Source organism: Paraflavitalea speifideaquila, assembly GCF_032395985.1.
GTDB classification, from domain to species: domain Bacteria; phylum Bacteroidota; class Bacteroidia; order Chitinophagales; family Chitinophagaceae; genus Paraflavitalea; species Paraflavitalea speifideaquila.
In genome coordinates this window covers 3,997,398-4,051,780 of the sequence record NZ_CP135920.1, presented here as the reverse complement: position 1 = coordinate 4,051,780, position 54,383 = coordinate 3,997,398, and the positions used below count along the sequence as shown (strand labels likewise).

Sequence of the window (54,383 nt, the reverse complement as noted above, 5' to 3'; positions counted from 1 at the left end):
CAACGCCCGGAGCAGTTAACTTTGTTGAAAAGGTAGTATTCTCCCCAAAGTCCGAACCACTAAGCCTAGACTCAGATTCTGCAGACACCTCAACCCCAAAACCACCTAAGGAAATTCCCCTCCCGTTTTATATGCAGACTTTTTAGTAGCAACGTCGGTCCCGCCTGCCATTAATTTATTATCCCTAATACCCAATAAGTCATTTTCGTTACGTGTGACAGTAAAATCGAAGCCAACTTCCGCAAGTTTAGCTTGTACTCCAACACTACCTCTTGTCAACGAAAAGGTTGAAGAAAAAAGTGGGTCGCCATTCTTAATAATGTTTTTATTTGATTTTAAGGTCAGGTCAACAAACCTCTGATTAGCCGCGTCATTACTTTTAAAAGGTGTTCTTCCGAAAGGTGACCAACTCAATAATCTTGCTGCAGGTTTCGTAGTGTCACCCAGATGATCAGAATACAAAATGGGATTGTTACGCATAGCAGAATATGGGCTTTCGGATTCTGTCGGCTTAGGATCTACCTGCCAAAACCTTCCAATTTGCGGATCAAGGTTTCGATAGATAGCATCATACATGTTTAGATCAAATTCTGTATTCTGCTCAATCCCATTGTACTTTCTTTTATTTTCAGCATAGCCGGGTTTTAACGCTTTACTGCTAATCCCCGCCATCGTCAATCCAAACTGATAATAATGCGTTTCCTCGGTGATGGGGCCGGTATGGTGCTGAACCACCAGGTTATCAAAGAACATCCCGACAGTTCCTGTCGGGACAAGCTATCCCAATTCTGGGTTTCATTGCTGAGGTATACATAAAATTATCCGTTTTGGGCGATACTTACAATACAGGGCGATAAGGCATATTGAAAAACCATATCAGCTTATTTGCGGGATTACAAAGCCAGGCAGGCCCATGCTTCCTGAATATGACAAAGCCATCATACAGGCACAAGATACCATCTCACAAACCCACCCCACAATCTTGCGCCAGTATTGGGGAAAAAACTACAGGCCTATACCCTTAAATTATCGGAGTTGCACAAAGAGATCAATGAGGCTACGTTTTCGCGGTTCTGATGAGCAGCAGGCTACTTACTGAAATCCAAAGGTCTCAATTCGTGTTGCACAATACCCCCAACTTACTGGTATTGGAGATATCAACCTCGTTTGTGTTTTTCCTTTTTATCCATTTATCTCTACCCACTGGCTCCTTCATACCATATTTTGTTATATACTCCTGCCAAAATTGATTGTCTTTTCCTTGAATAATAACCATTCAGCCCTGCTCTTATAACTTATAGTAAAAGGAGTGGCATCTTTCATTAGCAAATGGTGTAAAACAAGGTTTGTAGCCCAGTCAGATGAGTCATTCCTTAAATGATCCATCCAAAATGATAGCGGTTTTTTTCTCAAAAACTCTCTCTCGCCAGGAGCCAGTAGAATACTAATATAATTCATTGCCGTTGGTGGGTTATAATCTAAGCCAACGCCTGGACTAATAAAAAGAATTTCAAAGTGAATTGAGTCATTATTAAAAAATCTTCGTTCTATTGAATCTGCCTGTCCAAAGGAAATGGTTGTAATACTAATTAGAAACAATAAATTGAATGAGATTTTTAGAGTATACATTTTATTATACAGGGTTTGTCCTAAAATGGAGATAAATAATGTTTCGAGTCTTATTACCATTCTGTCATACCGACCCATCCAATCAACAAGAAAAACTAAGATGTATTTGACGAGTTTGATCCTTTTTTATCAGGAGGTGGTTCTATATCTTGTTCTTTAATTTTCCGATAATCGTCTCTAAGTTCTTTACCCATTTTTTTATATTGATCGAATAGATTCTCACCAGTTTGTGGGTTATAAAAATCTCTCATTCCATCCTGAAAATCTGACAAAAGTTGTTGGTCGCTTATTTTTCCACGCTTATATTTCTTATAATCTCGGTTTTCTTCTTTTGAAGCGTCGGTTCTTAATTTTTTATACTTTAGTTCTTTAGCTACCTTATATTGACTATGAATTGAATTTGCTTCTAAAGTTAGAGCTTTGTCAGCAAATTCGGTCGGGGTTATTTGTTCGAAGGCTACGTCCACTACCAATAAAGAAAATTCTCTTTTCATTATCAAGTTCGAAAGTTCATGGGTAAGGCCTAAAACCGCATCTTCAAATGCTGAATTGGGGTTAATTGTAATATTACCGGATGACTTCATGGGAGATGTCGCAGTCCCAATTCTTGCATTTTTATCCGCAAAACTGATGAAATTGGAATAATTATTTTCATTTATTCCATTCTTAGTCATCAATTCCCTAAAGTACGGAGAGTGGCTACCAGCTTGAATCAATTGTAAAATTGTATATGGAGGATCAGGTTCCTGTGGCTCTTTTCCGGCTAGATCAATAAATCTAATTGGATTATCGAATGCATAGGTGAATGGAGAAAAAGAAATCATTTTTTCAACCAGTGGATCCACCACATGCCACCTCCCAATCTGATGATCATACATCCTTGCACCGTAATCAGTCCATTCTAGACCTGAACCATCACTAAACTCTTTACGTTGTTCTTCCTTACCGTTATACTTGTACTTATTCTCTGCCACCCCGTTCAAAGCCTTCGAGGATATTCCGCTCATTGTAAGTCCAAATGGATAATAATCACCGTCCCCGTATTAATGCTTCTCCGGATTTGGGGAAGCTGCTTTATGGTCTGTTCAAAGAACTGCTAACAGTCTTCAAAATAGGCTTTTTATTTTTCAATTGAAAGAAAAATCCGGGGTGGATGTCCCGGATTGTTACGCTGCAATGATTGCTGATAATCAGCTTTGATCATTGATCTGCTGCCCGAACCTGATGAGCACGTCCTGGATGCTGTTGCCAGCTACAATGACCCTGGCGCCGTACTGTTGCAGGAACGCTGCTTCATCTTCCGGCTGTACTTTCATAATGACGAGGTCGTCTGCACCTTCGGGATTGCCCGGTGTTTGTTTGATGATGTAAACGTTCATGACTAATGGTTTTAAAAGATCAAAAGGAGAGCTCTTTCTTTGGCGGGATAGGCTGTATGGTGGATTATTTCATGGGGTGATGTTGCTGCAACTCGTTTTGCAGGTCATCGAGGTTGTTTAACTGGTAACGCTGTGTGGAGCTTACATACTTATGCCCCGCCATGTATTGTACCTGCCGCAAGTTGTTTTGACGTAACCAGTGGGTGATCACACTGCTCCTGATCTGTTTGGCGTTAATGACTTTGGGATTGAGTTGCCTTAACTGATCGAACATATGTTTTAGCCTGTTGTTGATGTTCTTTTCACTCACTGCTTTTTTCCTCCCTTCTGTAAACAATGGCCCCTCTTTCCATTTATTTTTTCCAGGTATTGCTGCAGCCCGATCACCTGGACGGCATTCAGGTTCAACATCCGCTCATTGGTCCTTTGGGTTCCTCTTATCTTTATTTTGCCTTCTTTGAGCTGTATGTCTTTTTGCTGTATCCTTACCAGTTCTCCCACTGTTACACCCTGGTAGACCAGTAAACCGAACAGGATCTTTTTTACCCCGGTCTACATTGATTTGTATACTGTATTGCCTGTACAGTTCTTCCAGTTCCTCGATGCTTAACAGGTTAGCCGGCAGTTTTCTGACCAGTCCTTTGATGAACACACCGGCGGCCGGATTATCGGTTCTCCTGCCTTCATGGATGAGGTAATTACAGTAATGCCGGATAACGCACAGGATATTGTGCAGACTTCTTTGGGTAATACCCTGCTGCCGGCAGTGCCGCATAAAGTCTAACAGCTCATTGTAGGTAAAACTGTCTGCAATAGCTTCCTGCACTGCCCAGGTTAAAAACGCCCAATGTAATCGCTGTAGGTCTCAACAGTCGAAGCGCTGTATTTCTTCTGCTGTAAGTACTCCGTAAAATTCATATGGCTTCATTTGCAAGGTGAGTGTAGATCTGTGTACTATCCAGGTCGCCATGACCAAGGAACTCCTGTATTTTTCCAGCTTCATGCCGCTTTGCAGTAAGTGCGTGGCGATGCTGTGGCGTAAAGTATGGGTGCCCACTTTCTTTTTATCCTGGCTTTTTTACCAGTTGTTTTATCCTTACGTACAGGCTCTGCTTGTGCATCGGATGACCTTTGTTGGCATCTATAAATAAGGATTCCGTTTTGTGTTCCTGCAGCAACAGCGGTCTTGCATAGTCAACGTACAGTCGGAGTTCTTCATAATTCTTCGTAGCAATGGGCACATACCTTTCCTTGTAATGCTTGCCTTTTCTTACGTGCAATAATTTCCGGTCGCTGGTGATATCTTTAAGTTCAAGGTTGGCTCCTTCATTCAGCCGCAATCCACAACCGTAATACACGGCCAGCATGGCCCGGTCCCTTATCCCTAACACCGTATCGGTGGTAGCCTCATAGATGCGCTGTATTTCGGGTTTAGTGAGGAAGGCAGGCTTGCCCCTTACTGCCTCCCTTCGTTCCAAAATAAAGCCCGTATCGCTCCTGCCGGTCTCCCGGATATAACGGCTGAACAGGTTAAGGGCCTGTATGTATTTGTTGAGGTGAGCAGGGCTGAACGGTTTACCGGTACGCTCACCGGTCTGTTCCTGCAGATGACTGATAAACCCACTGGCGTCGGTGGCTTCCAGTTGGGTTAAGAAGGGTTTGTCGTTTTGCTCCTGGTAGTGCAGGAACTCCTGCAGGTGGCCGGGCAGCACCTGGATCGTGCCGGTGGAATAGTTTAACAGTTGTAACCATTCTTTGTACGCCTGGAGCAATAGGATGTACTCACTGCTTTGCAATGTCTTTTTCATGATAATAAATTTTTGCTAATAGTCTTTGGCGATGTCGTTACTGTCCATGGGCTAAAATCCGCTGCAGGACTGGCTATAAATGCGACACAAGTATCACTGTCGCATTCCTTCGCATTGTCGCCTTAACGGGGGAGGCTGTTAAGGACAGTAGCGATGTGGCTGTCTATGGCGGCTGTAAGCTGCTCGTATTCGTCTGTTTCGGTAACGGTGTACTCAAAGCCGTTGCGTCCTTTGGGGCTGCTGATGCGCTTTATATAGCCGTATTGCGCTAACTCTTTCATTTACCGCTGTATGGTACGCGGTTCCATCCGCAGCAGTTTGCGGATGTCCTGGGCTTTAAAGCTGCTTAACTGGTTGGCTTCAATATGTACTTTGAGCTGTTCAAAAAAGCTGCGGGTGGCTTTGGTGAGTTCGTCGCTCTTGGAGAACAACACATCTTTGAGTAAGGTAAATGCAGCTTCTATATCCTCTGCCGTTGTGGTAATGTAAAGCTGGCCGGCCTCCCCTGGCCCCTCCGGTGGAGGGGGAACGCTTCACCTCCCGCTGGTACTGGTGATAGAACGTCACTGCTTCTATAAAGCCTAACAGCAAGGTCATGGTGCGGCGGGGCTTGAACACCTGCTCCGGTAGCTGGATGTATTTGGCGTAGGGGTTAATAACCTGGATGGGACGTAAGACCCGCTGCATGTTTTTAAACAGTTCCTTGTATTGGTTTTCCTTTCCCTGTTTACTTCTCCGGCGGCCAGCTTTGCCTGGTATTCGTTGATGCGCCTGTCCTGGTCTTTGGTCATGTCTGTATACAGCAGCAGGCAGCGGTTGGCATTGTCTTCATAGATATTCTCCTTCGTGGTGCAGCCACTCACGCATACCGGTCCTTCTACGGTGAGGGTGATGGTTTTTAAATTACCCTTGCTGTCTTTGAGGGTTACTGTTTTACTGATACGTCTTTTGGTCTGCAATTCTCTTAACGGGTAAAACACCGTCATGGCGCCGTCCAGGTCTTCGATCAGTATCAGCTTGTTTTGCAGTTCATGCTGTTTAAAATAGTACAGGGCGTTTTCAGTGATCTGGGTGATCTCGATTTTATCTTCCTTCGGTATCAGCTCGCTGATCTTCTCCTGCAGCCAGGTCTTCCCGCTGCCGCTCGTGCCCAGGAACATAACGTGCAGCGGCACGGCTTGTTTGCGGGTGCAGTACACGAGGTAGGCAATGAGGCTGTTTGTTTCTTCACCTACAATGCCGCTCTGCCGGATCATCTGGCTGGTACGCTGTAACAGGTTCGGTTTTTCAGTTCGCTGATGGCCGCCTGTCTTTGCGCAGGCGTCATCTCCGGTAGTTGCTCCGGCCTGGGTTGCAGGGATTCTATGCGTTTGATACGATAGTTTTCCAGTTCATTCGTTAGCCCGCTGATGATCGCTGCTGTTTGTTGGATGTTGGCGTCAAAATGTTCGCAGGCAGCCTGTATTAGCTGCTCCGTCTGGCTTCGGTTGTATAGATCCAGGGTGTCTCTTATTGGCAAAAGCTGTTTTTGTTTGTGCAGGATCTTCAGGGTGACTTTCATCCGGTCCAGCCCGGTGATCCTGATGCCGCCAAGTATCTCTATGTATAACTCCCCGGCATCATAAATAAGCAACTCCGGCTTGGTGGTGTTGAGTTTGCTGTGTTGTGGTACTGGCGGGGTAGACGTTTCTGCAGATGGCTGATTTTTATTTTCAATTGAAAGAAAAGATTCTGTGCGTTCCTCAAGCAGGCTTTGCAGTACGCCAGCATCATCGTGCGTACAGAGTACGCTATTTATATCTTCGCCTGCAGGCAGGGCTACTTTACTAATGGTTACCGGTGGCAACAGTTGTTGTAGTGTATTGTAATGCTTTACCGTGGCTGCTTCACCTGCTTCGTCTGCATTCAGCATGAAGATAATCTCCTGCAGGTCCTTCAGGCCGATAATGGCTTGCAGGTGTTCGTCGGTTAACCCGTTGGTGCCATACAGGGCAAGGATGGCATATTCACTAACAATGCCTTCCTGCTGTAACAGGTTCACCGCGTCTATGATGCTTTCGGTCAGTACCAGCTTTGTGGTGGCTGCTTTGGGATAATGAGGATACAGTCCCACTCTGTTCTGTAAATAAAAGTGACGTTGTTCCTTATCGTTGGTGATGCTGCGGCCATACAGGCTGACGATGTTGCCTGCTGCATCCCTTAGCGGGAACAGGATACAATCTCTGGCCCATACGTTATAACCACCGGCAGGGCGTGGTTTGAGCAGGCCGTATTGTACCATGCTTTGCACCAGGTGCTGGTGCCTGCTTTCCACATGCAGACCGCCGCTGTTAAACGCTGCTTCGGTGAGCTTATAGTTGATCGAGCGGCTTTGCAGGTAGTCCACGGCTTTCTTTGACCGGTACAGGCCGCTTTTATAATACCCGAAGACTTCTGTCAGTAAAGCTGTTTTATCCATGTTGCTTTGCAAGAGTTGGCTTTGCCCTATGAAGAGTTTGGCTGGCGCCGGTGCAGCGGCAACCCCGTTGCCGCCTGCAAGGGCGGCGGCTTTCAGCAGCGCTTCGTGTTTGGTGCAGTTCTCTTTGAGCTGGATAAACTGGATTGCATCACCGGTGCCTGCAGTACAGTTGCTGCTGAAGCAGCAAAAGGTATTTGTGGCAGGATAGATCTGCAGGGAGGGTGTTTTGTCTGGATGGAAGGGGCAGTGCAGCCGCTGGTGTTTGTCCGGCTGAAGGCCGTAATGCTGCAAGACAGCAGTGATTGTAAGCTGTTGTTTAAGCTGGATGATTTCCATTGGTTAAGGGCTTTTTAGGGTATAACGGCACTGAGGGTGATACCAGATAAACAAGCTGGTTTATTTGTTAGCGATTCCGATACAAATATATTGATTCGGCTTTTTAATGAGGTCTTTTTTGACTTACCTATTTATCCCCACTTACTGTGATTTACTGTGTAAAACATAGCTGATTGGCTATTTTTGCAACAGGAATAAAGGCTTTTAACTATGAAGCAGCAATTAGCCGGCCGGCTATTACAGGCGAGGAAAAAATGGACCTGTCCCAACAAGAACTGGCCAGGTTGGCCAGGGTGCATTTTACCAATGTAGGCAAGTATGAGCGGGGGAAGCAACGCCTGCGGCGGATATCTTAAACCGCCTTGCCAAAGCGCTCGAAGTGTCTACGGATTATTTACTCAATGGAACGATGCAGGATAAATCGGCAGAGGACATCAGTGATGAGGAACTGCTGATCCAGTTCCGGCGGGTGGAGAAGTTACCCGCCGATAAAAAAAGACTCGTTAAAGAGTTCCTCGATGCGTTTATTTTTAAAGCCGATCTGCAAAAACAGTTAGCTCCCTAAAGACAAAAGCCGCTCAGAATAAGCGGCTTCATAATTTTATTCAGGCACAAACTATTATTGCGCCACCAATTCTCAATATTGTATCAGTATGGGATGCACAATAAAAAAAGCGTAGGTGCAACCTACGCGCAGTGGGAGGCTTCTGTCTAATTTATAGGCGTAGATATTATATCCCAAAAATACTCTTTTATATACGGCCCGTAATTGTAGTAATAGTAAAAATTATTTAGCAACTCTGTTTCTAGAGTTTCGATTTCTTTTTGGTAAGGTTTAATTCCTGGCGGACGGCCCATTTAAAGAGAACATTTATAGGTTGACTCCTATAAGCTGCAATCAACATTTCATTGCCTTCTTCTTCCCCAAATGCATTGCCAAAAACCCAGAACGATCTTGAAACACCCCACCCCACTATAAAAAGACAGTCCCCGTCTTTTTGATAACTTTCCTAAAATCTTCTATGGATTCTTGTAACATTCTGGTCAATTCCAATTCATCGAAGTTTTCACATTCTATACCCTCTAATAAAGCATACCATAACAAAAACATTTCCCTGATCAGTAAACCTTTTTCTTGTGGCAATCGGGATTGATTTGCCTTTACTTCAATCAGTAAATCGTTTACGTTTAACATTGAGTTATTTAATAAATGCTGTGCCTATACGAGGTATTCCATTTATCACTGCACCTCTTATAGTAACATCATATCCATAAATATTTACTTTTATCTCAAATTGACCAGTAGATGGGAGTTTTCCCGATTGTCCCAAAGACAAGTATAACCTCCTGATAATATTCAAGCCACCTCCGGTTTTAGGCAATAATAAATGTAATTTATGTTTTGCGTCGAGAATATGTTTAATATCATTGGGAACTGATAACGTTTTTTAATTCCCTGCCGCGTGGCTGAAAGCGTTGTATTAGCAATCGTTGATTCAAGCCTTAATGCAGGGACAATGGCTGCAAAAACATTAGTACCAATATCACCACTGTTTTGCGGAACACCATAAGTGTCATGTCCGGTCGCGATACCCCAAATGGCGTTTACCCCGCTGGCCAAGGGATTATATTTGTTTAGCTCATAAAGAAAATCACCGCCAGGATTATGGTCATTGAAAAATTCGTACCATTTATAATCCCTCTTTTCCGGCTCAGCAACAAAATCAGATTCTGACGGTATGAAAGGAACCATCGCACTCGGCATCGGAGCTGGCTCATTAGACGTAGGATCATTTACTTGTGTCGGATTAAGTTGCGGGTTATTTGGAGTCACCACTACTTCTGGCATCAACGGGAAGCCAGAAACGGCCGTGTCTGCTGCTAACCCGAGTGGGTCATTCATTAATATAGGATTGTTTAATGCGAATACATATGGACTGTAACTTTCAAACAGATCGCTCAAAGGATCCAATTGATGGAACCGTCCTATCTGCGGATCATACATTCTAAAGCCAGCATCATACATCTCTAATCCGCTACCATCACTAAACTCTTTTGATTGAAGCTCATTACCATCGTTGAACTTGTATTTGTTTTCAGCGTAATTCGCCTTGAGTGCTTTGCTCGATATGCCTGCCATCGTCAGCCCGAACGGATAATAATGCGTTTCCTCGGTGAGGGGACCGGTATGGTGCTGAACCACCAGGTTATCAAAGAACACGTCCCAGTTCTGGGTTTCATTGCTGAGGTATACATAAAAATATCCGTTTTTGGCGATATTTACAATACCCGGCGAGAGCGTATTGATGGCATCAGGGCCTTGTACCGCTTGAGCTCCACTACTGGCAGTTACATATTTTAATTGTTCATCAAGTAGTATCCAGTTAAGATAGGCCTTGGGCCTGGTAGATTGATCGGGATTGTTGCCGGGCCTAAAGGCATTTAATGCACCCAGTAAGGAACTGGAACTGCTGTTACTCAAGGCGGCAAGGGTGCCTTTGCTCTCGCCAGCTACGCCAACAATGCCACTGGCCAGGGCACCCAGTATATCGGCCACCGGGTCGCTGTAACTACCGGCAGTTCCACCACTCTTATAATACGACTTTACAAGAATATCTACTTTATCACCACTCATCACCTTCAGTACCAGGGCCGGCCCTACTTTGGGACCACTGCCACTGACCCTGGCCACGAGGGTATCGGGACTTATGGTAGAGGATGGATCAACAGGATAGCCGCCTGGTACGGAGTTTTTGGATACAGCGGTTTGAGGTATATTGTAGAAGAGCTGCTCCTCTTTAGCCCGGTAAGCCGCTTCCATGGTAGCCATGTATTTTGTGGTATCGGTTTGTTCGGTGAGTACCATGCGCACATTACCCAGGTGGTCTTTCAGGAAATAGTCGTACTGAAATTGGTAAGCACTGTCACCATTCAGGAACCTTCGTTTGACATACCGCAGCCGGCCTTCTTCGTGAGCGATGAACTGCAGGGTATCATTTTCATAAACATTACCATTCAGATAAAGGGTGGTAGTAACCTTAGCGGGAGACACGGTACTGTCGTACACTGTTTTCCTCAATTTATTTCCCAGGGCATCATAGAAGTATTGGATACGTCCTTTTACGGTGCCATTGGTTCTGCGAATGAATACATGGCTGGGCAGGTTGAGGTGATTGTAGAGGATACCGGTTTGGGTAGCCGTACCAATGTCTTTGTTCTTGTCAATAAACATATTGCCATTACCATCCCAGGCATAATCGATGGTGGTGCTTGTTTTACCTGTAGGCAGGGATTGCGTGTAGGCACCGGAAGCACGGAAATCGCCCAGTTTGGTAGCGGTATCATTTACCAGGTCGATGACATTGCGGAGTTTATTACTTGAATTAAAGTAATTGTATCGCAGGCTATCGATGGTAACGCTACCGCCGGGTTTCCAACCACGCTGTTGCATGGTGAGGATATTGCCATTGGCATCGTAGCTGAGACCAGTGCTGCTGAAGTCTAAACCCGCATTGAGGTTGAAGCTGGCACCGGTAAATTGCCTGAATTGGGCATCAATAAGTCGGTTAGCGGCATCATAAGCAAACCCATATCGACGTATATGGTTATCCCCCCGCTTTTCCACAGCATACCCAGGATATTGCCGTTGAAGAGGGAATCGCCATACGAGGCGTTTTGCCCATGAACAACCAGATCATCTTTATCGTAGGATAACTCAAAACCAAAATGATTGGTGGTGCTGTTGCTGTCTTTGGCATAAGTACGATTGGTACCCAGCATCCAACCGCGGATATTGTAATCATAAGTCAGGGTTTCCAATTGCCCTGAAGAGGAAGGCAACACCTTCTTTTCAATTGCCCCAGGGCATCGTATTCATTTTGCACAATAACCTGTTCTGCTTTATTAATGAGGCTGCTGTAAACAGCTTTTTTATGGTAAGAACCCGCCCCAGGTCATCATAGTTTATTTTGGAAACGGTGATATAAGTTTGTGCATTGCTCCCTGCCTTTTGTTGTTTATTGATCACTACCAGGGGTTGCCCAGCCCAGGCATACTGGGTGGTAAGGATATCTACACCCCCGTTACATTGGTCGTTTTGGTTTGTATGATCCGCCCCTTTTGATCATAGGTATTAACGGTATACAGATACGTATTACTGGAACCTAATACCTTCAGCCGGGTACCGGTTACCAAACCAGAAAGGTTGGCAGATGGGGTATTGGCCTCTGGATATGGCCAACTATTGGAGGGAGTTAATAACGAGGTATCATAGCTGGTGTTGTAAGTGCCATTGACAGCAGTGGTATAGGTTGCCAGTTCATCATAATTGTCATAAAAAGTATTTGTCAATTCTTCACGGGTGGCATAATTGGCCAGATTGGGATAGGCGGCGCTGGCAGCAGCCTCCCCCTGATGATAAGCAGGATTGTTCCAGTTGGTATTATCAGTGATGAGCCCGGTGGCCCTGGGTCTGTTCAGGTCGTCATAAAGGGTATAGAGCCATTGTTTGGATACCCGCATATTGCTGTCCTGCATCATCACGAGCCTGTCGCGGGTATCATATACCAGGTGTATATCCCAAATACCGGGTACTTTTTTCCTGATCAGGCGGTTTAGCTGATCGTATTCATATCGGAAGCATTGTTCTTTAAGGATATTGCCTGCATTGGCGGTAATATCCCAATTGTACTGCATGGTCAACTGTACGCCGAGTGGGGGCAATACACAACGCAGGCTGTTAAACTGATCATATAGGTAATAAGTACAAAGCCAGCCAGTATGGCCTTTGCCATTGCCGTCATCGGCTGCAGCGGTTAACTGTACTTTCTTAAGTACCACCTGCCCATCCTTGTTCTTAAACTCAATAACCTGTTTGGCATGTTCATCAACTGTTATGCTTTTGTACAATTCACCAGCCGTATAGGTAGCGGTGGTTGTATAGACGCCCCAGTTGCCCGTTACATTGGTAATTGCCCAGACCCTTACACTGTCGGCTACTGTATTGAAATAGTATTTGGCTTTTATGGAACGGCGGTTGTTTTCTGCCGGCCGGCTATAAGATCCTACCCAACTGCTGCCAGGGGCAAAGGATTCCTGTACGCGGTTAAGGGGGATACTTCAAAGTTGGTTTGGCTATAGGCCCAGTTGAGGTTATCGGGACCAATATTGACCTCCCCTGCCTGACCGGCCAGTTGTGTATTGAAAAATTGTACCTGTTGCTGAAAGGGATTGAGTTTGAATTCACCGTCATTAACGGAAGTATTGCTGCCGGCATTGTTTGCGGCAAAGGGCAGGTATTTGTATTGCTCCCGGCCCCATTCATCATAGGTTATAGCACTGACCATATCAATAGGGTTGCTGCCGGTAGTGAGCGATCCTTGTTTGATCACGGTTTGTAAAGGACGGCCCAGGCCATCGAAATAAGTGGTGGTTTGCTGTACATCGCGCAGGGGGCGGGTAGCAAAGGAATCCTGGTTGAGCCCTGGAGCTTTGGCCACCCAGGTACGAATGTAGTTGGTGTTGCTATTGCTATTATATGGGGCAGGAAGCGGCACAGGGTTTTGGGCATAGACCATGCTCGTAACAAAAAGCAATAGTAAGGGCAATATGGTATAGCGGAAGGGAGAAAATGTCATGGTGCTGATTTTGGCTATTGCATCAATAGGTTAGTTGTTATCAGGGTAAGGTCGTTTGGACGGGAACCTGGTATTGATAATCTACCATTTTTACGATATGGTTATCTGCATCCCTTATTCGCCGTAAACGATTGAACCCATCGTATTCATAATAAACAATATTGTTGCGATTGTCGTTCTGACTGGTCAAACCTATTAAAGGATCGTACGTATAGGTAGTTATTTGGGCAAGCGCCGGATAAAGGCGTAACTCGTCAATGACCGCAGTACCTGCAATGGAAACAGCGCTGGCATTATTGAGGCGGTGTTCATATAAAGTCCATCCATTTTTTGTTAACAAAGATGTACCGATACCGGCATTGACAAGCAAGGAACCATTCATGGACCAATAGGATACGATATAATTTCCGGAAGTGATGCTACTTTTAGTGATGGAGTTGCCCGAAGAAAGGGAATAGCCCTTGCTGCCCGTTATGGCATTTAGGGTATTAACAGCTCCTCCGCTGATGGTCCAATTACCGGTATTGGTAGTTTCAAAACTGGTATAGGCAATATTACCTGGTGCAGCATTGGCCACTTTTGCAACAGGATACATGGACTGGTAATCCCAGATCATGGATAAAGGCGGCTGCTGTAGACTTACCATACCTGTAACATTCAACTTACTGTCATAAGCGCTATTGTAGAGGTAATTGTTAAGGGTGCCACCCTGTCCATATTTTTGTACGGAATCGACCAGGAAATTATTACTACTGGCAGGGTATTCCCGGAAAGTGGTAATCAGTTTATCGGTCAGCTCCGAATTGACTGTCAGGGTATTTATGAGAGGTGGAGATACCATGTTCTTTTGGATCATTTTTGTAATAATGCCCGTGGCATTGTAGGCAGTGCCGTAAGATCATGAGGAAATTGCCTGATGCTTTCGATGGTTTTTCCCTCGCTGTTTTTGGTAACTGTTCTATTGGCATAGGCATAGGCCGGATTGTCGTAATACAACCGGGTGATGCTTTTCAGTGAATCGCCTGCTTTGGTATAGGTGACATCTTCCACGCTGTCGGGCCTGATAAAAGTATAGGCCAGTTTATAGGTATTGACATCAAAGGCGCTGATATAATTTGACAAGTATGGATCGCAGGGATAGTCAAATTTCTTACGTACCTGGTGATTGATTACGTCTTTGATCCTGGTGAGTGAGTAATGGGTTCTTTTATCTGCGAGCAACTGGTAACCTGCATCGGTTTTCTCATATTGGAGCGTCCGGTCCTCCCCTGCTACAAAGCTGCCTACATAATTCAGGAGAATGCCCGGCAGTCTGACACCGTATACAGGAAGCGGCTGGATACCGAAACCCAACTCGTCGGCAAATTTGAAACGATGCAGGGTATATCCATTTTTTTATTACTCCGGTCAATCGTATACTCTATTACATCTTTAAAATAATAAGGACTGGCGCCTGTTACGCTTACGGAGTTAACAATGGAGGAATTTAAGGTTATAAAGAGCCCCCTGCCAAGGCCGGTGCATTCGTAGCCCTGGAAATGATCCACCACGCAATACAGGAATTTTCGTTCCTCGTTCAGTGTATAATAGTCATTCTCAAAACAAACTCTTTTGGTATCGTACCGTGTAGAATCGGGGAAAGCTGAATATTTATAGACCTTTTCCAGGGAAGGTTGTGCCTGCTGGTTGTATGACTTAATGCGACCTATCACCAACCCACCCAACAGGGAATTATAAGGTACCTGTGCGGGCGGGGTTGCCTGGTGCCGCAGGTCGATAGTTGATTTGGTAGAGTCCCAGGTGCCGGTAGCCGACACGGTATAATAACCAGCTTTTAAAAATACGACCTGTCTGGAACTGGCATCGCCTACGGTAATATTGTTATAAAACCAGGTAGAAAGGGTTGTATCGTGGGGGTAATATTAAAAGTGCAGCTACCGTGAAAATCGGGTGGCGTTACATTGCGTACGCAGCCGCAATCCACTTTCACTTCCTGGTCGAAGGGAATATAAACCGTATCCTGGGCCAGCTCATTCCATTCATCACCATTTTGCACCTGCACCCTGGTGAGGGAATAGCTTTTGACGGTTTGGTATTTAACTACCGACGGGGTTTCATACAATAGGGTATCGAACCCGCCGGTGGGATAGGTTATTTTTTTCAAGGTACCTGCCAGCATGTGAGTGGCTGAAGGCTCCCTGTTCCCGTTCCTGACAGGATTGCCATCATCGCCATCAAAGAAATCGTTGTAAGAATGCTCTGGCAGGGCGGGTACAAAATAACCGTTATCGGCTCCGTTGTAATAACCCCAGTGGTCCTGAGCAAAGGAAAGACGTTTGGGCAGATCACCGGGCGTATTGTATTGAAACAGGTAAGGCAATACCTGATTCGTATCTGCTACGTTCACCTCTTCTACCCTATCCAGGAAGCTTCTGAATTTGGTAGCGTCGGTAAGTGTAATGGTAGTGGGCACACCTTGTGAGGAATTGGTGGTATACAAGGTAGAAGCCAGTTTGAAGTATTTGATGAGTTTATTGGAGGGGTTGTATATTTTGATGTTTTTGAGCCGCTTGCCATCCTGTACTTCGGGACGTTGGTTGTCGTACCCAAAGACTGCTTTTGATCCATCGTAGAAAACAATCTCGTTGATGTATTTGATCTCATTGGTAATGGTACTGATGCAGGTAGTGAGGTCTTCTGAATTCAGGTTAAAGGTAAGTATGGGCGCATCTGAACCACAACTGGTAAGATTAGAGGCTACGCATTTGGCCAGTGTTTGTGTTACCTCGCCCTGGTATATGCCTGTTTGGGTGGTATAATTAAATACGATAGAGTCGTAGCTGTTGATCTTAATACAGGATAGATACCAGGCGGTGGCCTGGGGAGTCAGGTCATCATACCCGAACAAACTTTTGCATTTATTACCGGGTGCACCCCGCTTCATGGTGGTTTCGATTTCAGTGAGCCGGTATTGAATGCCTTTGTCGTCGGTTATCTCAAAGCCATCAATAAAGTTGGCGCCTGCTAAACGGGTGATCCTGATATTGTTTTTGCTTAGGGATACGGGATTAAACAGGGAATCGAGGTAAAAGCTGCCTGACAATCCTGGTATACTGAAGCTGAATATGTCTGACTCTCTATCGGCCTGGGTGCTGTTTAAGTAATCATACAATGGCTGATTAATGGTAAGCAGGCTGGGACTGGTAAAATTATTGAGTGTAACGCCCTCCCGCATTTCATCGGGCAATCCCAATACGGTTCTGGTTACTACGCCGCCAAAGTCAAGATTCCAGCCCATACCCACAAAGGAGGAAATATCATTTACGCGCACTCCGGTAGTAGAATAGGACAATGAAAGGGGAAGGGAGAATTTGCTACCGGAAAACGTGTAGAGGGGGATACCAATATTTACCGTTCCGGTGGAAAGGGATGCTCCTACCAGGCCTGTTTTAACCAGGGAAGCCGCATCGGGGAAGGAGGAATAAAATCGGGTACTTTGAAATTGTAATCGGCAGGTGTTTGGGCGAGGCAGGATACTATGATACCTACCTGGACAAGCAACATCAATGCTTTTTTCTCATGTGACAGTCGGGTTTGAGGGTTCCTTGCACTGGCTAAAGCATGTAATGGTGCCGGGCAGTGCTGTTATGAAGTAACTACTAAATTTTCAACCTACCAAGGGCAAACCGATAAGTGTGCAGAATGGATGGTTAACTGTGCAGATTTGGGGAAAAAGCGTGCGGGGAAGATCAGCCAGCTGTGAGCTGCGGGCAAATAACAGTGGAACGGAGGTCATGAACCGGTCCCGCCTGGGTGCGAAGGTGGGTCGCTCTGTTGTGTGGGGGATGAAGCCCTGCAGAGCGGCTCACCTTATAAAGGGTCAATCGGCAATGCGTTTCCTTCGAGGGCACCGGCACTCGCTCGCCTTCCGCCGTTTGGCGGGATGAGACTATTTCGTAGCCTCCGGCTACGGACCTGAACAGTAGTAAATAGAAGCCTATGAAGTCAATGTTCACCTGGCAGCATAATCACTCAGGTAATTAAAGTGTGCCGTTAGCTTTCCCTGGTTCAGCATGGTGGCCCTTTGTATAACGGGCGATCCCTGGTTTTTGAAAAGGTCTTCAAGAATGTGTTTAATAAGTTGCTCGCCAAAATAGCGGCTGGCATCGCGGGGTAGTTCATTGGGCAGGTTGCCTACCGCCATGATATCAATGCTATCGGGAAGATAGGGGGCTGTTTTTTGACCCGATTGCCGGTCTACCCCATACACGGGATCTGCAATGGTCTGATCGCCCAGGTTAATAGGTACCGATCCATGTGCATCGTCAGTAATATCGGCTATCGTAGTGATGCGGAAAGCCGGTTTCTGAACAGCCGTTTCTTCAAACAGGCGGGGCGCCTGACGGTCCCAGTAAATGCCGTTCATTAAAATATCCGTTTCATAAGCATAAGGCAGGAACCGGCTGGTGTATTCCTGTGGATGTGCATGAAAATGCCCCCTGTGATAAGCGCCGCCATCGCGATGCTGGTACAGGTCGGCCCCTTTTAATTGCGTATATACCGGATAAGTATATTGCCTTTGCAGGTATTCATCCGGCTCCACCTCATGAATGCCCATGAGGTTCATGATCTCCAGGATGCCATGGGCTACCCTTCCGCTGCCTGTTACAGCTATTTTAATGGCGGGTATCCGCAGGCCGAAATAGGTATGGATCAACTCACGAAAGCTTTTTGCTGGTGTACCCTTACCAGGTCATAGGCACCGCTGCGTTTGCCCCAGGCCATCATGCCATTGTGGGCCCCTACTACACCGGCAAAAAAGCCAAAACCAATGATGCGCTGCCCATCTTCATGTTCCAGGCATTCATAATCAATCAACGTGATGTTTTGTTCCATCATAGCATGGAACAGGGCCTGGTTAAAGGGCTGTTTTTGCGGGTATGGGAAAAGAACAGGTAGGTTTTGCCGGGCAATAGTTGCTGGATGGGCACTTCCTTGATGCCAAAAAGCACATCACATGCACTCATATCCTCCCTTACTTCCACCCCGGCCGACTGGTATTCCTTATCCGTAAAACAACGTCCCGGCGAGGTTTGCACAATGATCTGCACTTCGGTGGTATTCTTTTGGATCCATTTACACTGCGAGGGCGTAAGCGCCACCCGGTTATCGGCAGGTACTTTTCCTTCCCGGATCAATCCTATTCTGATCATAGTTGTATCTTTGCCATGAGTTGCAAAAGTAAAGGAATCGTAATAAAGCTAAACGCACTACCCTATGTGGCAAAAAATATGGAATATCGTGAAGAAGGTCTTACTGCCTAAAAAAGTTGTTGCAAGTAAATCATCCAAGCCGTTTCAAAGTGATTGCTGGTTATAATTTACCCTTTATCAGTTGCCGGTGGTGCCAGGCAGCAATTGAACAAGCCATACAAGGCAGTGACGTGGTGATAGATACAGCATGGCGTTCCATCACTGCCCTTGCAGCAGCAATACCAGGAAATACCCTGTTCCTACTACCAGCAGCAAAACAATGATGGTCACCAGGTACAATTGAAGGGACAATGGCCGCCTTTTTCGTTTGTACTTGTTAAGGATCGTTTGAAAACTATGTCCTTCCCATGCCTGTTCCAGGTGTGCCTGTCTTTCGAGTAGCAGGTTAGGCCCTTCAGGTGAAGTTAATAGTTCTACCAGACTGGCATTCTCCGGCGACCGGTTCATGAATTCATCCAGTTGTTTTTTTCTGTCATTGTCAGCTGTCCTTTCGCATACTTATGAATAAGCAGGCGTAGTTCGCTGGCTTTTGCCGCATAGCTTTTCATTGTGATCAATTTTTAACATCATTCGTTAACCTCTTATATATAGATCAACGGGTAGATGTGCTAAACCTAACAATTTTGTGCAATTATTTTTTATCAATACTCCCCTACCCCATAGGTCAGACAAAGTATTATACTATGGAAAATGCGCCGAAGCCAGGCCAGTCCCCTGGATTTAACGGTCCATACATGTGCACGGGGCAGGCCCAATTTATTCCCCACTTCCTGTGTGTTTAATTCACTAAAGAAGGTGAGTTCTATAACCTTGCGTTGCTGATCGGGCAACTGTTTTACAGCCTTCTTTACCTGCTCAATTTCCTCCCGGGTTATTTCATCGCGCAATACCTGATCGTCTATATCAGGGTATTCCAGCAGTGTGTTGGGGTCTTCTGCATGCCGTTCTTTTTATGTTTAAACCTGCGGAGGTGGTCGAGGGCCAGGTTATGGCATATTGTATAGAGCAGGGCCCTTAATTCATCTTCGGTGTGAACCTGGTATTGCTTGCACAGGTATTTATAAAACGCTTCATCAACAATATCTTTAGCATCCTCTTCGTCTTTTACCATTTTCTTGACAAATAAGTACAAATAATCCCTACAGGTTAAGTAATACTGCTCTACTATTTTTTTTTGGTGGCAGGGTTGATCCTGACAGTATTCCTGCCAGCTGAAGCACGTGGTTTCCTGGACATAGCATTTTTTTATCACTAATAGTAAGTTGGCCCAGGTTAACGAATGACGATCAATGCAAGTGACTGCCCAATTTACAGCGTTTACCCATTACCTTTTCTTATAGGAGCGATATTTTTTAGGATCAGTCCTGCAATTACCCGAAAACGATCAGGATAGCCGCTCTTATTGACCTGATACGGGTATGTAGCAGGTTTATAACGCTAATGGAGGTATACAATAAAAATATTTTTGCGGAAATAATAATTTTTACCATCTTTGTTACACATCATCTCTCTCCTCTTATTTTTTGATCATTCGTCTCTCCTCTTATTGTAAAATTCTTTCTTCTTTTTATCCGGTCATTCATTTGCAACCATCAGTCTTATGTACTGATGTGGGCTCCATCTAAACTAATTACCATGTTTACAGAAAAATCCAATCTCAATAACCAATACAAGGCTTTGCTTGAACAATTGACGGTAATAGAAAATGGGGAAAGCGAACCAAGCGCAAAATTGATCCAATGCAGCCAGCATTGCCTGGAATTACTTCGACAGTTTAGAAAATCCATCACTGCCAATGGATTTCCAGATCCCGATACAGAAATTTATTTTTCAAACACATTAAACCGGCTATTGCCGGCCGGCATTTCTATTACAAACGGGTTTACCAATTGCACCTGGGCGAACTAAAAGGGTGCTGGGCCAAGGAAAAGGAACGATTAACGATGGAACGCGATATGCTGACGAAAGTTTTTCAACAGTACGATACGTTATGGAAATATTACCGGTCGGGTGCCACAACGCTGGACCAGGCCTACTTTCTTCGGGAATTCAATGATTGGCCGCTCATGCCCTTGTCGGCCGATTATGATGAAAAATTCTGCACCTGTGGCGATGGACAGCTGGCAGAGCTGATATCGGTTGAGCTCCAATTAGAATATATCCAACGGCTGCTGAAGGAAGGAGAAGAAGAGACTGTACTTCCTGTTGTAAAAGCCACGCAACAGCGGGTGGTTTTTACGGGTACGCAATCACAGTTTAACGATGTGGTGTACCTGCTGAAGGCCGGTGGTATTTTCAATCACGGAAGTGTGACCTTGAAGGATCTAAAGGAGTCGTGTGAACAGGCCTGGGCCTTTGCTGCAAAAGATTTCTACCACCACGGCAGGCAAAACTCAGAACGAAAGGACCCTATGCGGTTTGTGAAGCAGTTGGTAGAATTGTTTCGCGGGCTCCTGGACGACCGTATAACCTGAATAAATCTATTGCTGTTGCAAAAATAAATTCTACCCACTGGGTTGTTTCTGTCCGGCCAAATACTTACGGTATTGCTTATATGGTTATATGCTTAGCTAAAAAGCGTCCTGTTCAGGGCGCTTTTTTATGTCCTGTTGCAAAAATAAATTTCTACCCACTGGGTACGATATGGGTAAATAGGCCCCGGCCGATGCTGCAGCTTTGTGTCATCAAAATTGATGTATATGACAACAACTACCAACAGTGCTGTAACCGACTATACCGCGATGATGCCTATGTTGACAGGCAACGGCGGCCTGCTGGCCTGGTTACTGCCTGCACATTGCCTGCACTCCTTAGAGCAACTGCTTCCTTTACAGAGAGCGTTCAGGCAATGTGTAGGCCATGTGCAGGCCATGGACACCCTTTATCGGGAACGTCCGGACCATTACGGGTATTCCGGCAAGCTCGACTTCAGTTCTTTTTATAAAGATTTTCTCAGTTGGACCGGCCAACCATTTTTATCACCATTAAAACTAATCGAAATGGCAACATCAAAAGGAGTAAGCTCCGACAAGATCATGAACGATCCGGCTTATGAACGTACCCGGGAAAACATGGCCGAATTTGGACGGGCAGGTAAAGCCGCCAGCATCGTACGCGACCTTTTTCGCGACCTCACGGCTTATGCAAAGGACGCCGACATACAGGCAAGGCTGTTGACCGTCCTCAAGCGAGCACTCTCTGCCGATATGGTCAGTAAAAGGGGGAACGTACGGTTACCAGGGGCGACCAAATGCAGTTGAAGGGTTTCAACTTCAACACACGTGCGTCGCTCAAGTCTTCCTTATTTGTGAAGTGCCCCGTAACGATCGAACGGGTAACAGGCCAGGCTATCATCATGATACCTTCCTTCGTACCCAAGACGATGGTAAAAGGAGCGCCTGGCACTACTCACTTCCGCATTGTGGCGGGTGCCGGAACGGTCAATTTTGAAACGGAAGATACCAACTATGATCGTGGCAGCACCGTCGAAATGGTCTGGGACAATCTCCCCACCGCTCCCGGCACGCTTATATTGAACCTGCCGCCCAACTCGCCCGACACGATCCTGGTGGCCCTCGGCATCGAGTACAACCAGCAGTTGAATGGCGCCAGTTATCCGCTGAAAACTGTGCAGCGCAATGCAACCGCTATTGTAGCTGTCAACAAGCCCTGATGCCCGGGCGGAGCGCTTTTCTTCCCTTCCTGCGGTGCGGTGAATAGTCGCAGTAGGGCGCACAGGCACGCAGTTGCGGCTTACTTCCTCTCCACAGGAAATGGCTGCTGATAGTACAGCAGCCGCATTACCCAAGCCAATACACATCCGTGGACCACACGTTGCGCAACACCTAAAGGTTCGCCCGAGGGGTGTAAGGGCACTGCCATGCTCCGCTGCCATGCGGATCATCGATTGGACAGTCGTTCTTACATCCACTCACCAGCCAGGTCCCGTGTACAGGGATACTGGCAGCGGCGAACGCACCGGTGCAGGGAAGGGATTCCGGTTAGTAGCATTTTTATTCATTCTATAATTTAACAATTATGAGCAATGTCATCAACCGGATGTCGGACAAGACACCGAAGTTCTTCAAGCTACTGCGTACCATCGGTATTTCGCTGGCAGCCGCCAGTGGCACCGTACTGGCCGCCCCGGTCGCCTTGCCTGCGATCGTGAGCACCATCGCCGGCTACCTCGCTGTAGCAGGTAGTGTAATGGGCGCGGTGAGCCAGACCGCCGTACTCAACGAAGAAGAGTAGGTTTTACCAGGGCGCTTCTTGCGGGAGGCGCCCTTTTATAGTTGATGATCGCTCACAAAATCTATCATAATGAAACAGTCAAAAGTTATGCATTTCTGGGCCTGGTTCAGACGCAACCAGCACCATTACCTGAATTACGAAGCGCTGATACCAGCAGCGAAGGCCTACTGGATGGCCGAACTGCAAACACATGCGGCGGCTTACCACCGTTTCCTGGTGCCGTTCCTGTATGGTAGCCAGGATGGTCACAAAAGCGTTGCAAACTGGTGATCTCGGCTTTAGGGCGCAGCAAGTCATTCAAGGCGGCAGACAGGTTGATCAACAAAGCGCCCAAACTGGCCACCTGGGAGCTGGTGGCGCTGATGCCCGCCACGGGTCCGGAGGAGGGTATGGCAGAGGAGTTGGAAACTGCCGGGCTGGGGGCAGACTCCTTTTGGTTTGATGTGCGGGAGACGCCGCAATTCCGGCAGTCATTCTATGTATTTGTTGACACCCGCCTGGGGTATACCCGCAACATGGAAGACCTGGCCCGGCAGGCTTTGTTCAATGTGCTGGGAGAGCGGGTTTACGGGGAGTGCATCGATTATGTGCGGATCGTTTTATTTCCGGACGTACTACCCGAAAACATGGCTTTCCTGGCTCCCCTGGAAGAACTGCCAGGCATAATGAACATACGCGATCTATCGGGTATGGTAGTGGGAAAGGATGGCAGCCTGAGGAAGCGGTTGTGAGTCTACAGTTTGTGTGTTTAATTTGGGGTAATTACCCTTAAAGTTTTAAAAATTGGGAATAATTGGGGATATCTACAGGGTAATTACCCCAAAAATGAGCGACTTCAGTATAGATCAGTAACTATCTTCTGCGCTGGGAGGCGACTCCTCTATTGTGAATCTCCGTGACCTATTCACCCGGAAACTGGAGGAGTATGGTGTTACCAAATCCAGGGCTCTTTCTATGTTGGGTATCGACAAGGATGTTTTTGAGGATATAATTACAGGAACCGCCCGTCAGCCCAATCTTGTGCATGTGTTAAAGCTGGCTGAGTTTCTAGGTATCGGTATTGAAGACATGGTAAAGGCTGTTATGAAGGATCAATCCGGTGAGACGGTCGCCTCTCTGGAGCGATCCCGGAAGGCCACTTTTTTGTTCCGTCATTTCGATCTAAAAAAGCTCGCTACAGCCGGATTTTTGGAAAAGAACATTGAGCCTGCTGAAGCGGTGGACCGGTTGCTTCAGTTTTTCGGGTACGATTCGGTGACTGCTTTCGAGGAGCAATTGGAAGCACCCTTATTCAGCCGGACGAAGCGCCTTTTCTCAGATAAAATGATGAAATTCTGGATTGATTCGGCATACCGCATGTTTCAGCAGGTTGCCAATCCCAATCCGTTTAATCGGGATGCGGTGAAGGAAGTGATTGCCAATGCAAAACCCTACTGCCAGGATGTTGGTGAGGGGCTTTATAAAGTGTGCCGGGCTTTGTATGCTCATGGGGTAACGGTGATTGTGCAGGATCTACTCGCCGGAACGCAGGTACGCGGTGGCACATTTATCGTAAACGACAAACCTTGCGTCGTGCTTACTGATTACCGGAAAACTTATCCTACGATCTGGACCACGCTGATGCATGAATTACACCATGTTTTGTTTGATCTGGAAGTGATAAGGGATTGGAAGTTTCACCTGACAGGTGATGACCAGAGTGACCTTTTACTCATAGAAGATAAGGCAAATGGATTCGCTATGGATTATTTCTGCAGTCGGGAAGAATACGAATATATCAAGCGGCATATACACAGTACGTTTCATGTAGATCGATTTGCGCAGCAACGTAACGTGCATTCAGCGATGATCTATAACGCTTACCAATTCTATGAGCAACAAAATAGCGGTAGGAATTTTTGGGGTGCCTTTAAAAGCGAGATACCCAAAAGCGACATGGCGCTTAAAAACTTCAACCCGTAACCTGGAAAGAAGAATCGATCGAAGAAATCGCAGTAAGGCTTAAAGCTATTTTTACCACATCAATTATTTAAACTATGTCCGAAGAAAAAAAGAAATTATCATCTGAAGAGGCACGCAAGCAACTAAATGACCAGTATGAGGAAGAGCGCGCTGAGCTTCTTCGCCGATCCAAAGAAAACAAGCATGTGCAGTTGCAATTAGATGGCGGATCAGGTGTATTGAAGGAAGTAGATGAAATCCGTCAGTTGATCGGTCAACAGTTCGAGAAGAAGATAAAACGTCATAATTTACCAGTTTTCCTCCGGCTGCAGAAGTATTTACCAAAGCCGAACCGTTATTTGTACCTATTATGACAGCAACTGAAGCCCTGATAACAGCAGCAAGACGATATTGCCAGGTAAACCATAATTACTGGGCCGACAAATATGCAAAAGAGCGAACTGGTAATGACTATCCCTACACCTATACAGATAACGAATTCAACCTGTTTCCCCGCTATAATATGTTATTTGCTATACTTGACAGGGTTGAAGTTTTAGTAGGACAAAACCACTTAGATAGTGAGACTTGCAGGCAGGAACTAAAAACCATTAGCCTGGAGGCGAATAGCCCATTTACTGCTGAGAAAAATAAAACTGCCATAAAAGCGATGCAGGAAGAACGAGATAAGTTTCGGGACTTTATTGAAGGCCTTACTGTAGCAGATTTGAGCTCAATTGAACCACTTCCCTATAGACGAAGGTTGAATGAAGAAGAAAGTAAACAAATAAGACAAGCGCTTTTTGAAAAATGGAACTTTCAGGGAAATTATTGGGAGCCACTAGAAAGTTTGAGCCCGGAGCCGGTCATCTTTTTGATGAAGAGTAATATTTCAGAAAGTGATTATAAGCAAATCATTAACGAAATACAGCAGCATACAGACAATAAGCTATTCGAAATAACAGAAGACGGATCAGATGCTGAAATTGAGTTTAGTTTGTTTCATCGAAACTGTTATGAAACCGTATACTGCGACAGGAGCATGGAATGGATTATCTACGGTTCTCATGAAAGCACGATTGCTTTTGCCGGTACCTGGTTGCTTGACTTTATCAATCAACTTTTTGCTGACAGAAAAGACAAATTAAATAAGTGGGAACAAAATTGGTAGATCAAGGCTGCGGCTGAACCTTCGGATTGGGTTTGGTTATATCTTTTGCCCGATCAAAATCTTTCAAACAACTATCCAGTGTCTGCCCTTGCTTATAAATGCAGTCGCAGAAAGCTTCACAAGCCGCGGGATTTTTACTGGAATAACATTGACTCCTGCACTCCTCTACAGAATTGCCCGGCCCTATCTCATATAAATAGAAAGTGCCAACTATGATAAACGCCAATAGGGCGATTGAACCTCAAAAAAAAAGAAGCCGAAGACGTATACCCAACCGTTTTTTTAACACAGGAGGCGTTATGGGGGCTGCTTAAAGGGCAATATGTATTTTAAACGGTCATAATTCCAAATTAATAAGAACAGGCTGGCCAATAACATCATGGTGTTGAGCCGGGTACCTGCAAAACGGGTAGCATAGGTCAGCACACAAATGTTGAGGATCAAGGGAAAATACATCAACGCCCCAAGCAGGGAGGTTCTCGGTATCAGTAATAAGATACCTATTACAACTTGAGCAATCCCAATAAAGGTATAGTAATACCCTGTTAGGTATAAAGCGTCGAAGTAATGTCCTAAAGGATTATTAGACGACAGACCTTCAGCGAAACGTTCACCCATGATCTTCACCAGGCCTGATGGGATAAAACTCACTGCCAAAGCGATCCGGCAAAAAACAGCAAACCCCTTCATCCATTTGTCAGACTTTGCTTCATAGTATATTTCTTCCATGCTATTCATAGGCTGATCTTGCTACCATTCACGCTTTTTTACGCTTGAATAATTTACTGAGGAGAAAATGTAGAACGATTGCGATGATCGTCCAGTACAAAGCAAATGCAAGCAACAACACGGGGGCGCGGGATCCGGATCCTTTGCCAAAAAGACAAGGGTTCTATCAAAACAAATTTGATGGGATATATAATGGCGGCTAAGGTACTCTTCCAGCCAGTGCTTGAATCCCCTCCCGGATACCACTCACCGTTTCTGGGAAAGAGGCTGATTTTAGGTCCCAACACTGAGTTAGTGATGAATTGAAAGCCAAACGTCAGGACAAGAAAAACAAGGACGAATTTGGTTCTTGAGATCTTCATATAGCTGCGTTGTTAGTATGAATTAAAAGTACTTTGAATTGCAAAGTTAATCTACCCACTTTGCAATTCAAAGTATTTAAAGCCATTTTTTAGCCGGCCTTTATTAAGTACGCTAACTCGCTGACCCCCATTCCATGCCGGGGATAACATTTCACCGGCCGGATTGTCCACGCTGCCTCCTACTTGGTCCAACCCGCCGGATAGGTTGTAGGAAACAGGGGGCCACCATGCAGGCGCTTGCCAGCTATTGGGCATCTACCTACGATTGGCGAAAGGTGGAGGCCAGGCTGAATGCTTTACCGCAATTCGTTACCACCATCGACGGGGTAGACATTCATTTCATCCATGTTCGTTCAAAACATACCAATGCACTGCCGGTGATCATTACCCATGGTTGGCCAGGGTCTATCATCGAGCAGTTGAAAGTGATCGGCCCACTCACCGACCCTACGGCTTATGGGGGAAAGGCGGAAGACGCTTTTGATGTGGTGATCCCTTCCATTCCAGGTCATGGATTTTCGGGCAAACCCACAGACCTGGGATGGAATCCTGAACGCGTGGCAAAGGCTTGGATTGAATTGATGAAACGACTGGGCTACAAAAGATATGTAGCACAAGGGGGAGATTGGGGCAATGCCATTTCAGAAACCATGGCACTGATCGCACCGCCTGAATTGTTGGGCATCCATACCAATATGGCCGCCACGGTTCCGGCAGTTATTTCAACAGCCCTTGCCGCAGGAGATCCTATGCCATTAGGGCTTTCAGCCGATGAGCAAAATGCTTACCAGCAACTGAATTTATTTAATACCAAGGGATTAAGTTATGCGCTGGAGATGGGCAACCGCCCCCAAACACTCTATGGAATTGAAGATAACCCCATCGGGCTCGCCGGCTGGATACTTGATCATGATGACCGCAGCTATAAACTCATTGCCAGGGTGTTCAAAGGTGAGGAAGAAGGGCTTACCCGCGATGATATCCTGGACAATATCACGCTGTACTGGCTCACCAATACGGGTATCTCTTCAGCAAGGCTTTATTGGGAAGCCTTTCAGGTGGCCAAAGGTGGATTTTTCGATCCGCGTGGCGTGAAGATCCCCGTGGCCGTGAGCGCCTACCCGGATGAAATTTATGCGGTACCTAAAAACTGGGCTCAACAGGCCTATCCTCAACTTATCTACTTCAATAAGCTGAGTAAAGGCGGTCACTTTGCTGCCTGGGAACAACCACAGCTTTTTACAACCGAACTCCGCGCTGCCTTTAAATCGCTGCGTTAGTGGTAGGAAGGCTGGGCGCCAAGGCCTGGGGGTTATCGGTATAAATGCCATCCACCCCCAGTGCCTTTAATCGGTCCAGGTCAGCAGGTGTATTGACGTTTTCGTAGGGTTTAAAATTGGTACAGGTCCATACTTTAACCTTTCTGCGATGTAGTTCTTTGATGGCTTTTGCGCTAAGGATTTGCAGGCTGCCCAATTTGTCCGGTAAAAACATGATGTTGGAAGGCGTTTTTACAAACCGCTGTAGCGAGAGCTTGCTGGCAACAATGAATTGCCTGGTTTCCCGGGGTGATGCCATGAAAGTCCAATCGGGCCTTAATTGGCGAAGGGATTCAATGGCTCCTTTGGCGATACTTACCAGGGCCGTTTGGTGCTGGCGGTTGTTTTTCTCCACCACTTCAATAACACGGTCAAACAATTGCCTATTGTTTTCGTGCAGATCGAGTACAAACAATTGATTGGGAAACTGACAAAATATTTCGTCCAGGGTGGAGATCCTGCTTACTGTACTAACCGTACCATCGGGGTTTTTAAGGAATAGTTTTTTAAGCTCATCCCAGGTGAGATCACGCACAGGACCTTTCCCGTTGGTCAGGTCATCCAAATGAAAATCGTGAAAGGCTACCACCACCTGGTCCTTCGTAATCTGCAGGTCAATTTCAATGATGATATGGGGGTTGGCTTGTAAGCTGGCTGTAATGGCGGCTATTGAATTTTCGGGAAATAATTGCGTGCCGCCACGATATGCAATAATTTTAAAATGACTGTTTAAAATATGGGTGGGCATTACTCAGGTTGTTTATGGAAATACGATTGCCACTCCATGATCATGAAGTTGGGTACGGAGGCACATACATGGGCGCAGGCCATGGCGCCCAGAAAGGAAGCTACCATATGGGGGCAAAAGGCGTATAGTATAGCTTGGGCAGGTTGCGCTGGAACAAAGCGTTTAGGCCTTAATTCCGGTCTGTAGCCGGAGGCTACAAAATAGGCGTCACTAGCCGGAGGCTAGCGACTGGTGGGTCCGTCAGATCCGGGTGAGCCGCCCTTCAGGGGGCTCTGCTATTACCAGGTACGGTCTTTCAGGAATTGCTGAATGGTTTCTTTCGGAACGGGCAATTCATGATATGGTCGTTGATCCATTTGGAAAAGTCTTTTTCAATATCGTTGGTCCAGCGGGTATCGATCTGGCCGGCAGTGTATTTGCCTTCGCGCAAGCGTTGGTGACCAAACATATCGCGCAGGCGCACAATTTCAGAAGTAGTGCAAACCTTCTCCGCCAGGTGGGGCGGCACAAATACCACCACGCCTAATTTGCCCAATACCACATCACCGGGCATGACGGTCACCGTGCGGATGCGGGTAGGTCGGTTGATACCCACGATCAGGATTGCCCCTACAGGGCAAAAGAATTTGTCTACATTCATTTTCTACAAAGCTTTAACCCCCTAAAGGGGTAAAACAGCTCTTCGGCAGGGCGATAGCTTAAGTCACCGACTTTGATTCTTTACTGATCTCGTCGTCCTTTGGCGGATGGTTATGCCACCAACTGGCGAGGGAAGAACCGGTAATGTTCATGACAGGGCATTGTGCCGGGTCATGATTTCACCCTGCAAAGCGGTGACGAAATAAGCATTACCATTTCTGCCATCGGTACGCTCGTAAACACGGTACAATAGCCCATGATCATCCTTATCATCATCCTTGCCATTATCTCCATAATCGGACAGGCCGGTGTATTGGTATTGGATATGATCATATAGCCCTCATTAAAAGAGGGCCGTTGTATGATGTGTTTCTTTTAAGAAGATCAGGGCGTCAAACATTTGCGGTAAGGATACCGGGTAATAATTATTATCGGTGCTTGTTTCTTTATTGTATCCCAGCATTTTAATGGTCCGGGGTTTTTCCCATTCAGCCCGTTCGCTGGCGCTTAATTTAGCAAAGTTGACCAGGAAGGCCGCTGGCTTGGTCTCATTAAACTGTTGGTTCCAGGAACCGGCAGCAGGTGCTAGGAAATTGGCATGAAACAAGGTATCCTTAAAGTCATGATCGGCATTGATCATTCGGGTAGTGATGTAGGAGTAACTGCCTGCTCCCCCACTCAAGCCGATGGAAAAATAATCTTTCGGATATTGCTTGGCTATGGTGGCGCCCATTAGACCCACTTCATTTACCAGCCAGGCGTAGCGGGCAATATGCGCACTGTGCGCCCATACGATGATCCTGGCAGCGGGATCGGCTGCGTGAAAATTGATCCGTCTGCCCATCATTTCGTCCCGCGATACACCTACCCTTTGGTAATAGGGTCAAAATAGGCATAGTTCGTTTGGGCATGGTAGATCAATTCTTTTAACCCGGGGACGTTGTATTTTTGCTGATGCAAAAGGAATCCATTTGTTCCAGGAGCCGGTAAGTGGCAATCCTGTAGTCTACTGTTTTGGGCAGGGAATCTTTATTGATGCGGCCGGTTTGCTGATAATAGTTTTTTACGTTCAGCGTTTGGCGAAGCATAAAATCGCGGCACATGCTGTTCAGGGTACTGTCATGGTATTGGGCGGCAGTTTCCAGCAGGTATTGAGGTAATATTTCGCGGTAGCTGTCATCACAGCCGGCCAGCCTTAGGTTTTTCTGTTTGCCGGATTGTTTCCGGTACCAGGTAAGGAATTGGCGCATTTCTTTTGACTGGTAGATCTCGAAAAGATGTTTGCGCATCAGGGTGTCCAGGTTGCCCGTAGCCAGCCCGTCTTGTAAGGCCATCATATCCTCATGTGGGTTTTCAAGAATGACAGTAGTAAAGCCTTTTTGGCGTATGAGTCGCTGGGTAATGGCTGCACGGAGATCATAAAAATCGCCTGTACCATGGGTGTCTTCCCAATCGCTACAATACGTTTGTTGCCAATCATGGCAACCAGGCTATCAATGTATTTTTCTCTTTTATCAATGGGCGTAATAGCAGCGGCCGGAATAAGCTGACAAGTGGCCGACAGGGAAAGGATCATCACCAGGCTAAAAAGTATTGAACGCATATCATTATGTTTATGCAGCAAAGAAACACTGGTCATGATGGTACCGGAAGGCTGGTTCTGCAACGAAGGAAATAAGTACGACAAAAAAAGGCAGCCGCCGTTTTTGTCGAAGAAAGGGCTGATTTCGTCGAAGGGCATCGGCCCCGCCTGGAGCTGATGCGTGTTTATGGCAGGGAAGGATGAAGGTGGGGAGGCCCGGTATACAATTCTACTTAAGCGCAGCAGGAAACCTGGTTGCAACAGGTACGCGAACTGGCGGCAGAAAAGGTGGGTTATGTTGAAGCCTCGCTACTTCAATGATAGGGAGGTGGGATTTCAAAGCTCTATTGCTTATTAAAAGCCGGTAACCGTATTAGGCAATTAATCTGGTATTACGAAAATTGCTACTATGTGCTTTTGATACGAAGTCACAACAATCCGTACTATCCTCTTTGCACACAAATATCTTTTAAGACTGTAATCTTTTTGCCGGTGATCGGATCAATAATTTTTGTTGGCACCTTTTTCCACTTTATGCAAGGGCGTTCTACTTCCGGGTCGCCTAAAGCAGCCATTTCATTATTGGTGGTAGTTGCTTTGTTGGACTTTGGTATATTAAAGTTATTGCGTATCCGAAGTTCTGAAATGTGTTCCAACTCGGAAATAAATCCATCTCTTTTAAGTTTTGCTTCAAATTCCTTTATCAAAGAAAGAGGGATATCAGGTTGTTTATTTGCTTTTTTGCCATAGCGGGTGTTTTAGTTGGATGAAATAATTTGTAAGGTGTCTCGTATAGGTTGAGCATTTGCATTAAGGGCCTGGCTTATGATATACAATCTTCCCTTATAGGGTGCGGCTGACCGGTTCGCACGCTGTCTCCCAATACGAATATGTAGTTGACTTTCCCATTTTCATTGGTCCGGTTATTGCGTAACCTGTGTTACCGTTTTAACACCTATACTGTTTAGTTAAAAACACCTGTCAGTTACAAGTATTTGTAATTCATTTATTTTCCTTCCTTTTCAATGGCTTCCAATCAGCGGTGCTGCCATGGTTGGGATTTACAGAAGCATCATTGGTGCCCGCCACATTCCCGTGTTGGTCTATCCAGTAATATTGGTATTGGGTGCTTAGTTCAAGCGGACTGTTGGCATTGTAAGGATTGGAATAAGTATTGACAGCACCCAGGTTTTCCCGCACCTGGTGTTGTTGTTTGTCTATAAACCTGTTGCGATCATCCGTCACCTCCTGCCATTTTTGGCCGACCATGTCCTGTATGCTTGCAGGGCCTCTCCAAAAGCGATGGAGTTCTGTAGGTTTTGTTGCATGATACCCCGCATACCAAAGGCGGCCCCATTGGTAGCAGCTATCTGGCGCGATACCAGTGGCAGCCAACTGGCATAAGCAGCCCACTGTGTACTTTCAGACAAGGCCGCTGTCATGGCCATCACACATCCGCCATAATAATTGGAAATATGGCAAACCGCTTCTCCCTGATAATGACCACTGGGAAGTTGATAGGATACCTTGAATTGGTAAGCTTCCTGAAAACCTTTTACAGGGTTGGTGGGGGCCGGATTACTGAGGGTAAGTCCACTGGGCTGTAATGACATGAGTTTTTCATAAACAAACCTGGCTGGGGATAACCGGGCATCAGTCCGGCATTGCCTACCATGACCGTGAAGGCTTTGTTATCGGGAGAAACGAGGGTGAGGGCAAATTGCCCATCTTCCCCAACCCTCCAGCCAGGAGGTAATGCATAGGAGAAATACTGACCCATTCCAATTCTTAGGTCTTCAACCTGGTTGTTTTGTTGTGATGAAGTATATACCTTATTCATGGCATTTGATTTTTTTGGGGTAAATGGCTGAACGATATGCATGTTGGCGGGTAGGCGCACCGTATTGTTTTTGGGCAGGTCATCATCCGCTTTATTCCTGGTATTCTGAGCACATCCCTGAAGCATAATGCCGGATAACAGCACCAGGAACGAAAAGGAAAGAACAGGCTTTTGCATATAGTTGCTTTTGTGTGATACAACAAATGTCGCCCGTAGAAAAGGCCAAAAAATACTCCATTTGTAGTACGTGGGTTGGTAGGCTGTACCCGTATCTGGCGAAGAGTTGTCCAGGGTGAGCCTCCCTGCCGTGTTGTATTGCAGGGCTGCAGGGAGGCCCGCCTTTCACGGATATATAACATAATAGCTGTAACTTGTAGGTAGGCATCACAGTAACCTATTGTTTCAACTAATATCCTTGTATGAGTTCAGTAAACATAACGGTCTTTCTCCAGGCATTAGGTGGTAAGTTTTTAGGCCCGAATGCCTATCAAAACACAGCGATCCGTATCTATTTGCTGCTGGAAGGGCAAACCTATGCTTTTACCTATGACGCGGCTACCAGTGGTATGGATGATGGTCAGATCGGTCAGCAGTTCTCGAATGTTGCTCCCTATGCATTGCCCATACTTACCTTACAAACGAATGGTGGGTACCAGACGAATTACCTGACGGCCGATAGCAATACCGTAAAAGGCACTCTTACTGTTGAGGTGCCTAATGTATCTTCTATCAATGCGCTCATCAAAGCATATATACCCAGTCCAACCGGGTTAACCCTTGCAGTGGAACAGCCGATCGTACTGGCGCCACCGCAAACGGAGTATATGTACCTTATTCCTGTAGCTGGATTGTTGCTGGAGCCCAACCCGGCCACATTGCCGGAGGGCGTTGTTTCGGTATTGGTAAAAATGATGTGTGGTTGCCAGGTGACGGTGGGTAAGTCCAACAGTTATTGGTCGCCGGGCGATTTTGATGTCAGGGCCAATGTAAACTTTGGTAATAATGGTTCGGATACCTTTCCCCTGGTCTTTGATAGTAGTAGCAATGATTCTGCTTTTACTGCCCTCATTCCCGGTGCTGCGGCTGCTTTGTCCATTTGTTTTACAGCACAGCAGTCCAGTACGGGCAATTTCGGGTACCTGGCCGTGAACAGTTAATGTAATTACTCAATAGCGGGTAATGTTCAAGCAAACGTAGGCCTTCATGCTACAAGTTAATGCCTGCCTGCAGTAGATCATTCAGGATACCGGTGATGCGCGTACCAGCATTCAGCATTACCGAACCTTCATTGCGCGTATGGATGCCAATTATTTCCCAGGATTGGTTGTAGATGGGTGAACCGCTGGACCCATGTTCTGTGTCGGAGGTATAAGAGAGCGAGATGGGTGCAATACCAATATGTTCCTGCCGGGAGAGATAATCCGTATGCGGGTCCGCGACCTCACAAATAGTATAATCGAGTGTTGTGTTCGTATGGAATAAGCCATCTGTTTTAACCCGGTATTCCTTTACTTCAGAAGCGGGTACGCCGGTCCTGTAATTGAACTGCAATGAAGCGGAGGAGGCTACTGAATGATCGGGTATTACATGATTGCAGGTGAGCAGGTATCGTCCATAAATGACGCTTCCTGTTCCACTGATGTTGTTATATTGGATGCGACATACCAGCCGGGAACGGGAAAGTCCCTGCTCAAGCCAGTTGATGTTTTTGACCTTATGGGTAATCAGCTTTTCGGGGCTGCTGATTACTTCAGCGTTCTCGAAAACCAGTAAATTGTATAACTGGTCCAGCAAGGCTGCCTGGATCTGGCTTAACTCCACAAAATACCGGTCTTGCGTCATTTGCCCGGTAGCATAGAATTGCTCCGCCCTATACCATCTGGCTTCCACCAGTTCAAACCTACGTTCACCTCCTTTTGGAAAGGAGCTTTTTACCCTGGTAAAAAAAGCCTTGTAATCGCCCTGTATAACCTTCTCTTTGGCTTCTGTGATCAAAGTATTCATACCTGATTGAATGAACTTACCAGCGACCGGCTCGAACTGGTGCCCACCACATGCACCCTCGAAAGGTCAACCGGCTGATTTTGCAAATAATCAAACTGAACCATATCCATCACCATCCCGTCTACCAGCGTTTCCTCCCATTTTGAGCCGGTGAGGATCGCATCGACAATAACGGCCTCCCGCAGATCGGCATGCCTTAATCTGGCTCCGGTGAGATCAGCGTTCTGTAGTTTGCAATATTGCAGATTCGCTTCATGGAGTCTGGTGGCTACTAGCTGGGAATACCTGAAGTCTGCTCCTTGTAAATTGGCTCGCGAGAAATTTGCCCCCAGAACATGGCACTTTGCGCATAGGCCTTCTCAAAAGAGGTTTGTCCAAGGTCACTCTCCATGAAAGAGCAACCAACCAGGTAGGTATTGTTCAAATTGGCAAATTCTATGGAAGCATGAGAAAATGAAGCATCCAACAAATTAGAGCCGCTGAAATTGGCATAAGGTAAGTGTAGGTCGTTAAGATTTAACCGGGACAGGTTGAGGTCATATAGCTGGTAGCCGTTAGCCCGAATGAATGTCTCCGCATACTTTTTCTTCGCGGAAGTGATGTCAAATTCAATGGATCTCAATTTCGCCAGGAGTGAGTGCTCGATGTTGGTTTGTATGATATTGTCGTCCGAGTTGATAATACGGTTTATTAAACCGGATGTATACAGAGAATACCAGCGCAGCAGTAAACTGAACACAAGTTCAATGGTAAAAATAACACTGCCCTTATCCACTCTTTTTATCTTAATGCCTTGGTCTCCAAAAGTAAGGTTATTGAGGGAGTCGATCACACGCTGCCGCTCCTGCGGTGTCACTGACTCAAACTCCAGGTCAAAGGTCATTTTGGTATCGCTGGGCGACAATATCCTGTCCAGGGATTTGACATCGCCTGCAAAGATCGGATCGAGAATATCCAATAAGAAATCTACTGTTCTCTGCTCTTCAATCGACAGAGTCTCCTGGAGGATCAACCCTGTTTGGAATCTTCTTTTAAAGTTCGTGTACCGGTAAAGCACCAGGTCTATCGACCGCAACAGGTCTGCTTTGTAGTGTAGTGGACTCTCATTCACCAGTACCTTGATATCCTCTATGATGGATACCAGCGTCGCCGCAGTATCCTGCAGCATTCTCTTCTTGATGTGTTCGGCCTGCTTTATTAATTCCCTGTCAGTCATGATCCATCCTATTTATAAGTTCGGCATGTAGTGCGACCGCCTTTCCTGAAAATACGGTGAATAGGCCCCGTAGTAAACCGTGAAAACACCTTTTTACCCGATCGCAATCATGGCTTACCCCCTGCTCAAATACGCCGGCAAAAAGATTTTTTGGCGGATTCACAAATCTCCCTAATTTTAGTATGTACGAACATATAAACATTGAGGTATGGATTTTTGGAGATTGATCATCAAAGTGCACTCCCGTTACACGCCCAGGTAGAAGATCTTTTACGCAAACTGATCGAGAAACCTGAGTACCAGAATGGCAAACTACTGCCCAATGAGATCAATATCGCCAAAAAGCTCGGCATCTCCCGGAGCACCGTTCGCCAGGCTACCAATAAACTGGTGTACGAAAGACTGCTCATCCGCAAAAAGGCGTAGGCACCACAGTGGCCAAGAACAATATCTCTACCAAACTTGATAAGTGGGCTTCCTTTACGCACGAAATGGATGAAAAAGGCGTAGCCTTCAAGAATTACAGCATCAAAGTCTCCAACGTGGTGCCCGACAAAGAGATCCTGCAGCTTTTCAAGATCAATCCCGGTACCAAAGTGCTCAAAATGGAGCGGGTAAAGGGTTTGGAGGGCGAACCCATCGTTTATTTCGTGTCTTATTTTCACCCACGCACGGGACTTACCACGGATGACGATTTCTCCAAACCGTTGTATGAAACGCTGGAAAAAGAGCATCATATTGTCGTATCCGTTTCCAAAGAAGGGATCAGCGCTATCCTGGCCGACAAACAGTTGAGCAAACTCCTGTCTGTAGCACCAGGCGCCCCCATCCTGTTTCGCAAAAGGGTGGTTTGTGATGCCGGCGACCGTCCTATCGAATACAACCTTGGCTATTACAGAGCCGACCGTTTCACCTATACCATTGACATCGCACGTAAATAATTGCTGACCATTACTCACTTATCCTGTCAGTTATAAAAAATTTGCCCAGTAATATGTACGAACATTCGGACATGTAAACTTCCCCAAACACGCGAAACTTCAATTAATGAGAAAGTATTCATCTAACGAAATGCTTGCTGCCCTGATGACATCCTTCCTGCTCTTGCTCTTGTCAACACAGGGAACTGCACAGGTAGCCACCGCTGCCAGATCAATCAGCGGAAAAGTAATTGCCAACGGTAAGCCCATTGCCGGGGCTACCGTTGCTGTAAAAGGGACTTCTGATCAGGTAGCCACCAATGCTGCGGGCCAGTTCAACCTGTCTCTTCCCCGGGAAAAGACACTTTGTTGGTCTCGCATGTTGGCTATAGCGCACAGAATGTAGTGCCCGGCGCCCGCAGCAGCCTCACCATTGAACTTATTCCCAACAACGAAGAACTATCCCAGGTAGTGGTGATCGCCTACGGTACGGTTAAGAAAAGCGATCTCACGGGATCGGTTGTTTCTGTGAAAGCGGATGAGCTGAAAGCCGTGCCCGTTACGTCTTTCGACCAGGCCCTGCAAGGGCGTGCAGCAGGGGTGCAGGTGACACAGGTATCTGGTAAGCCGGGCGCTGAAGCATCCATCCGCATCCGTGGCACCAGTTCTATCAATGCCGCCAATGAACCACTGTATGTGATCGACGGGATGCTGGTTAGCAGCGATGGGGCCGATCTTTCGGCGGGTGTTACCCGGGGCCCGCGGCTCAGCGCCCTATCCTCCATCAATCCATCGGACATTGAATCTATTGAGATATTAAAAGACGCTTCCGCTACGGCGATGTATGGCTCGCGCGGTACCAATGGGGTGGTGCTCATCACCACCAAAAGAGGCAAATCGGGCAAAGGACAGGTGAATGTAGATGTTTACCACGCCTACCAGGAAGTGGCCAACAAACTCAATTGCTCAATGCTGCCGAGTATGCCAATATGGTGAATGACGCCAAACTCAATGCCGGGCTCACTCCTGTTTATGTGAACCCTAAAAACCTGGGTAAGGGTACCGACTGGCAGGATGAACTTTTCCGGGTAGCACCGATGTCGAATTATAATGTGTCCGTTTCCGGTGGTGATGATAAAACCAAATATGCCATCTCCGGCTCCTTGTTTATGCAGGATGGCATCATCATCAATTCTGATTTTAAGCGCTATTCATTCCGCGCCAATATTGACCGCGCGATCAACGATAAACTCACCGTAGGTACCAATCTGTCCTATTCCCGTGTCAACAGTAAAGGCGTGCTTACCAATGGTGCCGACATAGTACCGGGCGTAGCTACGGGTGCTATGTTGTTCAATCCCGTACTGCCGGTGTATGATAATTCCAATCCTGCAGCCAACGGTGGTTATACCTATGAGAATGACCGGGGTAAGGTACTGGGCAACCCCATTGCAGAAGCCAAAGAATATATTTCCAATACAACCCTCTCCCGTATCCTGGGAAATGTATATGCCAGATATGCCTTCAGCAAGCAATGGGAGTTGCGCACAAGCTTCGGTATCGATGGATTCTCCAACGATGAAGGTAGTTTCGGACCTAATTTCCTCAAACGTACCCAGGCCAGCAAGGGCGAAGCTTCCATTGCCAAGTCGGATGGTATGACCTGGCTCAATGAGAACACGCTGACCTACAACAATACATTTGGCAGCAAACACCGGGTGAATGCTGTAGTAGGTTATACCCTTCAGCAATTCAACAACGATAAGCTCACTACGATCGCTTTTGATTTCCCCGATAACCGCACCGGCTACCACAATATCTACGCTGCCCTGAAGCCCCAAAAACCGGTTAATAGTGAGTCGGGCTGGAGCATGATCTCTTACCTGGGCCGTGTGAACTATACCTTTAATAACAAATACCTGTTCACCCTCACCGGGCGGGTAGATGGCTCTTCTAAATTTGGTGCGAACAACAAATACGCTTTCTTCCCTCGGCCGCCTTTGCGTGGAGGGTATCGGATGAAGCGTTCATGCAAAATATTTCCGCCATCAGCGACCTTAAATTCCGCACCAGCTATGGGGTGATCGGTAACCAGGCCATCCCACCCTATCTTTCCCTGGCTTTGGTGGGCCCCTTCGGTGAAGGCGTGTTCAACAGCCCCAATGGCAGTGAAGTATTCACCGGCCAGGAGCCACTCTCTTATGTGAACCCCGATCTGAAATGGGAAACCACCAGGCAACTGGATATTGGTATTGACCTGGCCTTATTGAACAACCGCATTACGGTAACTGCCGATTATTACAAAAGAAAACCTTCGACTTATTATTGAGTACGCCGATTCCCTCAACCTCCGGTTTTGGTACCACCGTACTGAATATTGGCAATATCGAGAATCATGGTTTTGATCTTGATATCCGTACCGTAAATACCAAAGGTGTAGTGAAATGGAACAGTGCTATTAATTTTTCAGTGAACAGGAATAAGATCACCAACCTGAATGCCAAAAATGATATTCCAATGCTGGGTGGCACCATCCTGCGGCCTGGCGAAGCAGTAGGTACTTTCTATGGGTATGTATTTGATGGTATTTTTCAAACAGATGCAGAAGCCGCTTCCAGTCCGGTGTTGATCGGTCAGGAGCCTAATTCTCCCAACCTGGCATCGCGCGCCAAAGCCGGTGACCGAAAATACCGCGATATCAATGGTGATAAAAAGATCACAGAAGCGGATAGAACCATATTGGGTACAGCACAGCCGGATTTTACCTGGGGTTTCAGCAATACCCTGTCCTATAAAAATATAGACCTTAACTTTTTTCTTCCAGGGTTCGCAGGGCAATAAAGTAGCCAACCTCAATAACCTTGATCTGTTGAATATGACGGGCGAGAACAATGTGCTGGCCGATGCCGGGCTGAATCGCTGGACGCCTGCCAATCCCGGCAACAAGTATCCCCGCGCACTGGCAGCCGGTAGCCGTGATGTGGGTATTTTCTCTTCCAACATTGTAGAAGATGCTTCTTACCTGCGCCTGAAAAACGTAACGCTGGCCTATAATTTCAGCAATAAGCTGCTGGATAGGATCAAAGTGCGCAACCTGCGGGTGTATGCCAGTGCTACCAACCTGTTTACCATCACTGATTATTCAGGATACGATCCGGAAGGCAACCTGTACGGACAAAATACCACCCTGTTTGGTATTGACCGTGGCGGCTATCCCCAATCGAAAGTATACCTCATCGGTCTTAATCTCGGTTTTAACAACGAAAAAGCTGTCAAATGAAAACAAGACAATTCATATCATATACGCTTATCCTGGGGTGCTATTGCTGGGTACGGCTTCCTGCTCCAAATTCCTGGAAGAAGATCCCAAAAACGTAGTGGGCATCACCAATTATTATAAAACAGAGCAGGACGCCATCTCTGCCGTTAATTCGATCTATGCTTACCTCAACTCCATCAGCACGGGTTCTACCGCTGGTGTGTACCATAGTTCTTTCTGGATCACCCAGGGATTGAGCTCCGACGAAATGCTCAACAATCAACTGGCCGCTCCTGCCCTGGATCAACTGGCCACTTTTACCTACGGTCCGCAGAACAGTACCCTGCAGGAGATCTGGGTGATGCATTACAAAACCATAACCATCGCCAATATTGCCATCAGCCGCATTCCCGGCATCACCATGAACGCGGCTTTGCAAAGCAGGCTGCTGGGGAAGCCCGTTTTCTGCGTGGGTTGATGTACTTCAACCTGGTGCGCATGTTTGGCAAAGTGCCGCTGGTGCTGCTCGAAAAAGAACCCCTGACACCCCAGGCCGCCACAGTGGCTGAAATCTACGACCAGGTACACAAAGACCTGGATGCTGCGGAATCCGTGCTGCCTGCCAGTTACGATCCGGGCAATGGCCGCGGTCGCGCCACAAAGGGGCTGCCATGGCCTTACATGCCAAGGTATACCTCACACAAAAGAACTGGGCGAAGGCGGCTGAAAAAGCCAAAGCGGTGATCGACTCAAAGAGCTACGACCTCTGGGAAGATTTCGCCAGCGTATTCAAACTGTCCAGCCGCGGTGGCAAAGAAGCGGTTTTTCTCTGTAGGCTTTGGCGATGCCAATGGCGCTATCATTTTCTGGGAAGTAGGTCAGTTCCTGGTGCGCTTACTGCCGCCACAACTGAGCGAAGAAGGGGTACAGAATGCGCAAGGCTGGCAGATACCCACCCAGCAATTGTACAACCAGTATGATATTGACGATCGCAGAAGAGCGGTGACCTTTATCACAGAGATCCATAAATCGAATGGCACGGTAGAAACGATCAGGCCCTATATTCAGAAATACTGGGACCGGGTGGCCGAGCCCAAAGGCAATGAGAGTTCCAACGATTTTCCCGTCATACGGTATGCCGATGTATTGCTCATGTATGCTGAAGCGGAGAATGAACTGGATCAACCCCTGGAAGCGCATAGGTATATCAATATGGTGCGCAAACGCGCCCGCTTTGATGGCACTACCTATCGCAATACCGTGCCGGATTATACAGGCCTTAGCAAAACTGATTTCAGAACGGCGGTGTTGAAAGAAAGGCGATTGGAGCTCACGGCCGAAGGTCATCGCTGGTTCGACCTGGTGCGGACCAACACACTCGAAACCCTGGTGCCCCAAGCCAAAACCGGGGTAACGCCTGCCGCCCGGAATTATTTATTTCCCGTACCGCAAACCGAGCGCGACCTGAACCCCAACCTGCCGCAGAATGACTATTAATCAATTTCTAAAACCATAAATAAACAGACTTGGAAAGTTCAAATTTTGATAAGTACCCTGCAATCCGGATCCCGGGGTATGAGGGATGGAATGGATGGACAACGATCGCTGCGGCCTTAGCGCAAAAAGCGAACAGTTTGCGGCAACAAAAATTGTACTCGCCCTTGAATGTTATCATGGTGTGGCCACTGATGAAATGGCTATGCAACTACAGGAACAATTACCGGGTGCTCATTTGGTATTTGCCGGTGATGCAATGCTCCCGGAAGCAGCCATCAATGAAATGGTGTACCCCTATGTGACGGATGATCCTGTTTTCGGATACATCACACCGCTTTCGCTGATCAACTTTTTTGATGAAAATAAGGTCCAGGCATTGCAGCAGCAAATTGCACAGCAGGGAGCGGGCCTGACCATTGTATACGGCACAGGTGCTGCCCTGCTTGCGCCCAAAGCCGACCTGTTGGTATATGCGGATATGCCGCGTTGGGAAATACAACTTCGCTTCAGAAGGAATGAAGTGGGTAACCTCGGTATTTCCAATACCGGCGAACCATTTGCCTATAAATACAAAAGAGCCTTCTTCGTTGACTGGCGGGTGTGCGACCGGCACAAGACATCCTCATGGCCAATTGGGATTATGTGATCGATACTACTATTGCCGGCAACCCAAAAATGATCGAAGGATATGCGCTGCTCAATGCTTTCCGGGAAGTGGTGAAAAGGCCTTTCCGCGTGGTGCCTTTCTTCGATCCCGGCCCCTGGGGCGGCCAATGGCTGAAAGAAGTATGCGACCTGGACCCTAATGAAAAGAATATTGCCTGGGGGTTTGATTGTGTACCGGAAGAGAACAGCCTGTTGTTGGGCTTTGACAATATCCAGTTTGAAACACCTTCTATCAACGTGGTGTTTAACCAGCCACATGCCCTGTTGGGTGAGAAAGTATATGAAGCATTTGGTGCAGAGTTTCCTATCCGCTTCGATTTCCTGGATACGATGGAGGGAGGCAACCTTAGTTTACAGGTACACCCCCTCAAAGAATATATCCGCGAAAAATTTGGCATGGCCTATACGCAGGATGAGAGCTATTATTTTCTCCAGGCAAAAGAGGATGCTTATGTATACCTCGGACTTAAAGAAGATATTGTGCCCGGGAAAATGTTGCATGCTCTACAGGAAGCGCAGGAAAACGGCGGAGGCTTTGAAGCAGAGGAGTATGTAGAGAAATGGCCTGTGCGGCAACATGATCATGTGCTCATTCCTTCGGGTACAGTGCATTGCTCCGGCGCCAACAGCGTGGTACTGGAGATCAGCGCCACACCGTATATTTTCACTTTCAAGTTATGGGACTGGGGCCGCATGGGCCTCGACGGAAAACCGCGCCCCATTTCGCTGGAACATGGAAAAATGTGATCCAGTGGGACCGCACCACACCCTGGACAAAAGAACATATCCTCAACAAAGTGCAGCCATTGGGCAAGGGCGAAGGCTGGCGGGAAGAACGTACCGGTCTTGATGACCTCTCTTTCATTGAAACAAGGCGGCATTGGTTTACCGGCACCGTTCCCCACCATACCGAAGGACGTTTTAATGTTCTCAACCTGATCGAAGGCAGGGAAGCGATCGTGGAAAGCCCTGGCGGCGCCTTTGGACCATTTGTGGTGCACTATGCCGAAACCTTTATTGTTCCTGCCGATGCAGGGGCTTATACCATCCGGCCTTATGGTGAGAGTGCGGGAAAAACCTGCGCTACCATCAAGGCCTATGTACGAACGGATCATTTAATTGATTATCGAATAAACTAACGATTATGCAAAAGCAAGGATTAAAATACGTTTATAAATGCACCTATGTGGCGGCGGTTGGGGGCTGTTGTTTGGCTATGACACAGCGGTAGTAGCAGGCGCCATTGGGTTCATACAAACGAAATATGCGCTTTCCCCGCTATGATGGGCTGGGTGGCCAGTTGCGCATTGACCGGTTGTGTGATCGGGGCCATGTTTGCCGGCAGCCTGAGCGATAAGATCGGCCGTAAAAAAGTGTTGATGATCTCGGCCTTTGCCTTTGCCATCTCCTCGCTGGGCATCCTGTTGCCGCTGGGTCTGAACTATTTTATTTTCTTCCGCCTTATCGGTGGCATCGGCATCGGCATTGCGTCGATGCTGTCGCCCCTGTATATTTCAGAGATCGCGCCGGCCAATATCCGTGGCCGGCTCATCTCTATTTACCAGATGGGCATCGTGATCGGCATCCTGCTGATCTATTTTGTGAATGCCGGCATTGCCGGGCTGCACAATGAAGCATGGAATGTAAGCAGCGGCTGGCGCTGGATGTTTGGTTCCGGCATTATTCCGAGTATTCTCTTTATTTACCTGTTGCTGAAGGTGCCGGAAAGTCCCCGGTGGCTGGCCCGGCAAAACCGGCTGGATGAGGCGGAGGATGTACTGACCAAAGTAAACGGCAAAGAACAGGCACAAGCGGAATTAATAGCCATTAAAGAAGTGATGCACCAGCAATCCGGCAGCTTTGGGCATTTGCTGAAACCCGGATTGCGTTTTGTATTGATCATCGGTATCATCCTGGCCATCCTTTCGCAGGTAACGGGCATCAATGCCATTATGTACTATGCGCCCGAGATATTCAAATCGAGTGGCGATGGTTCTTCATCTGCTTTGCTGCAAACGGTGCTGGTAGGTGTGATCAATGTATTGTTTACCGTAGTGGCTATCAAATACGTTGATAAGTGGGGGCGCAAAACCCTGCTGCTGATCGGTTCTGCCGGTATGACCGTTTGCCTCGGACTGGTAGGCGCCGCCTTCTATTTTAATATGAACCAGGGCCCCTGGTACTGCTGGCCATCCTGGCTTATATCGCTTTCTTCGCCATTTCACTGGGGCCGCTCACTTTTGTGGTAGTGGCGGAAATATTTCCTACGCATGTACGCGGCAGGGCTATGTCGGTCGCCATCTTCTTTTTGTGGGCAGCCGTATTCCTGGTATCACAAACCTTTCCCATGCTCCAGTCTTCCGTTGGCGAAGCCAGTACTTTCTGGATATATATGATCATGTCGGTAGTGGCTTTCCTGTTTGTATGGCGACTGGTGCCCGAAACAAAAGAGAAATCACTGGAAGACATTGAAAAATTCTGGAAATTAAAAGGCATCGAATCCTAACATTTCAAAATAACGATTATGCGGCCATATCCCCTTTTTACGATTGCATTCATAAGCGGCCTGTTGATCATGACAGGTTGTAAAAAGACGGCACAGACCCAAATACGCCCGTCATGAAATTATCATCAGATAATATCACCGGCAAATCCGGCAAACTGATCGAGACTACCATCAACATCACCATTCCCGATGGATTCAAAGAGTTGGCGATCACCAAAGGTGTGAACCTGGTGCCAGACAATGTGTATGGTACTAAAAGGTAACACCAACGTCTACCGGCGACAAACAGTACCAGTACAAATTCACCTATACCCTGAATCCCGATGAAACCGACAAACTGGTAGGTTTCAATTTCAGGCTTACTGATAACCAGGGCAGGTCGGTGGAAAAAGACCTTACGGTAAACACCGTAGCTTCTGCCGCACAGAATATCTTCTCGCATAAATGGTTGCTGAAATCCAAATTCCAGGAGAGCGGTCAGCCAGCGGTGGAAACCATTACCGATTGTGAAAAGGACGATGTGTTTTACTGGAAGCGGGATAGCAGCATTACTGTTAATTATGGTGCTTCAGCCTGCACTTTCGATGGCTTCAATGTATATGACAAATGGACATTGAGTGATGATGAAAAGACATTTAAACAGGTATACCATTCCCTATTCGATCCCACGGCCATCACCACAGAAACCTATACTGTGCGCAGCGTAACCAAAGACAGGCTGGTGATGACCATCGTACTCGATCTCTCCTGGCTCGGACCTCCTTATACCGATCATGAACTGTTTGTATATACCTTCGACGCAGTACCTTAATGGAGGCTGACAGTCGACAAGCTTCTTTAGACTAGGGTGATCCGCCCGTCGGCGGGACTTAGAGGGCGACCCACCCTTAAGACAGCTTCGACAAGCTCGGGGTAACAGCTAAATTCAACGGCATTGAAACAGCCTATAGTACCATAACATTCATTTGAAAAAATAACGCATGTTCTCTCCTACTCGTAGTCATATTGTTCCTTACGCTTCCCTGGTGATCGCAGCATCCATTGTGTTGGGTGGTTGCCGGTCTGCGGGTAATGGGGCATCGGCCGCTCCCGATACCCTGCCCAGCCTTGATTCCCTGCATTTTACCGCCAGCCCTGCTGTTGAATGGGACGCCCTTTTCACCCGTAAATCCGGTTGGTTTGGCGGAGATGGAATATTTGCGGTAACCCGCGATGGCAAAGAAACACCGGGTGCTGCTAAAAAAAGCGAAACACTGATCTGGTTCAGTGATACCATGCTGGGTGAGATTGAAAAAGATTCGCTGAAACCCGGTTATACAATGATCAACAATTCAGTAGCCGTTCTGCAAGATGGCATACCGGATACGGCGCATGTTCGCTTTTATTGGAAAAAAAGAAAATGGCAAGCCTGCTTCGCTGTTTGTTCCTGCCACACCTGCTACACAGAAAGGGGATTATTATTGGCTGGGCGATGGTTTTGTGAACCAGGAACAAAACAATGACCTCTACATTTTCGGCTATCGTATTAAAAATATTTCAAACCAGGCCTTTGATTTAAGGAAGTGGGCAATACGCTGATCATCGTTCCTGCCGGCGCACAGCCTCCTTTTAGCGAATACCGCCAATTGGATATCCCCTTTTTCCTGGGCAAAGAAGTAGATAGCACGGGCTCTTTCGGCGCGGGTATTTTCGTGAATACCGAAGCGGCCGGTGCTCAGCATCCTGATGGCTATGCCTATATCTATGGCATCAAAGGGAAAGAAAAGAAACTGATGGTGGCGCGGATAAAACCAGCCGATATAACATCTTTTGATAAATGGACTTTCTGGGATGGCGCGGCATGGAATACCGATGTGGCAAAGATTGCCACCATCACCGACCGGTTGTCGAATGAAATAGGCCTGATGCAATTAACCGATGGCCGGTATGCACTCACTTTCCAGGCCGATGGATTGGGCCGTTATGTAGGCATGCGCCTGGGCAGTTCACCCGTAGGGCCTTTTGGCAAGGTGATCGAACTGTTTGATTGCAGTGCTTCCGTGTCGGCAGATAAAGACCTCTTTCCCTACAATGCCAAGGTGCACCCCGTGTTGTCGACACCTGATGAACTGCTGATCAGTTACAATGTAAACTCCTTCGATTTCTTCAACGATATTAAACTGTACCCGAACTTATACCGTCCCCGTTTTGTGCGGGTTAAAGTCCTGCCATGAAAGCAATTCAATCCATCACCGTAGGAAGACACCTGATGCTGCTCGCTTGCCTGTTGACCGGACAAGCGGGCTATTCAGTTACTACTGCTACAGCACCCGTTTTTCGCTGGCCAATACCCTTCAATCGAATATGGTGATCCAGCAGGGCAAGTCCTGCACCCTGCGCGGACATGGACCTGCAGGTAGTGTAGTAACGGTGAAGGCCGATTGGATGCGTACAGCAACTACCATTAAGATCAATACCGATGGTAGCTGGCTTATAAAAATACCGGTGCCGATGGCTGTGCCGGGTGATTATAAAGCGCATCGCATTCAATTGGTGTGTGGCGCTTCGACGATTGTGTTATCCAATGTATTGATCGGTGAAGTATGGGTATGTGGCGGCCAGTCGAATATGGACATGGAACTCAAACCTTTTTGCCCTGGCTGAAGGGGCCGCTGAACTATGACCTGGAAATAGCTACGGCCGACTATCCGGCGATCCGCTTGTACAATGTGCGTACCGATTTCAAAGCCCGGCCGGAAGATGATTGTGTCAATGGCGCCTGGACGGTCTGTACACCACAAACTGTTCCCAACTTCAGTGCGGCGGCTTATTTCTTTGCCCGTACCATTCACCAGCAATTGCAGGTGCCGGTGGGTTTGGTCGTAAGCAGCCTGGGCGCTACCAGTTGCCAGGCCTGGACCAGCCGGGATACCCTGACAGCAAACACAACCCTCTATCAAAAATATTTGTATCCCTACGATACCAGCGCTGTATCGAAGATCACTCCCGATACTGTAGTGACCTTTGAAAAAATGTACTGCCCACACTTTTGTACAATGCGATGATCTATCCACTGCGTCACCTTTCTGTGAGTGGGTTTCTCTGGTACCAGGGCGAGTCGAACAAAAACGATGGTGCTGTCTACACGCAGGTGTTTGCCGCCATGATCCGCAACTGGCGTACTTTATTTGCCCAGGGCGATCTGCCTTTTATTATGTACAGGTAGCGCCCTTCAAATGGGAGGGTGATGATGATTCGTCTACTTACTATGCTTACCTGCGGGAAGCACAGGACCGGACACGCTTTGCGGTGCCCAATGCCGGTATGGCAGTCATCATGGATATCTGTGATCCTGCTGATCTTCATCCGCGCAACAAACAAGGCGTGGGCTGGCGGCTGGCCCGTCATGCCCTGGCGTTGAACTATGGTAAAAAGAGATGGCTTACCTCGGTCCGGAGTATGCGCGTATGCGGGTGGATACGGGAACGGTGAAAGTACAATTTAACCCGGCTTCGCTGGCGGGTGGATTGGGCACCAACGATGGAGCCGCCCCGCAATGTTTCTATGTAGCGGGCGCTGATCGTATTTTTCACAAAGCCGTGGCGACCATCGTAGCGCAGGAAGTGTGGCTGCATTGTGAACAGGTGCCGCAACCGGTAGCTGTGCGCTATGCCTTCAGCAATTACCCGGTTACCAATCTGGAGAATAAAGCGGGATTGCCCGCACTGCCTTTCAGAACGGATAACTGGTGACACAAATCATAATCTTAATACAGCAACTATAACCGTATGAAATTTTGTTTGGGTATTGCATGGGCATTATTGATAAGCGGGGCGGTCATGGCTGGCCCGGGTAATATAGCACCTGCGGCTATTGTGACCGCTTCCACTTCTTTGAATAAACAACTGGATGCATCGCATGTGGTGGATGGTGTGATAGGCGTGGATGGAAAAGGCGAATGGGCCTGCGAAGGGGTGACCACCGATTGGGGATATATCCGTTTTCCCTGGATCCAACTGGCCTGGATAACGCTGCAAACGATCAACAAGATCGTGTTATATGACCGTGCTTCCTTACAAGAGAATATTGCCGGTGGCCGGCTGGAATTCAGTGACGGCAGTAAGATCTGGGTAAACGAATTGCCGAAGAACGGGATTGGCAAAGCCATTCATTTTACTGATAAGACCGTTTCCTGGGTAAAATTTGTGGCCACCGATGGTACGGGCAGCGACCTGGGATTTTCTGAAATTGAAGTGTTCCCTTCGCCCGTGCAAGCCAATGATTATGTATCGTGGGTAGACCCTTATATCGAAACCAACCGCGGCCGTTATTTCTTTTTATTACGGGTAACCGGCCCTTTGGGATGATTGGTGCTGCGCCCCTTACCCGCAATAAAAATCAGAATGGGGGTGGTTACAATTACAATGAAAAAGAGATACTGGGATTTAACCAGATCCATTGCTGGATGTTGTCGGGTATTGAAGTGATGCCTGCTGCACCAACCGTTGACCCGCGATTGGGACAGCAGGGATGGAAATCGACCTTTAACCACGATGATGAAATTGTGCAGCCAGGCTACCAGCGCATATACCTGCAACAGCCGAAAACCTGGGTGGAACTGACCTCTACCAACCGGGTGAGCTTTTACCGCTTTACCTGGACAGAAGCGATGCCCGCGCGCATCCTCACCAACCTGGGCGGCCATGTCAGCAATAGCACCATGACCAATGCTGTGGTGAAAAAGATTAGCAATACCGAATTTGAAGGCAGCTTTAGTTCGGTGAAACGCTATTGGGGCGGCCCCAAGGATGTGAAAATGTTTTTCGTGATCCAGTTTGATAAGGCCTACCAGTCATTGGATGCCTGGAAAGGACAACAACAGGTACGAAATATCAATACCATTGAAGGTGATAGTGTGGGACTGGCTGCGCTGTTCAACGTGCAGGCGGGCGATAAAGTGCAGATGAAGATCGGATTTTCCTATACCAGCATTGAGAATGCCCGTAAGAATTTGCAGGCTGAATGTAATGGCTGGGATTTTGATGCCGTGAAAAAGGAGTCACAGGCCATCTGGAACCAGTGGCTGGGCAAGATGGACGTGAAAGGTGGAACTACCGAACAGAAAACGAAATTTTATACAGACCTCTGGCATGTATTACTGGGCCGGCACAAGATCAACGATGTGTCGGGCGATTATCCCGATCGTACCGAAGGCAAGCGGGATGGGAATTTTACCGATGCCGTCTTCAAGGTCAAAACCGTACCGAAGAATGCTGATGGCAGTCTGCGCTTCAATATGTACAACTCCGATGCCTGGTGGCTTACCCAATGGAACCTGAATGTATTGTGGGGCCTTGCCTGGCCTGAAGTGCAGGATGAAATGTCGGCCTCCATGATCGAGTATGCCAACAATGGCTACCTGTTGCCACGCGGCCCCTCGGGTGGTGGTTATTCTTATATCATGACGAGCTGCCCCGCTACCAACCTGATCGTTAGCACCTATATGAAAGGATTGCTGACCAAAGCCAATCCCGCACACGCGTTTAAGATCATTAAGCAAAATCATTTGCCAGGGGGCATGATGGGCAGTGCGGAAGATATTCAGTTCTACACCAAAAATGGTTGGTGGCCCGGTAATGTGGGCATCACCATTGAAGCGGGTTTCCAGGATTGGGGACTTGCGCAGATGGCTAAGAAGATGGGGAAGAAAAAGACTACGACTTCTTTTCAAAAAGAGCCGGTGGCTGGAAATATTGCTACGATAGCACCCAGAAATTATTATTTCCCAAAGACCGGAACGGACAATTTATGCATCATAATGCATTGAGTGGGGAAGGTTGGGTAGAAGCGAATGCCTGGCAGGGCACTTGGGGCGTATCACATGATATTGCGGCACTGGCCAACATGATGGGTGGCAATGATACCCTGTGCAGTAAACTCAATTACGCTTTTGAAAAAGCTGCGGCCAGTGATTTTGTATTTGGGTACACGGAAGGATATGTGAGTTATGCCAACCAGCCCGGATGTTCCAATGCCCATGTGTTTAATCATGCCGGCAAACCCTGGCTTTCGCAGTATTGGGTGCGGCGGGTGCAGGCGCAGGCTTATGGCGGCACCACACCCGACCTGGGCTATGGTGGTCATGATGAAGACCAGGGGCAAATGGGCGGCGTGAGCGCCCTCATGGCCATTGGTTTGTTTGGATTAACAGGCAATGAATCCACCACACCCGTGTATGATATTACTTCACCCATCTTTGATGAGGTAACCATACAACTCGATAACCGGTATTACAAAGGGAAACAGTTTGTGATCAAAACACATAATAATGCGGCCGCCAATTATTATATACAGCAGGCAACATTGAATGGTGAGCCCCTCAATACCTGCTGGTTCACCCATGAAGCTTATGCCAAAGGAGGTGTGTTGGAATTGTGGATGGGCAAGGAGCCCAATAAAACATGGGGGTGAATCAATGAGTACGATCAATGAGCGGCAGGTAGCCGGGATCGATATTGGCGGATCGCATATCAGTGTATGCATGGTTGACCTGGGATTGGCAGCCCTGCAGGAGCCGTACGCGGTACGTGCAAAATGTGATCCACATGGCAGTGCCGGGGAGATCATCGACTGCTGGGCAAATGCTATTGAAGCCAGTTTTGCGCAGGTCTCCGTTGCTGAAAAATACATCGGCATTGCTATGCCCGGGCCTTTTGATTATGAAGAAGGGATCAGTTATATCACGGGCCTGCATAAGTTTGAATCCCTGCATGGGCTGAACGTAAAAAAGATGCTGGCCGACAGGTTGCACATTCCGGTAAGCCATATTAAAATGGTGAATGATGCCAGCGCTTTTTTATTGGGAGAAGTGAAGGGAGGTGCTGGCAAAGGTTATCAGCAGGCGGCGGGCATAACCCTGGGTACGGGGTTGGGCTCTGCCGGATTTTTTAATGGCGTGATCCATGATGGCGATCTGTGGAGTACGGAATTTAAGGATGCGCGGGCGGAGGATTATCTCTGTTCGCGCTGGTTTGTGCAGGAGTATGCCCGCGTATCCGGTCAATCGGTAGAGGGGGTTAAAGACCTCATCGCCTTGTATGAGCAAGACGGCCATGTAAGGGCCTTGTTCAACCACTTTGGTCAGCACCTGGCGGATGTATTGCTATTGAAATATCCCCCCTACCCTACAGGACATTGTGATCATTGGCGGTAATATTGCCAAAGCCTGGGACTATTTTATTCCTGCCGCCATGGAACGATTTAAACAATACAATACTACCATGAACCTGCAACGGGCTATCCTCGGCGAAAATGCGGCCATAGCCGGCGCTGCGTTCCTGTGGAAATTATGATAGAAAGCGGTTCAGGTTTATTTTCGTAAAGCCCCTCAATAAGGGAGGTTCCATACTACCGCAGCGTACAATGAAGCGCTATTTGTTCCCCTTGCCAGGATCATAAGAGGCATGGAGGTAGCCGATGCCCTGAAAGCAGGCCCGGATTCCTGCTTTAGCCGCATAGCTTTACAGGAGGCTACCATAAAAAGTATACTTTTTTAAAAAAATATGCGATAAAAAGTTAGGTTTAGCTTGTCTACTTGTTGTTATATGTAGGGAGAAGGTGATCAACGCTTTTAAAACCTATTACAATGAGTAAATTCAAGTGTTTTTAACTGAGTAACGCATTTGTAACGCCAACGGTGGGGGATACAGCAATACTATTTATTGCAAGAATAGTAATTTCCCTTCATCTTAATTACACATCATCTTCTTCCCGTTTTTTTCTGATCATTCTTCTTTCCTATTCCTTTCAAATTTCCCTGGTCACCTTATTAGGTCATTCCAATGCCTTTCATCAGTCTTATGTACTGATGTGGGCTCCATCTAAACTAATTACCATGTTTACAGAAAAATCCAATCTCAATAACCAATACAAGGCTTTGCTTGAACAATTGACGGTAATAGAAAATGGGGAAAGCGAACCAAGCGCAAAATTGATCCAATGCAGCCAGCATTGCCTGGAATTACTTCGACAGTTTAGAAAATCCATCACTGCCAATGGATTTCCAGATCCCGATACAGAAATTTATTTTTCAAATACATTAAACCGGCTATTGCCGGCCGGCATTTCTATTACAAACGGGTTTACCAATTGCACCTGGGCGAACTAAAAGGGTGCTGGGCCAAGGAAAAGGAACGATTAACGATGGAACGCGATATGCTGACGAAAGTTTTTCAACAGTACGATACGTTATGGAAATATTACCGGTCGGGTGCCACGGCGCTGGACCAGGCCTACTTTCTTCGGGAATTCAATGATTGGCCGCTCATGCCCTTGTCGGCCGATTATGATGAAAAATTCTGCACCTGTGGCGATGGACAGCTGGCAGAGCTGATAGGGAGCGAATTGCTGATGCAGTACATTGACAAGTTGCTACATTCTCCAGTTAAACAGGAAACCCAAGAGAACCGGAGCATCGTCAGTTCGCAATTAATCTGCACCGACACACCCACCAATATTGTGGAGCTGGGTTATGCCTTGTATGCCCGCGGATTTTTAACCAGGGTAAGGCTTCCATTAGAGAGGTGATGAACTTTCTGTCCGATGCATTGAAGGTAGATCTCCATAAGTACTATGATACTTTTATCCAGATAAAAGAACGCAAGACCAGTAGCTCCAAGTTTCTCGATGAGTTAAGAGCAGCTTTGCTCAAGTATATTGATCAATCAGAAGAATAACCCGCTCATTTTATTTACCAGGCTGGTAAAAAGTATGCTATAAAACCCCTTGCGGTAATATATAGCCATATCGGACAACCGATATGGCTTTTTTAGGCGCTTTTATCTGATTGGTTGTTGCAGAAATAAATTTCTACCAGGCTGGTAACAACCTGGTAAAACGGTCGGCAGAATCCCGCCAGCTTTGTGTCATCAAAATTGATGTATATGACAAACACTTGCAACATAGCTGGACAGAATGGTAGCGTAATGGTACCCGTATTGTCTGAAAATGGTAGTCTGATGGCCTACCTACTCTATCCGAATCCCCAGGGAATCCTGGAGGAATACTACCCCGCCAAGGCAATACCCAGGCAATACTTAGGCAATACCCAGGCAATACCCCCGCAGGATAACACCCCTACCGGGCGAGGTGGGCACGACTGTGTGCTTAGCTTTTCCCAACTGTATAAAGATTTTCTCTGTTGGACCGGCCAACCATTTCTATTATTTAAAAA

The 54,383-nt window shown here is 47.1% G+C and carries 83 protein-coding genes and 3 pseudogenes (2 of these 86 cut by a window edge); 46 read left to right on the top strand and 40 right to left on the bottom strand.

Translation table 11 applies throughout. From position 1 onward, the window contains the following. The 11 genes from RS881_RS27630 to RS881_RS27580 form a co-directional block, all read right to left on the bottom strand. On the bottom strand, positions 1–88 hold the start of the coding sequence (locus tag RS881_RS27630) for a hypothetical protein (RefSeq protein ID WP_315824059.1). The gene continues 215 nt to the left of window position 1, outside the view; the window shows 88 of its 303 coding nt (coding positions 1–88); its start codon is at positions 86–88; the stop codon falls past the left edge of the window. 17 nt (positions 89–105) lie between these two features. Further along, on the bottom strand, positions 106–753 hold the full coding sequence (locus RS881_RS27625) for an RHS repeat-associated core domain-containing protein (RefSeq protein WP_315824058.1): 648 nt from the start codon (positions 751–753) through the stop codon (positions 106–108). Positions 754–1,724: 971 nt separating this feature from the next. Then, the gene (locus tag RS881_RS27620) at positions 1,725–2,603 is read right to left on the bottom strand and encodes an RHS repeat domain-containing protein (RefSeq protein ID WP_315824057.1); all 879 of its coding nucleotides are present in this window, start codon (positions 2,601–2,603) and stop codon (positions 1,725–1,727) included. Positions 2,604–2,819: 216 nt separating this feature from the next. Then, a complete protein-coding gene (locus RS881_RS27615; protein WP_315824056.1) occupies positions 2,820–3,008 on the bottom strand; it encodes a hypothetical protein in 189 nt (62 codons plus the stop codon). A 64-nt stretch (positions 3,009–3,072) separates the two neighbouring features. Beyond that, positions 3,073–3,345: a site-specific integrase gene (locus RS881_RS27610; RefSeq protein WP_315824055.1), complete on the bottom strand. Its 273-nt coding sequence runs from the start codon at positions 3,343–3,345 to the stop codon at positions 3,073–3,075. 78 nt (positions 3,346–3,423) lie between these two features. Beyond that, positions 3,424–3,834, bottom strand: coding sequence for a site-specific integrase (locus RS881_RS27605; RefSeq protein ID WP_315824054.1), 411 nt, complete (start codon positions 3,832–3,834; stop codon positions 3,424–3,426). A gap of 238 nt (positions 3,835–4,072) precedes the next feature. After that, entirely contained in the window at positions 4,073–4,816 is a 744-nt protein-coding gene (locus tag RS881_RS27600) for a tyrosine-type recombinase/integrase (protein WP_315824053.1), read from the bottom strand. A 122-nt stretch (positions 4,817–4,938) separates the two neighbouring features. Beyond that, the gene (locus RS881_RS27595; RefSeq protein WP_315824052.1) at positions 4,939–5,097 is read right to left on the bottom strand and encodes a hypothetical protein; all 159 of its coding nucleotides are present in this window, start codon (positions 5,095–5,097) and stop codon (positions 4,939–4,941) included. Beyond that, complete coding sequence (locus RS881_RS27590; RefSeq protein WP_315824051.1) at positions 5,098–5,250, bottom strand: hypothetical protein; 153 nt, start codon at positions 5,248–5,250, stop codon at positions 5,098–5,100. It abuts the gene before it with no gap. A 159-nt stretch (positions 5,251–5,409) separates the two neighbouring features. Then, positions 5,410–6,072, bottom strand: a complete 663-nt coding sequence (locus RS881_RS27585; RefSeq protein ID WP_315824050.1) for an MTBMA_p00010-related P-loop-containing protein — start codon at positions 6,070–6,072, stop codon at positions 5,410–5,412. Continuing rightward, complete coding sequence (locus tag RS881_RS27580) at positions 6,069–7,610, bottom strand: CHC2 zinc finger domain-containing protein (RefSeq protein ID WP_315824049.1); 1,542 nt, start codon at positions 7,608–7,610, stop codon at positions 6,069–6,071. The genes RS881_RS27585 and RS881_RS27580 overlap by 4 nt, the downstream gene beginning before the upstream one ends. Positions 7,611–7,783: 173 nt before the next feature. Here RS881_RS27580 and RS881_RS27575 point away from each other — a divergent pair, with 173 nt between their 5' ends. Then, positions 7,784–7,966: a helix-turn-helix domain-containing protein gene (locus RS881_RS27575; protein WP_315824048.1), complete on the top strand. Its 183-nt coding sequence runs from the start codon at positions 7,784–7,786 to the stop codon at positions 7,964–7,966. A 23-nt stretch (positions 7,967–7,989) separates the two neighbouring features. Further along, complete coding sequence (locus RS881_RS27570; RefSeq protein ID WP_315824047.1) at positions 7,990–8,175, top strand: hypothetical protein; 186 nt, start codon at positions 7,990–7,992, stop codon at positions 8,173–8,175. Positions 8,176–8,967: 792 nt separating this feature from the next. Here the strand turns inward: RS881_RS27570 and RS881_RS27565 are convergent. The 16 genes from RS881_RS27565 to RS881_RS27490 form a co-directional block, all read right to left on the bottom strand. After that, positions 8,968–9,750: an RHS repeat domain-containing protein gene (locus RS881_RS27565; protein WP_315824638.1), complete on the bottom strand. Its 783-nt coding sequence runs from the start codon at positions 9,748–9,750 to the stop codon at positions 8,968–8,970. Positions 9,751–11,111: 1,361 nt separating this feature from the next. Next, entirely contained in the window at positions 11,112–11,453 is a 342-nt protein-coding gene (locus RS881_RS27560) for a hypothetical protein (RefSeq protein ID WP_315824046.1), read from the bottom strand. A 7-nt stretch (positions 11,454–11,460) separates the two neighbouring features. Continuing rightward, the gene (locus RS881_RS27555) at positions 11,461–11,637 is read right to left on the bottom strand and encodes a hypothetical protein (RefSeq protein ID WP_315824045.1); all 177 of its coding nucleotides are present in this window, start codon (positions 11,635–11,637) and stop codon (positions 11,461–11,463) included. Between the two features lie 44 nt (positions 11,638–11,681). Beyond that, on the bottom strand, positions 11,682–12,518 hold the full coding sequence (locus tag RS881_RS27550; RefSeq protein WP_315824044.1) for a hypothetical protein: 837 nt from the start codon (positions 12,516–12,518) through the stop codon (positions 11,682–11,684). 155 nt (positions 12,519–12,673) lie between these two features. After that, the gene (locus RS881_RS27545) at positions 12,674–13,246 is read right to left on the bottom strand and encodes a DUF6443 domain-containing protein (protein WP_315824043.1); all 573 of its coding nucleotides are present in this window, start codon (positions 13,244–13,246) and stop codon (positions 12,674–12,676) included. Between the two features lie 40 nt (positions 13,247–13,286). Next, complete coding sequence (locus RS881_RS27540; RefSeq protein WP_315824042.1) at positions 13,287–14,087, bottom strand: hypothetical protein; 801 nt, start codon at positions 14,085–14,087, stop codon at positions 13,287–13,289. An 11-nt stretch (positions 14,088–14,098) separates the two neighbouring features. Then, positions 14,099–14,467: a hypothetical protein gene (locus RS881_RS27535; protein ID WP_315824041.1), complete on the bottom strand. Its 369-nt coding sequence runs from the start codon at positions 14,465–14,467 to the stop codon at positions 14,099–14,101. A 71-nt stretch (positions 14,468–14,538) separates the two neighbouring features. Next, positions 14,539–15,063, bottom strand: coding sequence for a hypothetical protein (locus RS881_RS27530; protein ID WP_315824040.1), 525 nt, complete (start codon positions 15,061–15,063; stop codon positions 14,539–14,541). A 50-nt stretch (positions 15,064–15,113) separates the two neighbouring features. After that, positions 15,114–16,577 carry a hypothetical protein gene (locus tag RS881_RS27525; protein WP_315824039.1) on the bottom strand — a complete coding sequence of 488 codons (1,464 nt, stop codon included), beginning with the start codon at positions 16,575–16,577 and terminating at the stop codon, positions 15,114–15,116. A 104-nt stretch (positions 16,578–16,681) separates the two neighbouring features. After that, positions 16,682–16,813, bottom strand: coding sequence for a hypothetical protein (locus RS881_RS27520; RefSeq protein WP_315824038.1), 132 nt, complete (start codon positions 16,811–16,813; stop codon positions 16,682–16,684). A gap of 445 nt (positions 16,814–17,258) precedes the next feature. Further along, on the bottom strand, positions 17,259–17,963 hold the full coding sequence (locus RS881_RS27515; protein ID WP_315824037.1) for a Rossmann-fold NAD(P)-binding domain-containing protein: 705 nt from the start codon (positions 17,961–17,963) through the stop codon (positions 17,259–17,261). Then, the gene (locus RS881_RS27510; protein ID WP_315824036.1) at positions 17,960–18,145 is read right to left on the bottom strand and encodes a hypothetical protein; all 186 of its coding nucleotides are present in this window, start codon (positions 18,143–18,145) and stop codon (positions 17,960–17,962) included. Before RS881_RS27510 ends, RS881_RS27515 begins: the two co-directional genes overlap by 4 nt. Beyond that, positions 18,142–18,459 (bottom strand): Rossmann-fold NAD(P)-binding domain-containing protein, encoded by a 318-nt coding sequence (locus RS881_RS27505; RefSeq protein ID WP_315824035.1) that lies wholly within the window; start codon positions 18,457–18,459, stop codon positions 18,142–18,144. The genes RS881_RS27510 and RS881_RS27505 overlap by 4 nt, the downstream gene beginning before the upstream one ends. Before the next feature lie 258 nt (positions 18,460–18,717). After that, the gene (locus RS881_RS27500; protein ID WP_315824034.1) at positions 18,718–18,966 is read right to left on the bottom strand and encodes a hypothetical protein; all 249 of its coding nucleotides are present in this window, start codon (positions 18,964–18,966) and stop codon (positions 18,718–18,720) included. A 194-nt stretch (positions 18,967–19,160) separates the two neighbouring features. Next, entirely contained in the window at positions 19,161–19,406 is a 246-nt protein-coding gene (locus tag RS881_RS27495) for an RNA polymerase sigma factor (protein WP_315824033.1), read from the bottom strand. Between the two features lie 11 nt (positions 19,407–19,417). Continuing rightward, a complete protein-coding gene (locus tag RS881_RS27490; protein ID WP_315824032.1) occupies positions 19,418–19,651 on the bottom strand; it encodes an RNA polymerase sigma factor in 234 nt (77 codons plus the stop codon). A gap of 503 nt (positions 19,652–20,154) precedes the next feature. Here RS881_RS27490 and RS881_RS27485 point away from each other — a divergent pair. The 10 genes from RS881_RS27485 (at position 20,155) to RS881_RS27440 (ending at position 25,885) form a co-directional block, all read left to right on the top strand. After that, positions 20,155–20,427 (top strand): hypothetical protein, encoded by a 273-nt coding sequence (locus RS881_RS27485; protein ID WP_315823983.1) that lies wholly within the window; start codon positions 20,155–20,157, stop codon positions 20,425–20,427. Beyond that, positions 20,319–20,993, top strand: coding sequence for an RteC domain-containing protein (locus tag RS881_RS27480; RefSeq protein WP_315824637.1), 675 nt, complete (start codon positions 20,319–20,321; stop codon positions 20,991–20,993). The genes RS881_RS27485 and RS881_RS27480 overlap by 109 nt, the downstream gene beginning before the upstream one ends. 225 nt (positions 20,994–21,218) lie before the next feature. Beyond that, on the top strand, positions 21,219–21,779 hold the full coding sequence (locus RS881_RS27475; protein ID WP_315824031.1) for a hypothetical protein: 561 nt from the start codon (positions 21,219–21,221) through the stop codon (positions 21,777–21,779). Then, positions 21,776–22,192, top strand: a complete 417-nt coding sequence (locus RS881_RS27470) for a hypothetical protein (protein WP_315824030.1) — start codon at positions 21,776–21,778, stop codon at positions 22,190–22,192. Before RS881_RS27475 ends, RS881_RS27470 begins: the two co-directional genes overlap by 4 nt. Before the next feature lie 365 nt (positions 22,193–22,557). Next, complete coding sequence (locus RS881_RS27465) at positions 22,558–22,773, top strand: hypothetical protein (protein ID WP_315824029.1); 216 nt, start codon at positions 22,558–22,560, stop codon at positions 22,771–22,773. Positions 22,774–22,842: 69 nt separating this feature from the next. Next, the gene (locus tag RS881_RS27460) at positions 22,843–23,043 is read left to right on the top strand and encodes a hypothetical protein (protein WP_315824028.1); all 201 of its coding nucleotides are present in this window, start codon (positions 22,843–22,845) and stop codon (positions 23,041–23,043) included. After that, positions 23,040–23,504, top strand: coding sequence for a hypothetical protein (locus RS881_RS27455; RefSeq protein WP_315824027.1), 465 nt, complete (start codon positions 23,040–23,042; stop codon positions 23,502–23,504). The genes RS881_RS27460 and RS881_RS27455 overlap by 4 nt, the downstream gene beginning before the upstream one ends. Before the next feature lie 223 nt (positions 23,505–23,727). Beyond that, positions 23,728–24,735 (top strand): hypothetical protein, encoded by a 1,008-nt coding sequence (locus RS881_RS27450; RefSeq protein WP_315824026.1) that lies wholly within the window; start codon positions 23,728–23,730, stop codon positions 24,733–24,735. A 74-nt stretch (positions 24,736–24,809) separates the two neighbouring features. Then, positions 24,810–25,088, top strand: a complete 279-nt coding sequence (locus tag RS881_RS27445) for a hypothetical protein (protein ID WP_315824025.1) — start codon at positions 24,810–24,812, stop codon at positions 25,086–25,088. Beyond that, positions 25,085–25,885, top strand: coding sequence for a hypothetical protein (locus tag RS881_RS27440; protein ID WP_315824024.1), 801 nt, complete (start codon positions 25,085–25,087; stop codon positions 25,883–25,885). Before RS881_RS27445 ends, RS881_RS27440 begins: the two co-directional genes overlap by 4 nt. A gap of 297 nt (positions 25,886–26,182) precedes the next feature. On the opposite strand, the gene RS881_RS27435 is transcribed toward RS881_RS27440, so the two are convergent. Next, positions 26,183–26,614: a MauE/DoxX family redox-associated membrane protein gene (locus RS881_RS27435; protein ID WP_315824023.1), complete on the bottom strand. Its 432-nt coding sequence runs from the start codon at positions 26,612–26,614 to the stop codon at positions 26,183–26,185. 589 nt (positions 26,615–27,203) lie between these two features. On the opposite strand from RS881_RS27435, the gene RS881_RS27430 reads away from it, so the two are divergent. Next, positions 27,204–28,256, top strand: coding sequence for an epoxide hydrolase family protein (locus RS881_RS27430; RefSeq protein ID WP_315824022.1), 1,053 nt, complete (start codon positions 27,204–27,206; stop codon positions 28,254–28,256). On the opposite strand, the gene RS881_RS27425 is transcribed toward RS881_RS27430, so the two are convergent. From RS881_RS27425 to RS881_RS27385, 9 genes and pseudogenes are all read right to left on the bottom strand, one after another. Further along, complete coding sequence (locus tag RS881_RS27425) at positions 28,240–29,043, bottom strand: glycerophosphodiester phosphodiesterase (RefSeq protein ID WP_315824021.1); 804 nt, start codon at positions 29,041–29,043, stop codon at positions 28,240–28,242. The genes RS881_RS27430 and RS881_RS27425 overlap by 17 nt on opposite strands. A gap of 295 nt (positions 29,044–29,338) precedes the next feature. After that, positions 29,339–29,683: an RraA family protein gene (locus tag RS881_RS27420; RefSeq protein ID WP_315824020.1), complete on the bottom strand. Its 345-nt coding sequence runs from the start codon at positions 29,681–29,683 to the stop codon at positions 29,339–29,341. Positions 29,684–30,025: 342 nt separating this feature from the next. Further along, positions 30,026–30,532 (bottom strand): annotated as a pseudogene (locus tag RS881_RS27415) (erythromycin esterase family protein); the annotation flags it as partial. 76 nt (positions 30,533–30,608) lie between these two features. Then, positions 30,609–31,019, bottom strand: coding sequence for a hypothetical protein (locus RS881_RS27410; RefSeq protein ID WP_315824019.1), 411 nt, complete (start codon positions 31,017–31,019; stop codon positions 30,609–30,611). Then, on the bottom strand, positions 31,016–31,369 hold the full coding sequence (locus RS881_RS27405) for a hypothetical protein (RefSeq protein ID WP_315824018.1): 354 nt from the start codon (positions 31,367–31,369) through the stop codon (positions 31,016–31,018). Before RS881_RS27405 ends, RS881_RS27410 begins: the two co-directional genes overlap by 4 nt. A gap of 338 nt (positions 31,370–31,707) precedes the next feature. Then, on the bottom strand, positions 31,708–31,971 hold the full coding sequence (locus RS881_RS27400) for a hypothetical protein (RefSeq protein ID WP_315824017.1): 264 nt from the start codon (positions 31,969–31,971) through the stop codon (positions 31,708–31,710). A gap of 295 nt (positions 31,972–32,266) precedes the next feature. Next, complete coding sequence (locus tag RS881_RS27395; protein WP_315824016.1) at positions 32,267–32,509, bottom strand: hypothetical protein; 243 nt, start codon at positions 32,507–32,509, stop codon at positions 32,267–32,269. Next, positions 32,506–32,877: a hypothetical protein gene (locus RS881_RS27390; protein ID WP_315824015.1), complete on the bottom strand. Its 372-nt coding sequence runs from the start codon at positions 32,875–32,877 to the stop codon at positions 32,506–32,508. Before RS881_RS27390 ends, RS881_RS27395 begins: the two co-directional genes overlap by 4 nt. Then, complete coding sequence (locus RS881_RS27385) at positions 32,820–33,281, bottom strand: hypothetical protein (RefSeq protein ID WP_315824014.1); 462 nt, start codon at positions 33,279–33,281, stop codon at positions 32,820–32,822. Before RS881_RS27385 ends, RS881_RS27390 begins: the two co-directional genes overlap by 58 nt. 242 nt (positions 33,282–33,523) lie before the next feature. Between RS881_RS27385 and RS881_RS27380 the strand changes: the two genes are divergently transcribed. Further along, a complete protein-coding gene (locus tag RS881_RS27380; RefSeq protein WP_315824013.1) occupies positions 33,524–34,261 on the top strand; it encodes a hypothetical protein in 738 nt (245 codons plus the stop codon). A gap of 49 nt (positions 34,262–34,310) precedes the next feature. Here the strand turns inward: RS881_RS27380 and RS881_RS27375 are convergent, their stop codons facing one another. The 3 genes from RS881_RS27375 to RS881_RS27370 are packed head-to-tail and all read right to left on the bottom strand — an operon-like array spanning position 34,311 to position 36,324. Then, on the bottom strand, positions 34,311–35,108 hold the full coding sequence (locus RS881_RS27375; RefSeq protein ID WP_315824012.1) for a trypsin-like serine peptidase: 798 nt from the start codon (positions 35,106–35,108) through the stop codon (positions 34,311–34,313). Further along, positions 35,105–35,440 carry a pentapeptide repeat-containing protein gene (locus RS881_RS60055; RefSeq protein ID WP_350340255.1) on the bottom strand — a complete coding sequence of 112 codons (336 nt, stop codon included), beginning with the start codon at positions 35,438–35,440 and terminating at the stop codon, positions 35,105–35,107. Before RS881_RS60055 ends, RS881_RS27375 begins: the two co-directional genes overlap by 4 nt. Then, on the bottom strand, positions 35,380–36,324 hold the full coding sequence (locus RS881_RS27370; protein ID WP_315824011.1) for a pentapeptide repeat-containing protein: 945 nt from the start codon (positions 36,322–36,324) through the stop codon (positions 35,380–35,382). The genes RS881_RS60055 and RS881_RS27370 overlap by 61 nt, the downstream gene beginning before the upstream one ends. Before the next feature lie 216 nt (positions 36,325–36,540). Between RS881_RS27370 and RS881_RS27365 the strand changes: the two genes are divergently transcribed. From RS881_RS27365 to RS881_RS27205, 32 genes and pseudogenes are all read left to right on the top strand, one after another. Further along, complete coding sequence (locus RS881_RS27365) at positions 36,541–36,750, top strand: GntR family transcriptional regulator (protein WP_315824010.1); 210 nt, start codon at positions 36,541–36,543, stop codon at positions 36,748–36,750. Between the two features lie 8 nt (positions 36,751–36,758). Next, positions 36,759–37,265 carry a GntR family transcriptional regulator gene (locus RS881_RS27360; protein ID WP_315824009.1) on the top strand — a complete coding sequence of 169 codons (507 nt, stop codon included), beginning with the start codon at positions 36,759–36,761 and terminating at the stop codon, positions 37,263–37,265. Positions 37,266–37,371: 106 nt separating this feature from the next. Then, a complete protein-coding gene (locus RS881_RS27355; protein ID WP_315824008.1) occupies positions 37,372–37,650 on the top strand; it encodes a carboxypeptidase-like regulatory domain-containing protein in 279 nt (92 codons plus the stop codon). Continuing rightward, positions 37,614–38,240, top strand: coding sequence for a TonB-dependent receptor plug domain-containing protein (locus RS881_RS27350; RefSeq protein WP_315824007.1), 627 nt, complete (start codon positions 37,614–37,616; stop codon positions 38,238–38,240). Before RS881_RS27355 ends, RS881_RS27350 begins: the two co-directional genes overlap by 37 nt. Then, positions 38,207–39,328, top strand: a complete 1,122-nt coding sequence (locus tag RS881_RS27345) for a SusC/RagA family TonB-linked outer membrane protein (protein WP_315824006.1) — start codon at positions 38,207–38,209, stop codon at positions 39,326–39,328. Before RS881_RS27350 ends, RS881_RS27345 begins: the two co-directional genes overlap by 34 nt. Further along, a complete protein-coding gene (locus tag RS881_RS27340) occupies positions 39,274–39,573 on the top strand; it encodes a TonB-dependent receptor domain-containing protein (protein WP_315824005.1) in 300 nt (99 codons plus the stop codon). The genes RS881_RS27345 and RS881_RS27340 overlap by 55 nt, the downstream gene beginning before the upstream one ends. Then, positions 39,570–40,085, top strand: a complete 516-nt coding sequence (locus tag RS881_RS27335) for a hypothetical protein (protein WP_315824004.1) — start codon at positions 39,570–39,572, stop codon at positions 40,083–40,085. The genes RS881_RS27340 and RS881_RS27335 overlap by 4 nt, the downstream gene beginning before the upstream one ends. Positions 40,086–40,119: 34 nt before the next feature. Next, complete coding sequence (locus RS881_RS27330) at positions 40,120–40,524, top strand: hypothetical protein (RefSeq protein ID WP_315824003.1); 405 nt, start codon at positions 40,120–40,122, stop codon at positions 40,522–40,524. A gap of 37 nt (positions 40,525–40,561) precedes the next feature. Next, complete coding sequence (locus RS881_RS27325) at positions 40,562–40,981, top strand: hypothetical protein (protein WP_315824002.1); 420 nt, start codon at positions 40,562–40,564, stop codon at positions 40,979–40,981. Next, entirely contained in the window at positions 40,981–41,247 is a 267-nt protein-coding gene (locus RS881_RS27320; protein WP_315824636.1) for a RagB/SusD family nutrient uptake outer membrane protein, read from the top strand. Before RS881_RS27325 ends, RS881_RS27320 begins: the two co-directional genes overlap by 1 nt. Before the next feature lie 63 nt (positions 41,248–41,310). After that, on the top strand, positions 41,311–42,000 hold the full coding sequence (locus RS881_RS27315; protein ID WP_315824001.1) for a RagB/SusD family nutrient uptake outer membrane protein: 690 nt from the start codon (positions 41,311–41,313) through the stop codon (positions 41,998–42,000). Positions 42,001–42,085: 85 nt separating this feature from the next. Continuing rightward, a complete protein-coding gene (locus RS881_RS27310) occupies positions 42,086–42,646 on the top strand; it encodes a DUF8485 domain-containing protein (RefSeq protein ID WP_315824000.1) in 561 nt (186 codons plus the stop codon). Further along, entirely contained in the window at positions 42,625–43,413 is a 789-nt protein-coding gene (locus RS881_RS27305; protein WP_315823999.1) for a class I mannose-6-phosphate isomerase, read from the top strand. The genes RS881_RS27310 and RS881_RS27305 overlap by 22 nt, the downstream gene beginning before the upstream one ends. After that, positions 43,410–43,805 (top strand): hypothetical protein, encoded by a 396-nt coding sequence (locus RS881_RS27300; protein WP_315823998.1) that lies wholly within the window; start codon positions 43,410–43,412, stop codon positions 43,803–43,805. Before RS881_RS27305 ends, RS881_RS27300 begins: the two co-directional genes overlap by 4 nt. A 141-nt stretch (positions 43,806–43,946) precedes the next feature. After that, positions 43,947–44,915, top strand: coding sequence for a sugar porter family MFS transporter (locus tag RS881_RS27295; RefSeq protein ID WP_315823997.1), 969 nt, complete (start codon positions 43,947–43,949; stop codon positions 44,913–44,915). Next, positions 44,843–45,172: an MFS transporter gene (locus RS881_RS27290; RefSeq protein WP_315824635.1), complete on the top strand. Its 330-nt coding sequence runs from the start codon at positions 44,843–44,845 to the stop codon at positions 45,170–45,172. Before RS881_RS27295 ends, RS881_RS27290 begins: the two co-directional genes overlap by 73 nt. Before the next feature lie 113 nt (positions 45,173–45,285). Next, positions 45,286–45,435: a hypothetical protein gene (locus RS881_RS27285; RefSeq protein WP_315823996.1), complete on the top strand. Its 150-nt coding sequence runs from the start codon at positions 45,286–45,288 to the stop codon at positions 45,433–45,435. Positions 45,436–45,554: 119 nt separating this feature from the next. Next, entirely contained in the window at positions 45,555–45,983 is a 429-nt protein-coding gene (locus RS881_RS27280) for a hypothetical protein (RefSeq protein WP_315823995.1), read from the top strand. Positions 45,984–46,152: 169 nt separating this feature from the next. Further along, on the top strand, positions 46,153–46,674 hold the full coding sequence (locus RS881_RS27275; protein ID WP_315823994.1) for a hypothetical protein: 522 nt from the start codon (positions 46,153–46,155) through the stop codon (positions 46,672–46,674). Positions 46,675–46,734: 60 nt separating this feature from the next. Further along, entirely contained in the window at positions 46,735–47,385 is a 651-nt protein-coding gene (locus RS881_RS27270; RefSeq protein WP_315823993.1) for a DUF5005 domain-containing protein, read from the top strand. A 46-nt stretch (positions 47,386–47,431) separates the two neighbouring features. Then, positions 47,432–47,815, top strand: a complete 384-nt coding sequence (locus tag RS881_RS27265; protein WP_315823992.1) for a hypothetical protein — start codon at positions 47,432–47,434, stop codon at positions 47,813–47,815. Further along, positions 47,803–48,216: a hypothetical protein gene (locus RS881_RS27260; RefSeq protein ID WP_315823991.1), complete on the top strand. Its 414-nt coding sequence runs from the start codon at positions 47,803–47,805 to the stop codon at positions 48,214–48,216. Before RS881_RS27265 ends, RS881_RS27260 begins: the two co-directional genes overlap by 13 nt. Next, entirely contained in the window at positions 48,213–48,377 is a 165-nt protein-coding gene (locus RS881_RS27255) for a sialate O-acetylesterase (protein ID WP_315823990.1), read from the top strand. Before RS881_RS27260 ends, RS881_RS27255 begins: the two co-directional genes overlap by 4 nt. Positions 48,378–48,460: 83 nt before the next feature. Then, complete coding sequence (locus RS881_RS27250) at positions 48,461–48,643, top strand: hypothetical protein (RefSeq protein WP_315823989.1); 183 nt, start codon at positions 48,461–48,463, stop codon at positions 48,641–48,643. Beyond that, positions 48,589–48,903, top strand: coding sequence for a hypothetical protein (locus tag RS881_RS27245; RefSeq protein ID WP_315823988.1), 315 nt, complete (start codon positions 48,589–48,591; stop codon positions 48,901–48,903). The genes RS881_RS27250 and RS881_RS27245 overlap by 55 nt, the downstream gene beginning before the upstream one ends. Positions 48,904–48,939: 36 nt before the next feature. Beyond that, positions 48,940–49,518, top strand: coding sequence for a DUF7402 domain-containing protein (locus tag RS881_RS27240; RefSeq protein ID WP_315823987.1), 579 nt, complete (start codon positions 48,940–48,942; stop codon positions 49,516–49,518). Further along, positions 49,515–51,622, top strand: a pseudogene (locus RS881_RS27235) (GH92 family glycosyl hydrolase). The gene RS881_RS27240 and the pseudogene RS881_RS27235 overlap by 4 nt, the downstream one beginning before the upstream one ends. Before the next feature lie 4 nt (positions 51,623–51,626). Further along, positions 51,627–52,364 carry an ROK family protein gene (locus tag RS881_RS27225; protein ID WP_315823985.1) on the top strand — a complete coding sequence of 246 codons (738 nt, stop codon included), beginning with the start codon at positions 51,627–51,629 and terminating at the stop codon, positions 52,362–52,364. Further along, the gene (locus RS881_RS27220; RefSeq protein WP_315823984.1) at positions 52,348–52,503 is read left to right on the top strand and encodes a hypothetical protein; all 156 of its coding nucleotides are present in this window, start codon (positions 52,348–52,350) and stop codon (positions 52,501–52,503) included. The genes RS881_RS27225 and RS881_RS27220 overlap by 17 nt, the downstream gene beginning before the upstream one ends. 542 nt (positions 52,504–53,045) lie before the next feature. Continuing rightward, positions 53,046–53,318 (top strand): hypothetical protein, encoded by a 273-nt coding sequence (locus RS881_RS27215; RefSeq protein ID WP_315823983.1) that lies wholly within the window; start codon positions 53,046–53,048, stop codon positions 53,316–53,318. Continuing rightward, positions 53,210–53,886: pseudogene (locus RS881_RS27210) on the top strand (RteC domain-containing protein). The gene RS881_RS27215 and the pseudogene RS881_RS27210 overlap by 109 nt, the downstream one beginning before the upstream one ends. Positions 53,887–54,093: 207 nt before the next feature. Beyond that, positions 54,094–54,383, top strand: partial view of a hypothetical protein gene (locus tag RS881_RS27205; protein ID WP_315823982.1) — the 5' portion only. Its footprint extends 697 nt past the window's final position; 290 of the gene's 987 nt are visible here — the first part of the coding sequence; its start codon is at positions 54,094–54,096; its stop codon lies off the right edge, out of view.

What these genes read in the sequence shown, in the direction of transcription:
- RS881_RS27295 (WP_315823997.1), top strand. Translation starts at nt 43,947, where the DNA reads ATGATGGGCTGGGTGGCCAGTTGCGCATTGACCGGTTGTGTGATCGGG.
- RS881_RS27255 (WP_315823990.1), top strand. Translation starts at nt 48,213, where the DNA reads ATGATCTATCCACTGCGTCACCTTTCTGTGAGTGGGTTTCTCTGGTAC.
- RS881_RS27500 (WP_315824034.1), bottom strand. Translation starts at nt 18,966, where the DNA reads ATGAACCGGTCGCCGGAGAATGCCAGTCTGGTAGAACTATTAACTTCA.
- RS881_RS27340 (WP_315824005.1), top strand. Translation starts at nt 39,274, where the DNA reads ATGCAAAATATTTCCGCCATCAGCGACCTTAAATTCCGCACCAGCTAT.
- RS881_RS27600 (WP_315824053.1), bottom strand. Translation starts at nt 4,816, where the DNA reads ATGAAAAAGACATTGCAAAGCAGTGAGTACATCCTATTGCTCCAGGCG.
- RS881_RS27565 (WP_315824638.1), bottom strand. Translation starts at nt 9,750, where the DNA reads ATGGCAGGCATATCGAGCAAAGCACTCAAGGCGAATTACGCTGAAAAC.
- RS881_RS27585 (WP_315824050.1), bottom strand. Translation starts at nt 6,072, where the DNA reads ATGATCCGGCAGAGCGGCATTGTAGGTGAAGAAACAAACAGCCTCATT.
- RS881_RS27510 (WP_315824036.1), bottom strand. Translation starts at nt 18,145, where the DNA reads ATGATGGAACAAAACATCACGTTGATTGATTATGAATGCCTGGAACAT.
- RS881_RS27370 (WP_315824011.1), bottom strand. Translation starts at nt 36,324, where the DNA reads ATGACTGACAGGGAATTAATAAAGCAGGCCGAACACATCAAGAAGAGA.
- RS881_RS27435 (WP_315824023.1), bottom strand. Translation starts at nt 26,614, where the DNA reads ATGGAAGAAATATACTATGAAGCAAAGTCTGACAAATGGATGAAGGGG.
- RS881_RS27240 (WP_315823987.1), top strand. Translation starts at nt 48,940, where the DNA reads ATGAAATTTTGTTTGGGTATTGCATGGGCATTATTGATAAGCGGGGCG.
- RS881_RS27485 (WP_315823983.1), top strand. Translation starts at nt 20,155, where the DNA reads ATGTTTACAGAAAAATCCAATCTCAATAACCAATACAAGGCTTTGCTT.
- RS881_RS27505 (WP_315824035.1), bottom strand. Translation starts at nt 18,459, where the DNA reads ATGATCAGAATAGGATTGATCCGGGAAGGAAAAGTACCTGCCGATAAC.
- RS881_RS27440 (WP_315824024.1), top strand. Translation starts at nt 25,085, where the DNA reads ATGACAGCAACTGAAGCCCTGATAACAGCAGCAAGACGATATTGCCAG.
- RS881_RS27275 (WP_315823994.1), top strand. Translation starts at nt 46,153, where the DNA reads ATGTTCTCTCCTACTCGTAGTCATATTGTTCCTTACGCTTCCCTGGTG.
- RS881_RS27445 (WP_315824025.1), top strand. Translation starts at nt 24,810, where the DNA reads ATGTCCGAAGAAAAAAAGAAATTATCATCTGAAGAGGCACGCAAGCAA.
- RS881_RS27330 (WP_315824003.1), top strand. Translation starts at nt 40,120, where the DNA reads ATGACGGGCGAGAACAATGTGCTGGCCGATGCCGGGCTGAATCGCTGG.
- RS881_RS27465 (WP_315824029.1), top strand. Translation starts at nt 22,558, where the DNA reads ATGAGCAATGTCATCAACCGGATGTCGGACAAGACACCGAAGTTCTTC.
- RS881_RS27310 (WP_315824000.1), top strand. Translation starts at nt 42,086, where the DNA reads ATGGAATGGATGGACAACGATCGCTGCGGCCTTAGCGCAAAAAGCGAA.
- RS881_RS27355 (WP_315824008.1), top strand. Translation starts at nt 37,372, where the DNA reads ATGAGAAAGTATTCATCTAACGAAATGCTTGCTGCCCTGATGACATCC.
- RS881_RS27410 (WP_315824019.1), bottom strand. Translation starts at nt 31,019, where the DNA reads ATGATGGCCTTACAAGACGGGCTGGCTACGGGCAACCTGGACACCCTG.
- RS881_RS27305 (WP_315823999.1), top strand. Translation starts at nt 42,625, where the DNA reads ATGGCCAATTGGGATTATGTGATCGATACTACTATTGCCGGCAACCCA.
- RS881_RS27420 (WP_315824020.1), bottom strand. Translation starts at nt 29,683, where the DNA reads ATGAATGTAGACAAATTCTTTTGCCCTGTAGGGGCAATCCTGATCGTG.
- RS881_RS27475 (WP_315824031.1), top strand. Translation starts at nt 21,219, where the DNA reads ATGACAACAACTACCAACAGTGCTGTAACCGACTATACCGCGATGATG.
- RS881_RS27285 (WP_315823996.1), top strand. Translation starts at nt 45,286, where the DNA reads ATGAAATTATCATCAGATAATATCACCGGCAAATCCGGCAAACTGATC.
- RS881_RS27540 (WP_315824042.1), bottom strand. Translation starts at nt 14,087, where the DNA reads ATGGTATCTCCACCTCTCATAAATACCCTGACAGTCAATTCGGAGCTG.
- RS881_RS27580 (WP_315824049.1), bottom strand. Translation starts at nt 7,610, where the DNA reads ATGGAAATCATCCAGCTTAAACAACAGCTTACAATCACTGCTGTCTTG.
- RS881_RS27450 (WP_315824026.1), top strand. Translation starts at nt 23,728, where the DNA reads ATGTTGGGTATCGACAAGGATGTTTTTGAGGATATAATTACAGGAACC.
- RS881_RS27225 (WP_315823985.1), top strand. Translation starts at nt 51,627, where the DNA reads ATGAGTACGATCAATGAGCGGCAGGTAGCCGGGATCGATATTGGCGGA.
- RS881_RS27595 (WP_315824052.1), bottom strand. Translation starts at nt 5,097, where the DNA reads ATGAAAGAGTTAGCGCAATACGGCTATATAAAGCGCATCAGCAGCCCC.
- RS881_RS27215 (WP_315823983.1), top strand. Translation starts at nt 53,046, where the DNA reads ATGTTTACAGAAAAATCCAATCTCAATAACCAATACAAGGCTTTGCTT.
- RS881_RS27430 (WP_315824022.1), top strand. Translation starts at nt 27,204, where the DNA reads ATGCAGGCGCTTGCCAGCTATTGGGCATCTACCTACGATTGGCGAAAG.
- RS881_RS27385 (WP_315824014.1), bottom strand. Translation starts at nt 33,281, where the DNA reads ATGCAAAAGCCTGTTCTTTCCTTTTCGTTCCTGGTGCTGTTATCCGGC.
- RS881_RS27375 (WP_315824012.1), bottom strand. Translation starts at nt 35,108, where the DNA reads ATGAATACTTTGATCACAGAAGCCAAAGAGAAGGTTATACAGGGCGAT.
- RS881_RS27425 (WP_315824021.1), bottom strand. Translation starts at nt 29,043, where the DNA reads ATGCCCACCCATATTTTAAACAGTCATTTTAAAATTATTGCATATCGT.
- RS881_RS27390 (WP_315824015.1), bottom strand. Translation starts at nt 32,877, where the DNA reads ATGTCATTACAGCCCAGTGGACTTACCCTCAGTAATCCGGCCCCCACC.
- RS881_RS27380 (WP_315824013.1), top strand. Translation starts at nt 33,524, where the DNA reads ATGAGTTCAGTAAACATAACGGTCTTTCTCCAGGCATTAGGTGGTAAG.
- RS881_RS27320 (WP_315824636.1), top strand. Translation starts at nt 40,981, where the DNA reads ATGTACTTCAACCTGGTGCGCATGTTTGGCAAAGTGCCGCTGGTGCTG.
- RS881_RS27625 (WP_315824058.1), bottom strand. Translation starts at nt 753, where the DNA reads ATGTTCTTTGATAACCTGGTGGTTCAGCACCATACCGGCCCCATCACC.
- RS881_RS27545 (WP_315824043.1), bottom strand. Translation starts at nt 13,246, where the DNA reads ATGACATTTTCTCCCTTCCGCTATACCATATTGCCCTTACTATTGCTT.
- RS881_RS27460 (WP_315824028.1), top strand. Translation starts at nt 22,843, where the DNA reads ATGAAACAGTCAAAAGTTATGCATTTCTGGGCCTGGTTCAGACGCAAC.
- RS881_RS27615 (WP_315824056.1), bottom strand. Translation starts at nt 3,008, where the DNA reads ATGAACGTTTACATCATCAAACAAACACCGGGCAATCCCGAAGGTGCA.
- RS881_RS27245 (WP_315823988.1), top strand. Translation starts at nt 48,589, where the DNA reads ATGGCTTACCTCGGTCCGGAGTATGCGCGTATGCGGGTGGATACGGGA.